This window comes from Xenorhabdus szentirmaii DSM 16338, from assembly GCF_002632585.1.
In the GTDB taxonomy this organism is placed as follows: domain Bacteria; phylum Pseudomonadota; class Gammaproteobacteria; order Enterobacterales; family Enterobacteriaceae; genus Xenorhabdus; species Xenorhabdus szentirmaii.
Window position 1 is genome coordinate 503,423 of record NZ_NIBV01000002.1, and the last position, 57,671, is coordinate 561,093.

50 protein-coding genes, 1 pseudogene and 1 other annotated feature (1 of these 52 cut by a window edge) are annotated in these 57,671 nt (G+C 42.6%); of the genes and pseudogenes, 18 read left to right on the forward strand and 33 right to left on the reverse strand.

Annotated elements, in window-relative coordinates:
- Positions 1–569, forward strand: a 569-nt coding sequence (locus tag Xsze_RS22765) for a transposase (protein WP_244590059.1), incomplete at its 5' end; no start/stop codon positions are given.
- 120 nt (positions 570–689) lie between these two features.
- Here Xsze_RS22765 and sanA read toward each other — a convergent pair.
- The gene (gene sanA, locus Xsze_RS12085) at positions 690–1,409 is read right to left on the reverse strand and encodes an outer membrane permeability protein SanA (RefSeq protein WP_038237958.1); all 720 of its coding nucleotides are present in this window, start codon (positions 1,407–1,409) and stop codon (positions 690–692) included.
- A gap of 288 nt (positions 1,410–1,697) precedes the next feature.
- On the opposite strand from sanA, the gene Xsze_RS12090 reads away from it, so the two are divergent.
- Positions 1,698–2,042, forward strand: coding sequence for a DUF6404 family protein (locus Xsze_RS12090; RefSeq protein WP_038238048.1), 345 nt, complete (start codon positions 1,698–1,700; stop codon positions 2,040–2,042).
- Positions 2,043–2,118: 76 nt separating this feature from the next.
- Here Xsze_RS12090 and Xsze_RS12095 read toward each other — a convergent pair whose 3' ends face one another.
- The 5 genes from Xsze_RS12095 to metG form a co-directional block, all read right to left on the reverse strand.
- Positions 2,119–3,816, reverse strand: a complete 1,698-nt coding sequence (locus Xsze_RS12095; RefSeq protein ID WP_038237960.1) for an NAD-dependent malic enzyme — start codon at positions 3,814–3,816, stop codon at positions 2,119–2,121.
- Positions 3,817–4,044: 228 nt separating this feature from the next.
- Positions 4,045–4,929 carry a cytidine deaminase gene (cdd, locus tag Xsze_RS12100; protein ID WP_038237963.1) on the reverse strand — a complete coding sequence of 295 codons (885 nt, stop codon included), beginning with the start codon at positions 4,927–4,929 and terminating at the stop codon, positions 4,045–4,047.
- Positions 4,930–5,143: 214 nt separating this feature from the next.
- Complete coding sequence (locus Xsze_RS12105; RefSeq protein ID WP_038237965.1) at positions 5,144–5,839, reverse strand: CidB/LrgB family autolysis modulator; 696 nt, start codon at positions 5,837–5,839, stop codon at positions 5,144–5,146.
- Complete coding sequence (locus Xsze_RS12110) at positions 5,833–6,294, reverse strand: CidA/LrgA family protein (protein WP_038237967.1); 462 nt, start codon at positions 6,292–6,294, stop codon at positions 5,833–5,835. Before Xsze_RS12110 ends, Xsze_RS12105 begins: the two co-directional genes overlap by 7 nt.
- Before the next feature lie 146 nt (positions 6,295–6,440).
- Positions 6,441–8,468 carry a methionine--tRNA ligase gene (gene metG / locus Xsze_RS12115; protein ID WP_038237969.1) on the reverse strand — a complete coding sequence of 676 codons (2,028 nt, stop codon included), beginning with the start codon at positions 8,466–8,468 and terminating at the stop codon, positions 6,441–6,443.
- 360 nt (positions 8,469–8,828) lie between these two features.
- Between metG and apbC the strand changes: the two genes are divergently transcribed.
- The 5 genes from apbC (at position 8,829) to dcuC (ending at position 15,156) form a co-directional block, all read left to right on the forward strand.
- The gene (apbC, locus tag Xsze_RS12120; RefSeq protein ID WP_038237971.1) at positions 8,829–9,941 is read left to right on the forward strand and encodes an iron-sulfur cluster carrier protein ApbC; all 1,113 of its coding nucleotides are present in this window, start codon (positions 8,829–8,831) and stop codon (positions 9,939–9,941) included.
- Positions 9,942–10,299: 358 nt separating this feature from the next.
- Positions 10,300–10,941 carry a uridine kinase gene (gene udk / locus Xsze_RS12125; protein WP_038238050.1) on the forward strand — a complete coding sequence of 214 codons (642 nt, stop codon included), beginning with the start codon at positions 10,300–10,302 and terminating at the stop codon, positions 10,939–10,941.
- Between the two features lie 46 nt (positions 10,942–10,987).
- A complete protein-coding gene (gene dcd / locus Xsze_RS12130) occupies positions 10,988–11,569 on the forward strand; it encodes a dCTP deaminase (RefSeq protein WP_038237973.1) in 582 nt (193 codons plus the stop codon).
- A gap of 63 nt (positions 11,570–11,632) precedes the next feature.
- Positions 11,633–13,450 carry an outer membrane assembly protein AsmA gene (gene asmA, locus Xsze_RS12135; RefSeq protein WP_038237976.1) on the forward strand — a complete coding sequence of 606 codons (1,818 nt, stop codon included), beginning with the start codon at positions 11,633–11,635 and terminating at the stop codon, positions 13,448–13,450.
- A 347-nt stretch (positions 13,451–13,797) separates the two neighbouring features.
- A complete protein-coding gene (dcuC, locus tag Xsze_RS12140; RefSeq protein ID WP_038237979.1) occupies positions 13,798–15,156 on the forward strand; it encodes an anaerobic C4-dicarboxylate transporter DcuC in 1,359 nt (452 codons plus the stop codon).
- 168 nt (positions 15,157–15,324) lie between these two features.
- Here dcuC and Xsze_RS12145 read toward each other — a convergent pair whose 3' ends face one another.
- The 3 genes from Xsze_RS12145 to Xsze_RS12155 all read right to left on the reverse strand — a co-directional run bounded on the left by Xsze_RS12145 (position 15,325) and on the right by Xsze_RS12155 (position 20,780).
- The gene (locus Xsze_RS12145; protein ID WP_038237981.1) at positions 15,325–16,452 is read right to left on the reverse strand and encodes a tail fiber protein; all 1,128 of its coding nucleotides are present in this window, start codon (positions 16,450–16,452) and stop codon (positions 15,325–15,327) included.
- Positions 16,453–16,818: 366 nt separating this feature from the next.
- A complete protein-coding gene (locus Xsze_RS12150) occupies positions 16,819–18,951 on the reverse strand; it encodes a phage tail protein (RefSeq protein ID WP_051462393.1) in 2,133 nt (710 codons plus the stop codon).
- Between the two features lie 248 nt (positions 18,952–19,199).
- Positions 19,200–20,780 (reverse strand): TerC family protein, encoded by a 1,581-nt coding sequence (locus Xsze_RS12155; RefSeq protein WP_038238058.1) that lies wholly within the window; start codon positions 20,778–20,780, stop codon positions 19,200–19,202.
- Positions 20,781–21,070: 290 nt separating this feature from the next.
- Between Xsze_RS12155 and gndA the strand changes: the two genes are divergently transcribed.
- The gene (gndA, locus tag Xsze_RS12160) at positions 21,071–22,477 is read left to right on the forward strand and encodes an NADP-dependent phosphogluconate dehydrogenase (protein ID WP_038237983.1); all 1,407 of its coding nucleotides are present in this window, start codon (positions 21,071–21,073) and stop codon (positions 22,475–22,477) included.
- 311 nt (positions 22,478–22,788) lie between these two features.
- Here the strand turns inward: gndA and Xsze_RS12165 are convergent, their stop codons facing one another.
- The gene (locus Xsze_RS12165) at positions 22,789–23,289 is read right to left on the reverse strand and encodes a YbaK/prolyl-tRNA synthetase associated domain-containing protein (RefSeq protein WP_084616232.1); all 501 of its coding nucleotides are present in this window, start codon (positions 23,287–23,289) and stop codon (positions 22,789–22,791) included.
- Positions 23,290–23,813: 524 nt separating this feature from the next.
- Between Xsze_RS12165 and Xsze_RS12170 the strand changes: the two are divergent.
- Positions 23,814–24,615, forward strand: a pseudogene (locus Xsze_RS12170) (Rpn family recombination-promoting nuclease/putative transposase).
- Positions 24,616–24,829: 214 nt separating this feature from the next.
- Here Xsze_RS12170 and hisIE read toward each other — a convergent pair.
- The 9 genes from hisIE to hisL form a co-directional block, all read right to left on the reverse strand.
- Entirely contained in the window at positions 24,830–25,453 is a 624-nt protein-coding gene (gene hisIE / locus Xsze_RS12175; protein ID WP_038237987.1) for a bifunctional phosphoribosyl-AMP cyclohydrolase/phosphoribosyl-ATP diphosphatase HisIE, read from the reverse strand.
- On the reverse strand, positions 25,447–26,223 hold the full coding sequence (gene hisF, locus Xsze_RS12180; protein WP_038237990.1) for an imidazole glycerol phosphate synthase subunit HisF: 777 nt from the start codon (positions 26,221–26,223) through the stop codon (positions 25,447–25,449). Before hisF ends, hisIE begins: the two co-directional genes overlap by 7 nt.
- Positions 26,205–26,942 (reverse strand): 1-(5-phosphoribosyl)-5-[(5-phosphoribosylamino)methylideneamino]imidazole-4-carboxamide isomerase, encoded by a 738-nt coding sequence (gene hisA, locus Xsze_RS12185; protein ID WP_038237993.1) that lies wholly within the window; start codon positions 26,940–26,942, stop codon positions 26,205–26,207. The genes hisF and hisA overlap by 19 nt, the downstream gene beginning before the upstream one ends.
- Positions 26,943–26,946: 4 nt before the next feature.
- Positions 26,947–27,537 (reverse strand): imidazole glycerol phosphate synthase subunit HisH, encoded by a 591-nt coding sequence (hisH, locus tag Xsze_RS12190; protein ID WP_038237996.1) that lies wholly within the window; start codon positions 27,535–27,537, stop codon positions 26,947–26,949.
- Positions 27,538–27,561: 24 nt separating this feature from the next.
- A complete protein-coding gene (hisB, locus tag Xsze_RS12195) occupies positions 27,562–28,629 on the reverse strand; it encodes a bifunctional histidinol-phosphatase/imidazoleglycerol-phosphate dehydratase HisB (RefSeq protein ID WP_099138253.1) in 1,068 nt (355 codons plus the stop codon).
- Positions 28,630–28,634: 5 nt separating this feature from the next.
- Positions 28,635–29,732, reverse strand: coding sequence for a histidinol-phosphate transaminase (hisC, locus tag Xsze_RS12200; protein WP_038237998.1), 1,098 nt, complete (start codon positions 29,730–29,732; stop codon positions 28,635–28,637).
- A 9-nt stretch (positions 29,733–29,741) separates the two neighbouring features.
- Entirely contained in the window at positions 29,742–31,067 is a 1,326-nt protein-coding gene (gene hisD, locus Xsze_RS12205; RefSeq protein WP_038238000.1) for a histidinol dehydrogenase, read from the reverse strand.
- Positions 31,068–31,072: 5 nt separating this feature from the next.
- Positions 31,073–31,972 (reverse strand): ATP phosphoribosyltransferase, encoded by a 900-nt coding sequence (gene hisG, locus Xsze_RS12210; protein ID WP_038238002.1) that lies wholly within the window; start codon positions 31,970–31,972, stop codon positions 31,073–31,075.
- A 49-nt stretch (positions 31,973–32,021) separates the two neighbouring features.
- Positions 32,022–32,144: a sequence feature (His leader region), on the reverse strand.
- Entirely contained in the window at positions 32,120–32,167 is a 48-nt protein-coding gene (gene hisL, locus Xsze_RS21820; protein WP_113967449.1) for a his operon leader peptide, read from the reverse strand. Its footprint overlaps the feature before it by 25 nt.
- A gap of 336 nt (positions 32,168–32,503) precedes the next feature.
- Between hisL and Xsze_RS12215 the strand changes: the two genes are divergently transcribed.
- Positions 32,504–33,334: an SDR family oxidoreductase gene (locus tag Xsze_RS12215; protein WP_038238061.1), complete on the forward strand. Its 831-nt coding sequence runs from the start codon at positions 32,504–32,506 to the stop codon at positions 33,332–33,334.
- Between the two features lie 349 nt (positions 33,335–33,683).
- The gene (locus Xsze_RS12220; RefSeq protein ID WP_038238005.1) at positions 33,684–34,892 is read left to right on the forward strand and encodes a serine hydrolase; all 1,209 of its coding nucleotides are present in this window, start codon (positions 33,684–33,686) and stop codon (positions 34,890–34,892) included.
- Positions 34,893–35,009: 117 nt separating this feature from the next.
- Here the strand turns inward: Xsze_RS12220 and Xsze_RS12225 are convergent, their stop codons facing one another.
- The 3 genes from Xsze_RS12225 to Xsze_RS12235 all read right to left on the reverse strand — a co-directional run bounded on the left by Xsze_RS12225 (position 35,010) and on the right by Xsze_RS12235 (position 38,702).
- A complete protein-coding gene (locus tag Xsze_RS12225; RefSeq protein WP_038238008.1) occupies positions 35,010–36,314 on the reverse strand; it encodes an HAAAP family serine/threonine permease in 1,305 nt (434 codons plus the stop codon).
- A gap of 1,009 nt (positions 36,315–37,323) precedes the next feature.
- On the reverse strand, positions 37,324–37,932 hold the full coding sequence (gene ybjG, locus Xsze_RS12230) for an undecaprenyl-diphosphate phosphatase (RefSeq protein WP_038238011.1): 609 nt from the start codon (positions 37,930–37,932) through the stop codon (positions 37,324–37,326).
- Between the two features lie 506 nt (positions 37,933–38,438).
- The gene (locus Xsze_RS12235) at positions 38,439–38,702 is read right to left on the reverse strand and encodes a GrxA family glutaredoxin (protein WP_038238014.1); all 264 of its coding nucleotides are present in this window, start codon (positions 38,700–38,702) and stop codon (positions 38,439–38,441) included.
- Positions 38,703–38,942: 240 nt separating this feature from the next.
- Here Xsze_RS12235 and Xsze_RS12240 point away from each other — a divergent pair, with 240 nt between their 5' ends.
- The 3 genes from Xsze_RS12240 to rlmC all read left to right on the forward strand — a co-directional run bounded on the left by Xsze_RS12240 (position 38,943) and on the right by rlmC (position 41,011).
- Positions 38,943–39,254 (forward strand): YbjC family protein, encoded by a 312-nt coding sequence (locus Xsze_RS12240; RefSeq protein WP_038238017.1) that lies wholly within the window; start codon positions 38,943–38,945, stop codon positions 39,252–39,254.
- Between the two features lie 83 nt (positions 39,255–39,337).
- Positions 39,338–39,853, forward strand: coding sequence for a type III secretion system chaperone family protein (locus Xsze_RS12245; protein WP_038238020.1), 516 nt, complete (start codon positions 39,338–39,340; stop codon positions 39,851–39,853).
- 24 nt (positions 39,854–39,877) lie between these two features.
- Positions 39,878–41,011 (forward strand): 23S rRNA (uracil(747)-C(5))-methyltransferase RlmC, encoded by a 1,134-nt coding sequence (gene rlmC, locus Xsze_RS12250; protein WP_038238023.1) that lies wholly within the window; start codon positions 39,878–39,880, stop codon positions 41,009–41,011.
- A 129-nt stretch (positions 41,012–41,140) separates the two neighbouring features.
- Here rlmC and artM read toward each other — a convergent pair whose 3' ends face one another.
- From artM to cspD, 6 genes are all read right to left on the reverse strand, one after another.
- The gene (gene artM, locus Xsze_RS12255; RefSeq protein ID WP_038238064.1) at positions 41,141–41,809 is read right to left on the reverse strand and encodes an arginine ABC transporter permease ArtM; all 669 of its coding nucleotides are present in this window, start codon (positions 41,807–41,809) and stop codon (positions 41,141–41,143) included.
- Entirely contained in the window at positions 41,809–42,525 is a 717-nt protein-coding gene (gene artQ / locus Xsze_RS12260; protein WP_038238025.1) for an arginine ABC transporter permease ArtQ, read from the reverse strand. Before artQ ends, artM begins: the two co-directional genes overlap by 1 nt.
- 23 nt (positions 42,526–42,548) lie before the next feature.
- Positions 42,549–43,286, reverse strand: coding sequence for an arginine ABC transporter substrate-binding protein (gene artJ, locus Xsze_RS12265; RefSeq protein WP_038238027.1), 738 nt, complete (start codon positions 43,284–43,286; stop codon positions 42,549–42,551).
- Between the two features lie 142 nt (positions 43,287–43,428).
- Positions 43,429–44,157, reverse strand: a complete 729-nt coding sequence (gene artP / locus Xsze_RS12270; RefSeq protein ID WP_038238029.1) for an arginine ABC transporter ATP-binding protein ArtP — start codon at positions 44,155–44,157, stop codon at positions 43,429–43,431.
- Between the two features lie 263 nt (positions 44,158–44,420).
- Positions 44,421–45,323, reverse strand: a complete 903-nt coding sequence (locus tag Xsze_RS12275; protein WP_038238030.1) for a LysO family transporter — start codon at positions 45,321–45,323, stop codon at positions 44,421–44,423.
- Between the two features lie 420 nt (positions 45,324–45,743).
- Positions 45,744–45,974, reverse strand: coding sequence for a cold shock-like protein CspD (cspD, locus tag Xsze_RS12280; protein WP_038238032.1), 231 nt, complete (start codon positions 45,972–45,974; stop codon positions 45,744–45,746).
- Positions 45,975–46,299: 325 nt separating this feature from the next.
- On the opposite strand from cspD, the gene clpS reads away from it, so the two are divergent.
- Together clpS and clpA are read left to right on the forward strand one after the other, a co-directional pair.
- Complete coding sequence (clpS, locus tag Xsze_RS12285) at positions 46,300–46,620, forward strand: ATP-dependent Clp protease adapter ClpS (protein WP_038238034.1); 321 nt, start codon at positions 46,300–46,302, stop codon at positions 46,618–46,620.
- Positions 46,621–46,651: 31 nt separating this feature from the next.
- Complete coding sequence (gene clpA, locus Xsze_RS12290) at positions 46,652–48,937, forward strand: ATP-dependent Clp protease ATP-binding subunit ClpA (RefSeq protein WP_038238036.1); 2,286 nt, start codon at positions 46,652–46,654, stop codon at positions 48,935–48,937.
- A gap of 66 nt (positions 48,938–49,003) precedes the next feature.
- On the opposite strand, the gene infA is transcribed toward clpA, so the two are convergent.
- The 5 genes from infA to trxB all read right to left on the reverse strand — a co-directional run bounded on the left by infA (position 49,004) and on the right by trxB (position 54,655).
- Positions 49,004–49,222 (reverse strand): translation initiation factor IF-1, encoded by a 219-nt coding sequence (gene infA, locus Xsze_RS12295; protein WP_038238038.1) that lies wholly within the window; start codon positions 49,220–49,222, stop codon positions 49,004–49,006.
- A gap of 156 nt (positions 49,223–49,378) precedes the next feature.
- Positions 49,379–50,068, reverse strand: a complete 690-nt coding sequence (gene aat, locus Xsze_RS12300) for a leucyl/phenylalanyl-tRNA--protein transferase (RefSeq protein WP_038238040.1) — start codon at positions 50,066–50,068, stop codon at positions 49,379–49,381.
- Between the two features lie 8 nt (positions 50,069–50,076).
- Complete coding sequence (gene cydC / locus Xsze_RS12305; RefSeq protein WP_038238042.1) at positions 50,077–51,819, reverse strand: heme ABC transporter ATP-binding protein/permease CydC; 1,743 nt, start codon at positions 51,817–51,819, stop codon at positions 50,077–50,079.
- Between the two features lie 2 nt (positions 51,820–51,821).
- A complete protein-coding gene (gene cydD / locus Xsze_RS12310) occupies positions 51,822–53,591 on the reverse strand; it encodes a heme ABC transporter permease/ATP-binding protein CydD (RefSeq protein WP_038238044.1) in 1,770 nt (589 codons plus the stop codon).
- 107 nt (positions 53,592–53,698) lie between these two features.
- Entirely contained in the window at positions 53,699–54,655 is a 957-nt protein-coding gene (gene trxB, locus Xsze_RS12315; protein WP_038238046.1) for a thioredoxin-disulfide reductase, read from the reverse strand.
- Between the two features lie 634 nt (positions 54,656–55,289).
- Between trxB and lrp the strand changes: the two genes are divergently transcribed.
- Both lrp and Xsze_RS12325 read left to right on the forward strand, forming a co-directional pair.
- Positions 55,290–55,784 (forward strand): leucine-responsive transcriptional regulator Lrp, encoded by a 495-nt coding sequence (gene lrp, locus Xsze_RS12320; RefSeq protein ID WP_004256338.1) that lies wholly within the window; start codon positions 55,290–55,292, stop codon positions 55,782–55,784.
- Between the two features lie 133 nt (positions 55,785–55,917).
- Positions 55,918–57,671, forward strand: partial view of a DNA translocase FtsK 4TM domain-containing protein gene (locus Xsze_RS12325; protein WP_099139160.1) — the 5' portion only. The gene runs 1,675 nt beyond the window's last position; only the first 1,754 of its 3,429 coding nucleotides appear in the window; its start codon is at positions 55,918–55,920; its stop codon lies beyond the right edge, outside the window.

Consider the following 57,671-nt stretch of genomic DNA (forward strand, 5'->3'; position numbering starts at 1 on the left):
TTTGCCACCTGACCCTGCAACTGGGGCTCACCCCGGTCATCAGCTATCGTCGCCCAAACAAAGGCCCTAATACGTTCCAAAAGAAACAGTTTATTTATGACTCGCAACACGATTGCTATACCTGCCCGCAGGGCGAAAAGCTGATTTATACCACCACCGACCGCCAGGGATACCGCCATTACCAAACAGCCGCCGGCATTTGCCAGAACTGTCCACAGCGGTCGGCTTGTACACGGGCTAAAAAGGGAAAAACCATCACGCGGCACCTCTGGGAAACGAGCAAAGAAAAGGCTCAATACATTCGGTTAACGCCGTGGGGCAAAAAAATGCATAAGCGACGAAAAGAAACGATAGAGCGCAGTTTTGCGGATGCCAAACAGCATCACGGGCATCGTTACGCCCATTTTCGCGGGTTGCTGAAAGTGCAGATACAGTGCCTATTGGCGGCCACCGCGCAAAATATCAAGAAGATAGCGTTACTGGTGGCCACGCTTTGTTGGTTTTATCTGGGGTTCAGCCGTGAATGTAGTCGATCAACCATCCCATCACGTTCTGGAAAAGGGGAATAACGGGCATGAATCAGAAAAAAAACGAAGAGGAGGGTTGATAATGGAGACGGCAATGGTATGGTTTCAACGCGGTTTGTCAGCAGTCTGAAGCAGAGCCTGTTTAACAGGCTCTGCTTAAGGTTATTTGTTCCGTGGGTTTTCAAGTTGCCGGAGTTCTTCTGGTGATACGGCAGGATAACCTTCAGCGCTGGTCGGTATGGCATTGGGTGCAGGAATTGGCATCAACGGGCCTAAAAAACGAGGCTCACGTTTTAAAATATACAAATCTGTCAAGGCGCCGAGACGAGCCAATACTTCTCTCAGACGAATAGTCATCATATTCTTGGGTGAGGGTACGGCATAACATTGTGCGTCTATGCCTAAATGCATGGCAATGAACAGGGCGCGTTCACAATGGAAGCGCTGCGTAATGATAATGAAATTATTTGTGTCAAACACCTTCCGGGTTCTGACAATGGAATCTAATGTTCTGAAACCCGCAAAATCCATCACAATGCTACTGGCAGGGATCCCCGCTTTAATTAAGTCTTTTCGCATTGTAATTGGCTCATTGTAATTATGCTGGGCGTTATCTCCACTTAATAACAGGTATTTGATTTTTCCACTATTGTATGCATTTGCCGCACCTTGAATGCGGTAAAAGTAATATTGGTTATATTTACCTGTCCTATAGTATTTTGAGGTGCCAAGTACCATACCGACTTCTCGTTCTGGCAGTTGTCTGAGATCATCAAAAACATAAGGAGCTGTTTTCCAACTAATCCAACGGTCGAGCATTACAGCGACCAAAACGATAGCAGAAGTGGTTAGAATCAGGCCAATAATCAAGCGCTTCCACATAATTTTCGTTTGCCTTTTATGTACATATGGGTCAATGGCCTAAAGGCTACTTTACTTGAAATACCGAAGCAAGTTTTTGCTGAATTATAGCGGAATGAAAGTAATCGATTGTGGATATGTGCATTATAGTGAGTATTGGAGGCTTTAATAGGGAAGATTTAATATTAAAATTGGAGCGTATTATTTTTCTGGTGAGCTTATTGGTATTCTGCGTGATCAAATTATATTTGGTGTTCCTGAATATAATTAGTTCATATCATTTTGATAATTTATTTAATGGGAGTTATTTTGTCTTTTGAAATAAAAAAGAATAAAGCAATCGAACTAATGGAAAGCGCGGGGCTTTGGAAAAGTAATTCTGTACCTTATCTCGTTGTTTTATTATGGAAAATGGGCGTTAAAATCCCACCGCCAACCTTTGCAAATTTTTGGCTAAATACGATAATTTATGGTGCATTTGGCGGGATATTGGCTACTTTTATTCTATACTTGGAAATGAGCGAATATCGAGTGTCTTCCGGCGATTTTTTCATACAGGGATTTGTTATCGGTATCACATTTGGGGTGACGTTTGCGCTATTTCATTTATATCGAAGAAAAAGTAAGAAGTTACCGGACTGGAAAGATTTGTAATTAATTTTCTCTAAAATATTCAGTGCAGTAAGAATAAAAGCCCGCCAATGTTATGGCAGGCTTTTTAGAAAAATAATCAGAATGAAGTACGTTTATAGACGCGATATTCTGGTTTCCAGAAATTACGTTCAATCGCTTCATCCAGAGCATCTTCAGATGTGACGATTGCTACGCCCTGAATCTGGGCTTTCTTTGCAACTTCTTTGGCTATTTTGCGAGAAACTTCCTGGATATCATCAATAGGTGGCAGCAACGGACCTGAACCTGTTTGTGCCAGCGGTGAGCAATCCGCCAGTGCGCGGCTGGATGCCATCAACATATCATCTGTTACGCGTTTGGCTCCGGAAGCGATAACACCCAAACCGATACCAGGGAAGATATAGGAGTTATTGCACTGCGCGATGGGATATTCCTGATCCTTGTATTTCACTGGCGCAAACGGACTTCCTGTTGCAACCAACGCCTTGCCGTCTGTCCAGTGAATGATGTCTTCAGGACGTGCTTCAACGCGTGAAGTCGGGTTAGACAAAGGCATCACGATTGGACGTTCACAATGTTTGTGCATTTCACGGATGATTTCTTCAGTGAACAAACCAGACTGACCGGAAACACCAATCAAAACTGTTGGTTTTGCATTGCGGACCACATCCATCAATGAAATGGAATCACTGCTGATATCCCATGATTGCAAGGCAGAGCTTTTTTGTACCAGTACACTCTGGAAATCCAGTAAATTCGGCTGCTTATCAGTCAGCAAACCAAAACGGTCAACCATGAATACACGGGCGCGGGCCTGTTCATCACTCAAGCCTTCCGATTTCATTTGGGCAACTATCTGCTCTGCGATACCACAGCCTGCGGAGCCTGCACCCAGAAATGCTACCGTCTGGTCTTTTAGCTGACGACCAGCAGCACGGCTGGCGGCAATCAGGCTACCAAGAGCAACGGCAGCCGTGCCCTGAATATCATCGTTGAAGCAGCACAGCTCATCACGATAGCGGCTCAGCAATGGCATGGCGTTTTGCTGGGCAAAGTCTTCGAATTGCAACAGTACATTCGGCCAGCGGCGCTTCACTGCCTGAATGAATTCGTCTACAAATTCCTCATACTCTTTACCGGTAATGCGCGGGTGACGCCAGCCCATGTACAGCGGATCATTTAAACGCTGTGGGTTATTTGTCCCGACATCCAGTACAACCGGTAAGGTGTAAGCCGGGCTTATCCCGCCGCAAGAGGTATACAGTGACAGTTTACCAATAGGAATACCCATGCCCCCAATACCCTGATCGCCCAGACCAAGAATACGCTCACCATCGGTGACAACGATAACTTTAACATTCTGCTTGGTGGCATTTTGCAGCATGTCATCAATGTAGGCCCGGTTTGGATAGGAGATAAACAGGCCACGGGCACGACGGTAAATGTCAGAAAAGTGCTCACACGCTTCACCGACGGTCGGCGTGTAGATAATAGGCATCATTTCGCTGAGATGTGCGTCAAGGAGCCGGTAGAACAACGTTTCGTTGGTGTCCTGAATATTCCTTAAATAAATGTGTTTATCCGCGTCATTTTTAAAATCGCAATACTGACGATAGGCGCGTTCGGCCTGCTCTTCTATTGTTTCAACAGCTTGGGGCAGTAAGCCATGCAAGTTGAAATTGCTGCGTTCTTCTTCCGTGAAGGCACTACCTTTGTTCAGAAGAGGGAATTCCAACAAAATGGGGCCAGCGTAGGGAATATAGAGAGGACGTTTACTTTCGTGTTCCAGTTCCATGATGCATACTCTTTGGACTAATCAATCAATAACAAAATCAGTCGTAGATCCTAAGAAGATAAAAAAAATAAGTACAGCAAATGTTACTTAAATATATTTACCATGAGTAAAAATGAGAGATAACATACAGAATTGGCTAATTAAATGTTATTTAATTCTTTCATTTATCCCCTCAGTGACACTTGAAAGGGAATAAATTGCCATTTTGTTAACTTACTCTTATTTTATTTAAAACGTATATTGCTCTGTTTTTGTACAGCCAAGTGCAGTTAATGTGGATTGTGTTGCGTTCCATTGTGATAAACGGCTATTTTCACCCTCCACCAGCACTGCCCGTTTTATGGACAGGCAATCACTGCCAGACATGTTCATGAAGATCAAAGCTGCCTGCAACGGTGGCAAACTTGGGTTGAATGCGGCGTTTTCTGCATAACGTCCGGTATAAATCCGCCCTTTTTCGTCCTGCAATGCGATCCCTGAATGAGACTGGCTATAAGGTGCATGGCTGCGGTTCGCTGCTTCCAATGCTGCTTGCACTAACTCATCATGGGTGGTTAATTGGTGGCCATGGTGCACGGTGTCCAACAACAGCGGGGTATCTAATAAATCTCTTGGGCCAAAAGCTTCCGGCAGATAATCAGCCAGAGTCAAGTGTGGACGGTTGGGCAGGAAAATTTCCAGTTGTGTTCCGCTGTTCAATTCATTCATAAACTGGCGGCAATGACCACAAGGCGAATAATTAATCGTGATGGAAACCAGCTTCTTTTCACCATGCAGCCAGGCATGAGCGATTGCAGATTGTTCAGCGTGGACAGTTTGCTGTAAGGGTACATCAGCAAATTCCATATTGGCACCGAAATAGAGATTGCCACTTTCTCCCCGTGCAATTGCACCAACATTAAAATGGGAAATAGGTGTAAGGGAACAGGATGCAGCAAGTGGCAATAAGGCAAGTGCCAGTGCATGATCGTTAAGTCCGCTGATTTGTTTGACAGATTCAATTTGCTCTGCTGTCAGCATGGCAGGAAAATTGTCATCGCCAATAAAAGGTAACAGGGCTTCTTGCAATTTAGGCGCAATTTCTGACCAAATAGCGTGAAAACGAGCTTGCATAGAATGATCTCCAAATTAATTGAAGGCCATTCTATGGGTTCTGTTAGAAGTTGTAATGTGATGAAGGCCAAATAATTAATGAAATTTGTGTAATAAGGATATTATTTTAGTAATAAATATCAAATTTTCACTATTTTTATGACTTATTTCACTTGATTGTTACATCTGCGTAACCAATGCTATTGGCCATTAAAAGAAATTAATTAAATAGCCATTAACTGAACAGGTGCAGTAAGACCGGGAATAAAAAAGGGGCAATCAGTGAAGTAATAATGCCACAGGTCATTAAAGCCAGTGAGCTGTATGCCCCTTCAACGTGATCGATTTCAGCACAGCGGGCAGTGCCAACCGCATGAGCCGCTGTCCCCATCGCTAATCCACAGGAAGCCTTTGTTTTTACATTTAAAATTTTGAACAGATTATGGCCGAATATTGCCCCGAAAATCCCCACCATAATAACACAGGCTGCGCTGATGGCCGGAATACCACCAATGGAACTGGCTACTGCCATGGCAATGGGAGTGGTGACCGATTTAGGCAGAACAGAGGCTGCAATTTCAGGTGTTGCACCCGCCCATAATGCGATTGCAGTGCCTGTTACCATCGCGACAATACATCCCGTAAAACAGATGGTAATGATCGATTTCCATTGAGCACGGATCTGATGGAGCTGTTCATACAGAGGAAAGGCCAGGGCAACAACCGCAGGTTGCAGCAAGTGGTTCAATATTTGGCTACCGGCAAAATAGTGCTCATAAGGGGTATGCGTTAAAAGTAGCAAAGGAATAATGACAATGATGGATATCAGCAGAGGATTGAAAATAGGTAATTTGAGCCGTGCTGACAGTTTTTTGGCAAAATAAAATACGATCAGTGTCAGGGGGAGTGACCACCAAATATGGCTTAACATTTTTCTTTCTCTTTTGATTCTTTCAATGAGGCGAGGGGGATTTCTTGTTTTTCAGTACCGATTTTTTCGGAGCCAATAACAATGCGTTCGCGATGGATGTAGTGGGAGCTATAAGCAACGACAATCATGACAATGACGGTGCTGACGATGCAGGAAAGGACTATCGGAAGTATTTGTTGGCTGATTTGTGGGTAATAATCCATGATCCCAACCCCGATCGGCAAGAAAAGTAACGTCATGTTCTTTATCAGTAAGTGACAGCTGGGTTTCACCCAATGCGCTGGGATAATTTGAAATGCCAGTAAACAAAACAGGATAAGTAAACCAATAATACTGCCTGGAAGGGAGAAAGGAAGTAATGCTGAAGTGATATTTCCTGCAATCAGGCACAAATAGAGCAGCGCGAATGCACGCAGGTATTGCCATCCTATCATCAGCACGTTTTGGAAAGACATGATAGATTGTTCCTCAATACGACTAATTTTTTATCATACGATTAACTCTGTCAGTGCGCCATAAATTACACTAATAAAACGGACTCATTTTTGAGTCCGTTTTATTTGATTGATAAAAATCAAGATAGTTTCAATATGCGTGCTAATTATTTAACCTGCATACCGGGTTGAGCGCCACTGTCCGGACTCAGCAGGAAGATTTCTTTTCCGCCGGGGCCTGCCGCCATTACCATACCTTCTGAAACGCCAAACCGCATTTTGCGTGGGGCAAGGTTGGCAACCATCACTGTCAGACGATTTTCCAATGCTTTTGGATCAGGGTAGGCTGAACGGATACCGGAGAATACCTGACGAGTTTCACTACCGAGATCAAGGGTGAGTTTAAGCAATTTGTCTGAGCCTTCGACAAAATCTGCCTGTTTGATCAATGCGATCCGCAAGTCAACCTTGGCAAAATCATCAAATGTGATGGTGTCCTGAATCGGATCATCTGCCAACGGGCCTGTTACCGTTTCAGGCTGTTCAATGCTTTCTTTCGAGTCAGCGACCATGGCTTCCACTTTCGCCATTTCAATACGGCTGAACAGTGCCTTGAATGGTGCAACATCATGGCTCAGCAGAGGCTGTTGGATACTCTCCCAAGTCAATTCGGTATTCAGGAATGCTTCTGCTCGTGCACTCAAACCCGGAAGAACCGGTTTCAGATAAGTCATCAACACACGGAACAGGTTGATGCCCATTGAACAGATTGCTTGCAGGTCAGCGTCACGGCCTTCTTGTTTCGCAACAACCCACGGTGCTTGTTCATCAACATAACGGTTGGCAAGATCGGCAAGTGACATGATTTCACGGATGGCCTTGCCGAATTCGCGGTTAGTGAAATCTTCCCCGATGGTCTGCGCGGCATCAACGAACTTCTGGTACAGCTCAGGATCAGATAGCTGTTCAGACAGCTTACCGGCGAAACGTTTATTGATGAAACCTGCATTGCGTGAAGCAAGGTTAACGACTTTGTTGACGATATCGCTGTTTACACGTTGAGCAAAATCTTCCAGGTTCAGGTCAATATCATCAATGCGGGAAGAAAGTTTCGCGGCGTAGTAATAACGCAGGCAATCCGCATCAAGATGCTTCAGATAGGTTTCAGCCTTGATGAAAGTTCCGCGGGATTTGGACATCTTGGTGCCGTTTACGGTGATATAGCCGTGAACGAACAGATTCGTTGGTTTGCGGTAATTGCTGCCTTCCAGCATTGCAGGCCAGAACAGGCTGTGGAAATAAACAATGTCTTTACCGATGAAGTGGTAGAGATCAGCCTCAGAATCTTTTTCCCAGAATTCATCAAAATTCAGGTCACTGCGCTTATCACACAGATTTTTGAATGAACCCATATAACCAATTGGCGCATCCAGCCAAACGTAGAAATATTTGCCCGGTTGGTCAGGGATCTCAAAGCCAAAATAAGGTGCATCACGGGTGATATCCCATTGTTGCAGACCGGCATCGAACCATTCCTGCATTTTGTTTGCCACTTGTTCTTGCAGTGTGCCGGAACGAGTCCATTTTTGCAGCATATCGCTGAATGCAGGCAGGTCGAAGAAAAAATGCTCGGTTTCGCGCATTTCTGGTGTAGCCCCGGAGACAACGGAACGAGGGTTGATCAACTCTGTTGGCGAATAAGTTGTTCCGCACACTTCACAGTTATCGCCATATTGATCTTCCGCCTTACATTTAGGACAGCTACCCTTGACGAAACGATCCGGCAGGAACATTGATTTTTCTGGATCGAACAGCTGAGAAATTGTCCGGTTCTTGATGTAACCGTTGTTTTTCAGCGCCAGATAAATATGGGATGCCAATGCTTTGTTCTCTTCGCTGTGCGTAGAGTGATAATTATCATAACTGATAGCAAAGCCAGCAAAATCCTGTTGATGCTCCTGGCTCACCTTGGCAATCATCTCTTCTGGTGAGATCCCACTTTGCTGAGCTTTCAGCATGATTGGTGTACCGTGGGCATCATCTGCACAGACAAAGTGAACCTCTTTGCCGCGCATTCGATGATAACGAACCCAAATATCAGCCTGAATGTGTTCCAGAATATGACCGAGATGGATGGGACCGTTAGCATAAGGCAACGCACAGGTCACCAGTAATTTTTTCGCGACTTGAGACATAGTTAGGATCTTACTTCCGTAAAATGAAAAGGGTTTTTGATGTTACCTGATCAAGAGCGTTGCCGCTAGGGTAACGAGAGATCTTCGCTACTTTTACTTGTTACCTTATCCGAAGTCATTTGCTTCTGCTATGATGACCAAACAGTTTTATACCTGTTGTTTTTCAAGTTGCAGCTTTGCTGGCACACTCACTCACCCCGGTTACCGTTTTTATAAAAAATATGGTTATTGATGTTCCCGGGGGAGAAGTGAAAGGCAGAAGCCTTTCACCGGAGGCCGGCAAATTCGTTTTCTTGCCGTTGTGCTGCATTTCGAAACCCATTGAGTATAGGTTGAAAAGATAAATCAAAAGGAGCCGGGATGAACTCACAATCCCCCGAGCAGACCAATCCTGACCTGCTGAAAGAACATGTTGCGAAAATACTGGCAACATTCAAACATCCGACATTAGAGCGAGATTTGATTGCCCTGAAAGCGTTGCATCATTGCACTGTGCTGGATGGGGTACTGCATATTGAACTGGTTATGCCGTTTGTCTGGAAACGTGCCTTCGAACTTTTGAAGAAAGAAACAACCCAATCTCTGCAAGTCGCGACGGGAGCGAAATCCGTTGAATGGCGGCTGACCCATGATATCAGTACTTTACACCGGGCCAATGATTTACCGGGCATAAAGGGTGTGCGCAATATCGTGGCGGTCAGTTCAGGTAAAGGTGGGGTAGGAAAATCCAGTACAGCGGTGAACCTGGCGTTGGCGCTGGCTCATGAAGGCGCAAAGGTCGGCATCCTGGATGCGGATATTTATGGCCCATCTATCCCCAGTATGCTCGGCACTGCCAAAGAGCGCCCGACTTCCCCTGATGGTCAGCATATGGCGCCGATCATGATCCATGGTATGGCGACCAATTCTATTGGCTATCTTGTAACCGATGATAACGCAATGGTCTGGCGTGGCCCGATGGCGAGCAAGGCCCTGATGCAGATGCTTCAGGATACATTGTGGCCTGATCTGGATTATTTGGTGATTGATATGCCGCCGGGAACAGGTGATATCCAGTTAACGTTGTCCCAGAATATTCCGGTGACAGGCGCTTTGGTTGTCACAACACCGCAGGATATTGCATTGATTGATGCAATGAAAGGTATCGTCATGTTCCAGAAAGTGAATGTGCCGGTATTGGGCATTATTGAGAATATGAGTACGCATATTTGCAATCACTGTGGTCATCATGAGCCTATTTTTGGTACGGGGGGAGCCGAAAAGCTGGCAGAAAAGTATGATTGCCAATTATTGGGGCAGATCCCATTGCATATTTCACTGCGTGAAGATCTTGATCGCGGTGAGCCAACAGTAAGCAGCCAGCCTGACAGTGAATTTGCGGATATTTATTGTGAAATCGCATCCAATATTTCCGCGCAAATGTATTGGAAGGGCAAAAAGATCCCGACTGAAATCTCTTTTCGCGCAGTTTGAATGAAGCAGTTTGAATGAGAAAATATTGGTCATAAATGTTGCCCATATCGGGCAGAAGTAAAAGACACATACAGTGTCCATACTAAGATGAACAGCTCCTGGCCTGATACCGGGAGCTTTATTATAAAATGCATGCTTTTTGAATCCGTCAATCTGCAACAGTGTTATTCAGAAATGATTTTGCTATCTTTGAGCTTGGAGTTGCGGGATTTTTATGCGGAACGTCTCTAAAAAAACGAGACTTATCTTGTTTACTCTGGAATAGAAATCATTAACTCCCTATAATCCGCCATACATGGTGGATTTAAGTGCCATGTTCCCACTTTATTTTTTCTTTTTTGACCAGGTTATTTCTATTATGGCTGATGAAGCACATAAGTGTACAATTGTAGGTATTTCAGGTGCATCTGCCTCAGGCAAGAGCCTGATTGCTAACACGCTTTATCGAGAATTACGGGCTCAGGTTGGTGATCACAACATTGGCGTTATTACAGAAGACTGCTATTACAAAGATCAAACCAATACTCCAATGGAAGAGCGTTATAAAGTTAATTATGATCACCCGAGTTCAATGGATCACAATTTACTGTTCGAGCACCTCCAGGCGCTAAAAGCCGGAAAATCCATTGAATTGCCGCAATACGACTATACTGAACACACCCGCAAAACTGAGTCTCTCCATTTTAAACCGAAAAGGGTCATCATCCTTGAAGGTATCCTATTATTAACCGATAAGCGTTTGCGCCAGGAGCTGGATTTCTCCATTTTTGTCGATACGCCACTGGATATCTGCCTGATGCGTCGCATTAAGCGGGATGTGAATGAGCGTGGGCGTTCACTGGATTCCATTATGGAGCAATACCAAAAAACGGTGCGTCCAATGTTCCTGCAATTTATCGAGCCATCAAAACAATATGCCGATATTATTGTTCCGCGTGGTGGGAAGAACCGCGTGGCCATTGATATCTTAAAAGCCAAGATTGGCCAATTTTACGAATAATATGCTACCCAGCATTCATAAGTATCACCGTATTTGAGAGGAAATAATGCGACTCTGTGATCGTGACATTATTAAATGGCTAGATGAAGGTAAACTGGTAATTACCCCACGTCCCCCTGTCGAACGTATTAATGGGGCAACTGCTGATGTGCGCCTTGGGAATCAGTTTCGTGTTTTTCGTGGCCATACTGCTGCTTATATTGATTTAAGTGGTCCCAAAGCTGAAGTCAATGCAGCACTTGACCGTGTCATGAGCGATGAGATCGTTTTACCGGATGGGGAAGCATTTTTTCTTCACCCCGGTGAATTGGCTCTGGCGGTGACTCTGGAATCTGTTAAATTACCTGATAACTTAGTTGGCTGGTTGGACGGGCGCTCGTCTCTGGCTCGCCTCGGTCTGATGGTACACGTTACCGCACATCGCATTGATCCGGGTTGGCATGGGCAAATTGTTCTGGAATTTTACAATTCAGGTAAACTGCCTTTGGCGTTACGTCCGGGGATGGTGATTGGTGCACTGAGCTTTGAACCGCTGTCAGGTTCTGCTGAGCGTCCTTATAACCAGCGTCAGGATGCAAAGTATAAAAACCAGCAAGGAGCGGTAGGCAGTCGAATCAGTGAGGATTAATCTTTTCTGGTGAAGCTTTCTGGTAAAAAATAGTCATCTTGTGGACATGAGACTGGGGAAGTCATGAAAAGATTGTTGACGACACTCATTATTTTGTTATTAGTTATTGTTGCTGGCCTAACGGCCCTGGTTGTGTTGATTAATCCGAATGATTTTCGGGGTTACATTGTCCAACAGGTACAAAAGAAGAGTGGTTACCAGCTTGTATTGCAGGATGATTTACGCTGGCATGTTTGGCCAAAACTGAGCATTCTGACAGGACAGGTTTCACTGACTGCTCAGGATGCTAAAAAACCCGCGATTGTAGCAGAAAATATGCGGTTGGATGTAGAGCTGTTACCGTTATTGTCTCATCAACTGGCAGTTAAGGAAGTGATGTTAAAAGGTGCGGTTTTGCGATTGACGCCGGACAGTCAACCGCAAAAAGAAGCAGAAATGCCGATTGCCCCTGAAAATGATGGTCACTATCCCACAGCTGGCGGGAATCAGGCTTGGAAACTGGATATTGCCAAAATCAGGGTAGAAGACAGTTTACTCATTTGGCAGCTCAATGATCATTCCCAATTAAATGTTCGGGATATCGATTTGCTGCTGGAACGCAGTGGCCAAAATGATGTCAATATTCACCTGCACAGTAAAATTAATAAAAATCAGCAAGAACTGGCATTTGATCTTAAGGGTAACTTAGATATATCGGGTTATCCTCAGCGACTATTGGCTGATATTAATACCTTGGAATACCAATTACAGGGTGTTGGGTTACCGCCAGCGGGGATTAAAGGAACCGGCCATGCAACGATGAAATATCAGGCATCTCCGCAATCAATTTCACTGCAAAAAATAGCCTTGACCACTAATAATGAAAGCGAGTTGAAAGGGGATGTGGTTGTCAGTCTGAAAGATAAACCACAATATTTTATTAAGTTGGCTTCTTCTAAATTGGATTTGGATAATCTATTCGGATGGGATGTTTTACCTGACAATAACCCGCAAGGAAAAAATGATTATCGTGTCGAAAATAACTCACTGAAACCGGTGATTGCGACTTCAGTATCGCCTCTGTCCAATTATGATCTGACTTTTTTGCAAGGCTTTGATGCTGATATTTCGTTGACAGCCGATAAATTAATTTATCAGGGCATGAATATTGATCATTTTGATCTGGAAGCCGTGAATAAAGATGGCATAACGAAAACATCCAAATTAACAGGGAATGTGTTTGGCGGGTATTTTGAGCTTCCGACAGTGATTAATGCAACAGTCACTCCCGCAATATTCCATGCAAAACCACGCTTGCAACAAGTTGAAATAAAGCCGTTGCTAACCGCATTGGCATTGCCATCGATATTTAGTGGTCAGCTTAATATTGATGGTGATCTCTCAGGGGAAGGCTATGACGAATATGCCATTTCTCACTATTGGCGGGGTGACCTGAATATTGATCTGGAAAACACACGTATGGAAGGGCTGAATATTTCCCAATTGATCCGACAATCTTTTTCACGGATAACAGATCAAGTGAGCCTGCCTGAAAATGCGGATAATTTTACCGAAGCCAAAAAGATGTCTGTCAGCGGAAAATTAGAACGTGGTGAATTTAACATCAATAAGCTTGCCGCAACTTCTGGTGTGTTAAATATTCAGGGTCAGGGTAAGGTTAATTTACTGAAACAGAATATTGATGTTGCGTTATGGGTGCAGTTAACCCAAGGTTGGGGAAAACAAAACGAATTCGTATATCGATTGGCTCAACTCAAAATACCTCTGAGGTTTTATGGTGGTTGGGATAACTTACAATACACATTGAATGTTGAATCTGTGCTGCGTGATGAGCTGCAACAAAAAGCGAAAAAATCAATTAAAGATTGGTTGGGAAAATAACATCAACAGCGAAGAGCATAAAAAGCCAGAACATGCGATGAATACAAAATAGGGCGCACATAAGATCCGAATTATCGGCTTTAATGTTAATTTTTTTGTTCTTTTTTACAGCGAGGAGAGGAAGAAATTACTCTCCTTTTGGTTTAATGTTTTATTAAATTGAAAAATATCCCTATATTCCTCTCTTAATCCAGATAATTCCCACTTTTTATTGATAAATATCATAAACTACTCCGCTTTCTTTGGGCAGAGTGCATGTTAACCATGGATTCAATTTTAAATTAGAAAAATAGTTCAAAGATTGATGGTTCGTAGAATCAAAAATGAAATGAATAAAGAGAGGGTAAATGTTGGAGCTTTTGATTGGCGTTGTAGTCACCATCTGTGTGGGGTACTACATAATTAAAGGTTATTCTGCTACTGGGGTATTGATGGTTGGCGGCATCGTACTGCTGATCGTCAGCGGATTAATGGGAAAAAGTATTCTGCCTGCCAGCGTGGCATCAACGGGTTGGCGTTCGACAGATGTTATTGAATATATCAAATTCTTGCTGATGAGCCGTGGTGGCGATCTTGGCATGATGATTATGGTGTTGTGTGGTTTTGCGGCTTACATGACTCACATAGGTGCGAACGATGTCGTGGTCAAAATCGCTTCGCGGCCGTTGCAGATGATCAATTCACCTTACTTGCTTATGATTGCGGCTTATATCCTGGCTTGCCTGATGTCCTTGGCAGTCTCTTCTGCGACAGGGTTAGGTGTATTGTTGATGGCAACGTTATTTCCGGTCATGGTCAATGTCGGCATTAGCCGTGGAGCAGCAGCGGCAATTTGTGCATCCCCAGCGGCAATTATTCTCGCGCCAACATCCGGAGACGTGGTACTTGCTGCTCAGGCATCCAATATGCCGTTGATTGATTTTGCATTCAAAACGACGTTGCCAATTTCTATTGCCGCCATTGCCGCAATGGCAATTGCACATTTCTTCTGGCAGCGTTATTTAGATAAGCGTGAACAGATAAAACCTGAAATGCTGGATGTAAAAGAAATCACCACTAATGCACCCGGATTTTATGCCATCCTGCCATTTACGCCGGTGATTGGCGTATTGGTGTTTGATGGTAAATGGGGACCTGAATTGCATATCGTGACGATTATTGTGATGTGCATTATGCTGGCGGCATTGATTGAGTTTATCCGCAGCTTTAGCGCCAAGCAGATTTTTGAAGGTTTGGAAGTGGCTTACCGTGGCATGGCGGATGCGTTTGTGACAGTCGTTATCCTGTTGGTCGCCGCAGGTGTATTTGCACAGGGCTTGAGTGCGATTGGCTTTATCAGCGGCCTGATTGATATGGCGCAGTCTTTTGGCTCTGGCGCCATTGTCATGATGGTCGCCTTGGTGATGATCACCATGCTGGCCGCGATGACAACGGGTTCAGGCAATGCACCGTTTTATGCGTTTGTTGAGTTAATTCCACGTTTGGCAGGGCAAATGGGCGCTAATCCGGCCTATCTGGTGATCCCGATGTTACAGGCTTCTAATCTTGGGCGGACTTTATCTCCCGTTTCCGGTGTGGTGGTTGCTGTTGCAGGGATGGCAAAGATCTCCCCGATGGAAGTTGTGAAACGCACTTCAGTTCCGGTATTGGTAGGGTTGCTGGTGGTGATTATCGCCACTGAAATTCTGGTGCCGGTTTATTTGTAAAAAGAAATGTAGGGGTAGGTTACACCACATTAAAGAGTCATTTCAAATTACATTAAACAGTATAATTAGGGCATCAACGATGCCCTAGAATTTAATTCTGATTTGACATAAATAGAATAAAAATAAAATTGATATTATTAATTGTTCATTTTATTTTTGATAGCCATCCTATTTATATTTATGGTATTTTTCTATCCAGTAGTTTTCCATTTTCATTGCCATTGAAAAAACAATCCTTTGTGGAAATGAAGAACCAGGAGTACTAATAGAATAGCCACTTAAATCTGGCAAGTACCCAGATGGATACATACCTGCAATAATAGGGTATCTGGTTTTATCGAATGGTTGCCCATTACAAATCTGATAATTATCCCAACGATACTTTATTACATGAGTAGGCATTAACATTGGTATTCCAATAGGCATTAAATCATTTAATGTTGCGAAAATCGCATCTGGAGTAAATGAATATGGTGCACTAAGCTTAGGAAAAAAGAAAAGATAGTTTGCTCCATTTTTCCCTTTTCCCATTGGTTTTCTTGCTGATATGCTTAATTCACCCCATGGGTTTGCACCAAAATCTATTTCTGTATAATACGATTGATCTTCATTATCAGTGACATAATTAGTGTTAAAACGTATGTTGGGGCTATAGTCGCCATAATCAATAGTTAAACTTCCAACTTGAGCTTGTGCATTGCTCGACTGAGGCAATGCTTTCTGCGCTAGCTCTACAGTTTTCTTTAAGACGATATTTTCCACAAATTTATTTTTATCCAGAATATCAGCACCATTTTGTATTTTAGATAAATTATCATTTGCCTTCTTTATTGCCGTTGTTGTATTTTTATCCGCGATATCGACTAACTCTTTAATATTGGCAATGCGAGAGTCAATATCGGCCTTACGATAAGTATCGACATCTTCAGCATTGAGTGAAATATCTTCCGATAATGCTTTGTCATTTATCTTACGGGTCGAAGGCACCCATTTATCTGTCGATTTATTGACAATATTAGCCAAATCATGAACTGTTTTTACGGCTTTTGACGTTGCGGCATGAGATTCACTGTTACTGCCTACATCACTGTTCAAAACAACAAACCCTTTCTCTTTCAATGTCGCTTCAGTATGATCCCGGCTTTCTTCATGTGTTTTAATCTTTTCTCTGACATATCTGTGGGTTGCGATTAAAGAAGGTTTCCAGTCTATTAAGGATTGTACATCCGAAATATCAAGAGATACCATCATGTGAATGACTTCTCCGCCCAGAAGCAAGTTATCAAACTTGCTCATTAACACTGGAGTACACCGTGTATGATAATTTCCTGTCTTGGAGATAGGTCAGTGCTAAAACTGCTTATTGGAAAACACATTTCTGATTGAATTAAGCTGCACAAATAAAATTGAACAAAATATTCATTAATCGAATTGTGTTGATGAATATATTGGCAGAATGAATTGGGAGGAGAATTAAATTGACTTTGTGGAAGTTATCAGACAATTTGATTAAATATTTATAGTGGCTATTGATAGAGTGTGAGGAATGATTTATTCGTTTAATTATGTTTTAAAATAAAGGTGATCGCTGAAACGATCACCTGAATAATTAGCGTTTATAGTGAAAATAAAATAATAAATTCACTGTATTTGTGGTTTTCGTTAATACCCGGTAACCTGATAATAGAAATTCGGGGTCCAGCCCAAATGCGGTGTCATAACGGATACGGTCAGTGTATCCCTTGATAAATACATTGTTTTTGGATCAATGCGTTGTGTTTTGACATCGGCTAAATAACCGGGGTGTTGATCATCAAAGTTATCTCCGGCAATACTGGCATGACATGAGATAATACCGTTAGGCAAAGTTTCAGGTAGCTTGATTTTGTAGAAATGGGTGTAGTAAGTTACCCCGCCAATAACGGATGAATTGGCATCACTAATTGCCTCGGAAGCAACCGCAAATCCGTTTATCATGAAAATATGGCCCAATCTGACGATAGTGTGATCATCGTCGATGTGACGTGATTCAACTTTCAATCCAATTAATTCACCAAGGCCCAAGTTTCTTACAAACGCATGTTTATCTAAGATATCCGAACCATTCATGCTTTTTGCCAACCGGCTATCGGCATTGATATTGGCATCATGGGATAATGATTCAGCGTTGTTAATGCGGGCATCAACGTCTGCTTTAGAATAAGCATCCATATCAGAAGCCGTCAGGATAATATCCGTTAACAGTGATTTGCCATTCACGGTACGTGTTGACGGAATCCGGCTATTCGCATTGTTACTGATTTCACTTATTTGTTTCGTCATATCATTGATTTTAATATCTATTTCTGATTTGTTATACCCCCCTACATCAGAAGAAGTCAGATTAATATCAGCCAACAGAGATTTACCGTTTATGGTACGTTTGAGTGGTACTTTGTTGTTTGCATTATTATTGGCATCATCTGCCCGAGTGGTGACGTCCTGAATGAAACCCAGTACTTCATCTCTGGTATAGGTACCGATGTCAGCTGCGGTGAGAAAAATATCATCGGTGAGTGCCCTGTTGTTCACTTTACGTTCCATGGGAACTTTGCTGACAAGTTTGTGTATAGCATCTTTAGCATCTTTAAAGGCAGTTTCAGCTTCTACAGCAATTTCTTTGATCTGTTTGTCAAGTTCATCAATTCGGTTATTTGTTTCTTGCTTGTCATAAGCACCGACGTCAGAAGCAGAGAGTTGAATATCTGTACTGAGTTCTTTACCGTTCACAGTACGATATTGAGGGACTTTTTCTTGAACTATGTGAAGGGCTCCTTGTGCCTTGCGAAAGATTTCACCGATGGTTCTATTTATATCCTGAATTATTTTTTTGATTTCATCTATGTTGTAGGCTCCGACATCGGAGGCGGTCAGGTTAATATCGGTATACAATTTATGGTTATTGATTGTACGAGTCAGGGGGACTTTATTTTTGGCTTCCTGAATGGCGGCTTCAGCGTTTTTGTTGGCGGTATCAGCAAGCTTGCTGTTTTGTTCAGACTGAGTTTTGACTTTATTGATTTGTTCATCACTTTCTTTTTTGTCATAAGCCCCCACATCGGACGCAGTGAGTTTTATATCTTGGGTCAGTTCCTTGTCATTGATTAGACGTGTTGAGGGAACATATTTATCTGTAGAAACTATTGTGGTAGCTAATTGATAGGCTTTGTCCGCTAATTCATACGTCGTTTTTACGGCTTTTGGTGTTGCTGAAAGCGTTTCGCTATCGCTGTTTATCTCATTGCTGAGTGCAACCAAACCCTTATCTGTTAAAGTGGCATCAGGATGGTTGCGGCTTTCTGCGTGAGTTTTAATTTTTTCCTTTACATACTGGCGGGTTGCTATGCCGGAAATCAATCCTATCGATCCAATGAGATTATGGTTGTCAATTGTCAGGGACATGCAGACCATTTGTTCTTGTGATTCTGGTTTGTACAATTCCTCACAATTGCCGACGGCAATCAATACCCCTTCTTTGTCGAACAGGCCTATCTCCCGAACCCACCAGTTGCCTTTTCCTTCAGGAATACAAAGCCCTGTGATAATTAGGTTGTGATTTTGAGGATCGATAGTCAGGGAATCAATTTCAGCACGGTATTTTTCATTTATCAGTTTAGATTGGCTGACGTCAGGTGTGGGTAATTTACCGTCACCAACCGCCATATGGGTAATTTCAAGTTTAGTGCCTGATGAGGCCGATTTTTTTAGTTTATCTGTACCAGCATTTGTTAGTAGTGAAAAATATTTTGTATTCATGTAAGACCCTCATGTGATTAACAAAAAATAAAAGTATTGCTAACTTCGCCATAGAAAACTGACTATAAAGTTTCAGGGCAATATGAAGGCGGGTAATATCTCCGCTAACGACAACTGAATGAAACCATTGTACTTAGGGGAGCGGCGAATCAATATGCTAAAAATTAAGCTCGGCGTATAAAACTTATGGGAATAAAAAAAACCGGCGTTATACCGGTTTTTTATTCAATATTTCATTTCAGGAAGGGCTAACTTTCTGCTTTTTCTTCGGTTACCAGCGAAGTGATCTTCACTTTATGGATCCTGTGACTGGTAATTTCTAATGGTTCAAACAGATAATCGCCAATTTGTAACTGTTCGCCTTGTTGTGGAATATGTTGGAGATGCTCCATCAGCAGGCCGGCCAGTGTCTGGTATTCACGTTTTTCATCCAGCGGCAAGGGGACGTAAAGTACTAAGTCTTCCAGTGGCATAAATCCATTTGCAATCCAATAGCCTTCTTCCATGATTTGGATATCATGCCGTGCATCGATCTCACCACTGCCCACGGGCAGGTTACCGGTAATGGTTTCCACTATATCGGTTACCGTCACGATACCTTCGACAGAGCCAAATTCATCAACGACAAAGGCAAAATGGGTTTGGGCCTGACGAAACTGTTCCAAAGCTTGCAGTAAGGAGAGCGATTCCGGGAAGATCAACGGTTGCTGTACTAACTTCCGCAAATCGAAAGTATTATGAGTCAATTGCTGATTAAGAATATCAATGACATGGACAACACCGAGAGGTTCGTCACTGGTTTGCTCATCAATAACAACGATGCGTGTATGGGGTTTTTGTTCCAGCAATGTCGTCAACTTTCCAGCCGGAGCATGAACATCAAGATAAACCACGTCATGGCGTGAGGTCATGATGCTGCTCACGGTACGCTGTGCCATGCTGAGAACACGGGCGATCATTTGACGTTCTTGGGGTTCAAAAACTTCTTTGTTATCCGTATGATCGGCGATCAGATTGGAAGTATGATTATCCAACGCAGCGTTTTCACGTTTGCCATTCAGAATGTGAAGTACGGCTTCAGCCGTTCTTTCACGTAATGATCGGGAAGCGCTCAAAAATTTGCGGCGATTGAACTGGGCGAACTGGTTCAATGCTTCAATGACAATGGAGAAGCCTATCGCTGCATAGAGGTAGCCTTTCGGAATATGGGCACCGAAACCTTCTGCAACCAGACTGAAACCAATCATCAACAGGAAGCTGAGACACAGGATAACAATCGTGGGGTGTGCGTTAACGAATCTTGTCAGGGTCTTGCTGGCCCATATCATCAGGATCATTGCGATAATCACGGCGGCAATCATAATACCTATTTGATTAACCATTCCCACCGCAGTGATGACTGAGTCCAGTGAAAATACCGCATCCAGAACGATGATTTGTATGACTACGGCCCAGAAGCCAGCGCTTTTGCGTTGTTGATTGGTGTGCAGCATTTTCCCTTCTAGCCGTTCATTGAGTTCCATTGTTGCCTTGAACAGCAGGAAAATACCCCCTATCAGCATAATTAAATCACGGATGCTGAAAGGGTGCTCCCATAAGGTTATAAAGGGTTCTTTCAGAGTCACGAACCAGGATAGGCCGAATAACAGCAATATTCTCATGACAAGGGCGCATGCAAGCCCTGTCAGGCGAGCTTTATCCCTATCTTTTTCAGGAAGTTTGTCTGCCAAAATGGCAATGAAAATTAAGTTGTCAATTCCGAGTACAATTTCTAAAACGATAAGCGTGGCTAAGCCCGCCCATATCGTAGGATCAGCGATCCATTCCATACAATTTATTTTACCTTTTAGCATGACGGCTTCTGCCGACCACTGAATAATGCGTATTGAAATACGAAATATCAATAGATGTTTTATCTCAGTTGGAAATTTTTTCAGCAAACAAACCTCATGACGGTATCGATTGCATCAATAACTACCCCCTATGCCCTTTCCTGAGTTAACATGTGACCTCATTAACAAATTGCCCACACTGTTTTGTTGCATATGTGATGTATGGCATATCACGTTACGTACTGCATCTTGGGTGGGCCGCAGTCATTATTAGACGGGAGTTATTCATGTCCAAACAACAGATCGGTGTTGTCGGTATGGCGGTAATGGGGCGTAACCTGGCGTTGAATATTGAGAGCCGTGGTTATTCTGTATCTATTTTTAACCGCTCCAGTGATAAAACTGATGAAGTTATCGCTGAAAATCCAGGGAAAAAATTAGTTCCAAGTTATTCCATTGAAGAGTTTGTTGATTCACTGGAAAAGCCGCGTCGTATTCTGTTGATGGTTAAGGCGGGTGAAGCGACGGATAAAACCATTGCATCACTGACGCCACATTTGGATAAGGGTGACATTCTGATTGATGGCGGCAATACCTATTTCCAAGATACTATCCGTCGTAATCGTGAATTGTCTGCTCAGGGTTTTAACTTTATCGGCACTGGTGTTTCTGGTGGCGAAGAAGGCGCGTTGAAAGGCCCTTCAATCATGCCGGGGGGGCAGAAAGAAGCTTATGAGCTGGTCGCTCCTATTCTGAGAGAGATCGCAGCCCAAGTGGATGGTGAGCCTTGTGTCACTTATATCGGTGCCGATGGTGCAGGCCATTATGTGAAGATGGTCCACAATGGCATTGAATATGGCGATATGCAGTTGATTGCAGAAGCCTACTCGTTATTGAAAAACTCCCTGAACCTGAGCAATCAGGAACTGGCAGAAGTATTCAGTGACTGGAATCAGGGTGAGCTGAGCAGCTATCTGATTGAAATTACGTCTGATATCTTCCGCAAGCAAGATGAAGAAGGTAAATATCTGGTCGATGTGATTCTGGATGAAGCCGCCAACAAAGGTACAGGTAAATGGACCAGCCAAAGTTCTCTGGATCTGGGCGTTCCGGTAACACTGATTACGGAATCGGTATTCGCGCGTTATATTTCTTCCCTGAAAGATCAACGTGTTGCTGCATCTAAAGTCCTGTCAGGCCCTGAAGTTCAGCCATTCAATGGCGACAAAGCAGACTTTATTGAGAAAGTTCGCCGTGCGCTGTACTTAGGTAAGATTGTTTCTTATGCACAAGGCTTCCAGCAATTGAAATCTGCATCAGATGAATACAGCTGGAATTTGAACTACGGTGAAATCGCTAAGATCTTCCGTGCAGGTTGCATCATCCGCGCACAGTTCTTGCAGAAAATCACTGATGCATATAATGAAAATGCCGCTATTGCTAACTTATTGCTGGCACCGTATTTCAAACAAATTGCAGACGAATACCAACAAGCGTTGCGTGATGTTGTTTCTTATGGTGTGCAGAATGGTATTCCAACGCCAACATTTTCAGCTGCTATTTCTTACTACGACAGCTACCGTGCTGCGGTATTGCCAGCGAATTTGATCCAGGCACAGCGTGACTATTTCGGTGCACATACTTACAAACGTACCGATAAAGAAGGTGTATTTCACACCGAGTGGCTGGATTAATTATTAAATATTTTTATCAGAGATAATTGATCAAGAATGGGGTGCTAAATTTTTAGCACCCCATTTTGTTAGACGAAAGTGTGAAAGTAAAGATTACTTGTTGAGCAATCCTTGAGCTACCTTTCCCAACCAATGCGCTATTTCTGTATCAGAATAGTAAGAAAAGATAGTAATACAAAGGATGATAAGACAGAGTATTACTAGTACTAAAACATTACCCATATAATAATCGCCCTAATGTTACCTAATCAAAGTATAGCAAAAGTTAAACTTTGTTTAAGTTTTATTTAATTTTGGGCAATTTTTTATCGTTAGACCTGATCGGCTATTTTCCGAAAAGCAAGTAATTCAGGCATAGCTATACGGTGGTAATCTTCTGCATTCAAAATTATTGATCGCTCCAAGCTACCGGCGTTAAATGCCAGCTCACTGTAACGGTCAAATAAGAACGGATCAGCAATCAGTTTCAAATCCGGATGAAAGCTAAAAGGGGGAATTGCACCAAAAACACAGTTTGTTAATTCGGAAACTTCTTTCGGGCTTGCCAATGATGCTCTGCTTCCTCCTATTTGTTGGGCAATGGCAGCTAAATCAGCCTGTTGATCCGCTGGCAAAACAGCAAGAACATATTGCCGACAGCCATTTCCTTTGACATGACAAACCAAGGCCTTGGCTCCCTGTCCTAAATGTGTGCCCCGTATTTTAGCGACTTCTTCTGAACGGCCACCGGTTACGTGTTCCATTACTCGATAGCGAGCATGATGAGTATCTAATAAAGTGGTGAGACATTCGAAAATGTTATTTTTTAGCAAAATACTCTCCTGAACAGATTTAACCTCTCCCGGCCTTAAAGGAATAGGTGTTTACAAATTTTTCGTCATAAATGGTATTGATGTTTAGGGACATTGATAACGTATATTTGTACATCAATTGACCCATGAGGGTAGCCCGACCATGATAAACCCTGAAACTAACATGTTGGCATAATTTTGTTCTGATTTATCGTATCTCGTTGCTATAACAAGAAAATGTTTGATTCTGGCAAAGGTACTCTCCACACCATATCGGTAATGAGATGATCATTGATACATTCGCTCTTCCCTGTAAATATTTTGATAAGTTTCCAGAGAGTATGTTCGCCCAGAAGACAGGCGATAACCCATCAAGATGATATTGATTGCTGGATAGACCTATGAAATAAGTGAATCAATATAATTGGCTGTCTTTTTGTAGGTAAGAAGGTTAAATGCCTTGTGCTACTGCCTTTGATGCTACGCTTTCTTGTCCTGTATGCTTATTGTACACTCAGTGCAGGGATCATTTCGGATAAGAACAAATGAAGAATAGAAAGGTTATCTCCACAGCTCATGATGCAACATTCAAAAAGTTCATGGCGCGGATCGAGAATGCCCGTGATTTTTTTGACATTCATCTGCCGGAAAAAATTAAAAAAATTTGCGATTTCAATACATTAACCCTGACTAACTCATCATTCATTGACCACCAGCTGCGTTCAAGGATATCCGATGTACTCTATTCGGTGAAAACGCAACAAGGGGACGGGTATATTTATGTTTTGGTTGAACACCAGTCGACGCCGGATAAAATGATGGCATGGCGAATGATCCATTATGCTTTTATGGCGATGAACCAGCATTTGCAACAAGCATTTGCAACAGGGCCATAAAGAATTACCGCTGGTTGTGCCCGTGTTGTTTTACCACGGTGGCAGCAGCCCTTACCCTTTCCAGCAGCGTTGGACACACTGTTTTTCATTACCGGGCCTGGCGGAAGATATTTATTTCCATCCTAATAGCGACAACGATGTTGTTACTATTCTCAACTACCTGTTTGTGACAATGGACTCCCCCATTTTGAACAGGTGCTCCAGAAACTGATTGAACAGGTAGACAATCATCGGGAGGTGATTATGAGTATTGCAGAACGATTGCAGGAAAAAGGTCGGGAAGAAGGTATACAGCAAGGCATCTTGCAAGGCATGGAGAAAGGCATGCAACAGGGTGAAAAACAAGCATCAATCAATATTGCCCGCACTCTCTTAAAAAAATGGAGTCAATATTGAGCTGATTATGGAAAGCACCGGCCTTAGCCGGGAAGAACTTCTCTCCCTGCAATAATCCTTTCTTTCCTATATTTTTGGTCTTTTTCCCACTTTTGTTCTCTTACCTGCTTTTTAGGTGGGTAAGAGTATTTGTAATGTTATGACCCATTTTTCATTCACCACTTCGCTCTTTTTAAAACCGCAATATTACTCTCGCAAGAGGCTGTTTCGGAGACTTCATTTCGCGAAGTGGCTGATGTTTCTTAATCGTCTGTTTTTTATCCGGTCATTTATGATTGTTGAATTGAGTGGCGTTGCCGTAATTGTTGGATGATTTTGCTGAGATCAAGGTTTTGATCTTGCAGCAAGACCAATAGGTGATAAATCAAGTCTGCGGCTTCATTAGTCAACTCTTCCCTGTCATTCACAGTAGCAGCCAGTGCTGTTTCCACACCTTCTTCACCGACTTTCTGGGCAATGCGCTTGGTTCCGCTGGCATATAAACGGGCGGTATAAGAACTATCCGGCAATGCATTTTTTCGGCTTGCGAGAATTTGCTCTAATTGATAGAGAAATCCCCAATCTGTTTGTGCAGAGGCAAAACAGCTCTCAGTGCCTTTATGGCAGGTGGGGCCGACAGGATTGACGAATGCAAGCAGGGTATCGTTATCGCAATCAGGGTAGATATCGACCAAATGCAGAAAATGACCGGAACTTTCGCCTTTTGTCCATAACCGCTGTTTGGTACGGGAGAAAAAGGTGACCTTACCAGAATCAAGGGTGACATCCAGCGCTTCCTGATTCATGTATCCCATCATCAATACCGTACCGGAGACGGCATGTTGAACGATGATAGGCATAAGATGATCCACTTTTTCCCAATCTAATTTCTTGTATTGCTCTGGTGTCAACATGTTCTGACCTCGATGCCTTTTTTCGCAAGATATTGCTTTAATTCATTGATATTTATGATTTGTTTATGAAAAACAGAAGCAGCCAACGCGCCGTCAACATTGGCAAGTTTGAAAGCATCCAAAAAGTGTTCAGGTGCACCAGCACCACCAGAGGCGATCAGTGGCACAGAACAGACCTCACGCACTAATTTTAGTTGAGCAAGGTCATAACCATTACGAACGCCATCCTGATTCATCATGTTCAGGACAATTTCACCTGCTCCCCGTTGCTGAACTTCTTTAACCCAATCCAACGTTTGCCAAGATGTTGCTGTGGTACGCTTTTCATCACCAGTAAACTGGTAAACCTGATAACTGTTATTTTTTTCATCAAACCATGTATCAATCCCGATAACGACGCATTGAACACCATAATGATCAGCTAAACGGTTAATCAAATCCGGATTGGCTAAGGCGGGGGAGTTAATGGAAATTTTATCTGCGCCAAATGATAAAATTTGCCCTGCATCTTTAACCGTTTTAATTCCTCCTGCGACACAAAAAGGAATATCGATGACTTCAGCGACTTTTGCCACCCAACTCTTATCAACCACACGACCATCGGAGGAGGCGGTAATATCATAAAACACTAACTCATCTGCGCCTTCTTTGGCATAGCGTTGTGCGAGAGGAACGATATCACCAATAATTTCGTGATTGCGGAATTGCACACCTTTAACGACTTGCCCATCACGGACATCAAGGCATGGGATTATGCGTTTTGCCAACATTGGATAGCCTCCGGCAGTGTAAATTTTCCTTCAAGTAATGCCCGCCCGACAATCACGCCAGCTGCGCCAGAAGCGGGAAGGGGGGAAATATCGGCGAGACAGCCAATACCACCAGAAGCTTGTAGCTGGATTTGTGTATATTGCTGGCTTATCTCTTGATATAGCCCGATATTGGAGCCATTTAATGTTCCGTCACGGGAAATATCGGTGCATAACACATGTTTTAGCCCGACAGGGAGGTATTGCTCGATAACATGTTCAAGTGTGGCATTGCTGTTTTCCTGCCAGCCACTGATGGCGACTTGTTTAATCCCATCAGAAGTAATGCGGACATCTAATGCCAGCACAATGGATTCTGCCCCATATTGTTGAAACCATTGTTTGACTAATTCGGGCTGTGTAATGGCGGTAGAGCCAATGACAACACGGCTGGCTCCGGCTTCAAACAGTGCGATGACATCGCTTTCTGAACGAATTCCACCCCCAACCTGAGCAGGTACGGAAATACCCGCCAATAGTTTTTTCAAGAGAGAAATCTGGCGATTGGCGGGATCTTTTGCACCGGTAAGATCGACCAAATGCAATAAATTTGCGCCTTCTTGTTCATACTGCTGCAAGCGGGAAAGTGGAGTATTACCGTAATCCCTGCGTTGGCCGTAATCTCCCTGATGCAAACGTACCACGTTGCCATCAATTAAATCTAATGCAGGTATAATCATGCAATTACATCTCCAGGAAATTTTTCAATAATTGTGCGCCAGCGGCACCCGAGCGTTCAGGATGAAATTGCACACCTAAAAAATTGCCTTTTGCAATGGCGCTGCTGAATATATTGCCGTATTCCGTTTGGGCGATCGTGTAATCACCAACAGGCAGCGCATAGCTATGGACAAAATAGAAACGGGCATTATCTGCAATATGGCGAAACAAGGGGTGATTATTCTGTACTTTCACTTGATTCCATCCCATATGTGGTAACGGCAGGCCCGCGGTTACCATTTTTTCAACAGGGGTATCAATTAAATTCAGTAAAGGGACGTTATTGCCTTCAGCACTGACTGCCGCCAGTAGTTGCATACCGAGACAAATGCCCAGTACAGGCTGAGTGAGTGAGTTAATCAATGGGATCAATTGGCGCTGTTTGAGCTGTTCCATCGCTGCGGTGGCGGTTCCCACTCCCGGCAAAAACAGTTTATCAGCCGAGCGCACAATATCTGCATCTAAACTGACAACGGGCTTATAACCCAACCGGCGGATAGCATAAGCAACAGAAGCAAGGTTAGCACAACCGGTATCCAGAATAACAACGTTCATCATGGCTTCCTTTATCGTATATCCTTATAAAAGACCTTTGGAGCTGGGCAAAATATCACCTTCTATACGAATAGCTTGCCGCAATGTCCGGCCAAAGACTTTGAACAGACTTTCCGCGCGGTGGTGATCGTTTTTTCCTTTCGTTTTTAGATGCAAAGTACATCCCATTGTGTAAGAAAGAGAGCGGAAAAAATGTTCTATCATCTCTGTACTTAAATCACCGACACGTTGATGTTTAAATTCAGCTTTATATTCAAGATGTGGTCGTCCCGAGATATCCAAGGCACAGCGGGCAAGGCATTCATCCATTGGCAATGTAAAGCCGAAACGGGCAATCCCGCGTTTATCTCCCAGGGCCTTTTGCAGAGCTTCACCCAATGCTAAACCGGTATCTTCGACGGTATGGTGATCGTCAATATAGAGATCGCCACTGACTTGGATGTTCATGCGGAAGCCAGCGTGGGTTGAGATCTGCTCCAACATGTGATCAAAGAAACCCACTCCTGTATTGATACGGCTTTCATCTTCGCGATCTAACCAGACTTCAATGTCGATAGCCGTTTCTTTGGTTTTTCGTTCAACACGTGAATAGCGATCTTTGCGTGTCAATTTTTCACAAATAGCGGACCATCCCAGTGCTCCCGGCTGATAGTGAATACCTTTGATGCCCATATTCTGCGCTAATTGAAGATCGGTTTCCCGATCGCCAATAACATAGCTGTTGTCTGTATCAATCCTGTTCTCTGCCAGATATTTTTCGACCAAACCGAGTTTGGGTTTACGGCAGTTACAGTTATCTTCGGATTTGTGCGGACAGATAAGAACGTCTTCAAAATAGATACCTTGTGAAGTAAAAACCTGCATCATCAAAGCATGTGGAGGTTCAAAATCAGCCTGTGGGAAACTTGCTGTACCCAATCCATCTTGGTTGGTTACCATAATTAATTTATAACCGGCTTTTTGCAGCGACAGCAGAGCAGGGATCACGTCAGCTTCGAGAGCCAGCTTATCAAGACGATCAACCTGATAGTCGCTAGGTGGTTCAGTGATCAATGTTCCGTCGCGATCAATAAAAAGTAATCTCTGGCCCATGGATTTTAAATTTCCTTGATTTGTTGAGGTCGGTTGGAAAGTGCATTGATGGCATTGATTAACTGTTCACACTCAGTTCGGCTGCCAACGGTAATGCGCAGACAGTTCTCCAATCCCGGTTGCTTGCTCTGATCACGCAATATGATCCCTTTATCCCACAAACTCTTGAATACCTTTTCTTTATCAATAAATTTCACCAGAAGATAGTTAGTCTCACTGGGAAAAACAGTTTCAACCAATGCTAATTTATTGAGTTCTTGCTGAAGATATAACCGGTTTTTAGTGTTTTCTTCTACGCGCGCCCTCATCGTACGAATGCCTGTTTCCGTCAGAGCTTGTGCCGCTATATCAGCAACAGGGGTGGGCAGTGGATAAGGTGCAATCACTTTTAGCATCAATGAGATGATATCGGGAGAGGCCAGTGTGAATCCACAACGCAATCCGGCTAAAGCAAAAGCTTTCGAGAGGGTTCGCAAAATCACCAAATGCGGATAGTCTTGCAGCCAACGGGTGGTATTCTGTTGCGGGCAAAATTCGATGTAGGCTTCATCAATGGCAACGATGGCACGATTACGGGAAAGTTCGAGGAGTTGCTGCAATGCCGTAGGATCAACCAAGTTACCCGTCGGGTTATTGGGGCTGCAAATGTAGATTAACTTGACGCGATCCAGATTATTTTCAATGGCTGCAATATCGGGTTGCCAATTGGCATTGACGGGAATTTTGCGTTGTTCTACACCAAATATTTCTGCGCTGACGCTGTACATACCGTAGGTAGGGGGGCAAAACAAAATAGCATCGCGCCCGGGTTCACAGAAAATGCGGAGTAATAGTTCAATGGATTCATCTGCCCCGCGGCTGACAAGGACTTGCTCTGGTTGCAGGCCGGCATATTTTGCGTAACGTTGAATAACCTGTTTTGGTTGACATTCAGGGTAGCGATTAAGTGTGTTTTCTGTTAACTGAAAATCAGGTGCGAAAGGGTATTCGTTCGCATTGAGCCAAATATCGCCATTGCCACCTAAACGGCGAGCTGACATGTAAGGAACCAGTTTACGAACATTTTCTCTTACTAATGAATTGATATCAAAAACCATATCCATGATTGCTCCTTAGTTTTGTGAACCTGTGTCCGCATTATTCAGGGCTGATATGCGTAATGTAACGGCATTTTTGTGCGCAATCAGCTGTTCTGCCTGCGCCAGTGTTTCTATGGTTGGAGCTAAATCCTTTAACCCTTGTGGGGTAATTTGCTGAACTGTCATTCTTTTCAGAAAATCCGCGAGCCCAAGACTGGAATAGGTTGAAGTATAGCCATAAGTCGGCAGGACGTGATTGGTGCCGGAAGCATAATCCCCTGCTGATTCTGGTGACCAATCGCCGAGGAAAATGGAGCCGGCACTGGTAATCTGGTCCACCAATTGTTCAGGCTGGCGGGTTTGAATGATTAAATGCTCTGGGCCGTATTGGTTGCTGATAGCGACACATTGGGGGAGATCTTCAGCAATAATGATCCGGCTGGTTTGCAATGCCTGAGCTGCGATTTGCTGACGTGGTAATAGTGCAAGTTGGGTTTCAATTTCTCGAATGACTTGTTGGGCAAAGGGCTCATCAGGTGTGACCAATACAACTTGAGAATCAGGGCCGTGTTCTGCTTGTGAAAGTAAATCCGCTGCCGTAAATACGGGGTTGGCACCGTTATCAGCAATCACAAGTACTTCTGAGGGGCCAGCAGGCATGTCAATTGTCGCCCCGTCAAGGCGTTGGCTGACTTGACGTTTGGCTTCTGTGACCCATGCATTGCCGGGGCCAAAGATTTTATCCACTTTAGGCACTGATTCCGTACCGAATGCCATTGCAGCAATAGCTTGTGCCCCGCCAATTTGAAAGATTTCGGTGATCCCGCATTGTTGTGCAGCATAAAGAATTTCATCTGCAATAGGAGGAGGGGAACACAGAATGATTTTACGGCATCCCGCTATCGTTGCCGGAATTCCGAGCATCAGCACTGTGGAAGGCAGTGGTGCTGATCCACCGGGAATATAAAGTCCCACGGAGTTTATTGGTCGTGTAATTTGCTGGCAACGAACACCGGGCAGTGTTTCAATGACAATTTCTGCCGGTTTCTGTGCCTCGTGAAAGCGGCGGATATTGTTCATTGCCTGCTGAATGGCTTGTTTAATCTTTGGTGCCAGACGGCGGGCCGCAGCGTCTATTTCATCAGGCGAAATGGAGGTAGTTTCTACAAGCGTTTTATCAAAGCGTTGACTCAATTCCTGCACTGACAGATCACCACGTGTTTTTACTGTATCCAGTATTTGCTTGACTGTACCGGAAATATCGGCTGATGCAGTAACAGCAGGGCGTGTCAGCAATGCTTTTTGTTGTTCTGGCGTGCATTTTTGCCAATGAATGACCGTCTTAAAATTAGCGTTCATCAAAATTACTCCATCATTTTTTCAATCGGCAGAACCAGAATGGAGCTGGCACCCAATGACTTGAGTTTTTCCATCGTTTCCCAGAACAGAGTTTCGCTGCTGACCATATGCATAGCCACGCGATTTTGTGCACCGGCCAATGGCAGAATGGTCGGACGTTCAGCCCCCGGAAGCAGTGAAATAATTTCTTCCAGTTTGTCATTGGGGGCATGCAACATGATGTACTTGGATTCTCGTGCCTGAATGACTCCTTGAATGCGGAGCATCAATTTGCTGATAAGTTGCTGCTTGGCTTCGGGCATTTCACCGTCACGTTGGATCAGACAGGCTTTTGAACGGTAAATCACTTCAACTTCCTGTAACCCATTGGCTTCCAGTGTTGCGCCCGTTGAGACTAAATCACAAATGGCATCAGCCAATCCTGCCCGTGGAGCGACTTCAACAGAACCATTGAGGAGGCAGGGTTTAAAACGGATGTTTTTCTGGTCTAAATAACGTTTCAGCAAGTATGGGTAAGACGTGGCGATACGAGAATCTTGCAGGCATTCAACGCCTGTATAATCAAAATCAAAGGGAGCTGCCATAGAAAGCCGGCATTCACCAAAATCAAGACGGCGCAACATTGTATAGCATGGTTTTTCCCCTTGTGCCTGGCGGTTAAGCAACTCCTCTTCAAGCACGTTTTCACCGATAATGCCTAAATCAACGACACCATCCATGATAAGGCCGGGGATATCATCATCGCGGACACGAAGGATATCGATAGGCATGTTTTCCGCAAATGCAATAAGGCGCTGTTGTTGTAAATTAATTTTGATCCCACAGCGTGCCAGCAAAGTTCTGGATTCATCACTGAGGCGACCCGATTTTTGAATAGCTATCCGCAAGCGTGTTTTATCTAACATGTCATATTACCCTATCTCAAATTCAGTGTTTAACTTGTATAAATCAGAAATAAAAAAACCCCCGGAATATCTTCCGAGGGTTTTTCGTCGTATTCATACCACCGGAAGACGGGTTAAAAGTCTTCCAGCACACAGCAGCCTGAAAGACTAGTCAGGATGATGGTGGTGGTGATGGTTAAATTGAATACGATTCATAATATTGCGATTCTCTGTTTTAGATTGGGTGCTACGCCTGAATACGATGTTGCGCTAATACTGAATACCATTGGTATTGATGATGACCGTATTCAACGTTGTGTTTGCAATTAAGGACTGGTTGCTTGTTGTTTAACCTATACTATCTGGCGTACAGAAAGCAAACTTTTTTTTAAAAAAGTATTTATTTTTATTTATCCAATTGTTTTTTAATGAAAATATGTAAAGTTGTCATTAGGGGGATATATGGGTAAGGTTAGTGAGTGTTATATGCCGGGTAGGTGCTTACATTGATGTCTGTTGATGTCTGTTGATGTCTGTTTGAGGAAAGTCATGGTGAGAAAAGTTTCCATTATTGGGCTTGGGTGGTTAGGAATGCCATTGGCACAAGCACTGCAAAGCGAAGGTATGCAAGTAGTTGGCAGTAAAACAACACCGGATGGTGTGGAAGCGGCAAATATGTGCGGAATGGATTGTTACCTGCTGAATTTAACGCCTGAGATTGATTGTGAAGTGGATGATCTTGAACAATTGATGTCCGTTGATATCCTTGTTTTGACACTGCCTGTAGGAGGAATTGCAGAAGGCGGGCAAGGATATGTTAATGCGGTACAATTGGTTGTTGATACTGCACTTTCGTATTCTGTACCACGAATTATTTTTATCAGTTCAACCTCTGTTTATGGTCCGTCTGTGGGGTATTTAGATGAAGATGGTCCATTATGTCCTGAAACTGCATCAGCGAAAGCGTTAGTCGAGTTAGAAAATTGGTTGCATCAGTTGCCGAATACATCGGTTGATATATTACGCTTAGTAGGGTTGGTCGGAAGCGGGCGTCATGCGGGGCGTTTTCTTGCAGGGAAAAAAGCCATTGCAGGGGGAGAATGTGCGGTTAATCTGGTTCATCAGGATGATGTTATTTCCGCGATTAAGCTCCTTATCCGGCAGCCGGAAGGTGGGCACATTTATAATTTGTGTGCAGCAATACATCCTAAAAGATCAGAATATTATCCGTTAATCAGTCAACGGCTTGATTTGCCGCCACCAGAGTTTTTACAGTCAGAAAATAAAGACACTGAGAGCAAAATAGTCGATGGGAGCCGCATTTGTCGGGAGTTAGGGTTTGAATACCAGTTTTCTGATCCTTACAGAATGCCAATGAGCTAAAAATGCATTTTTCTCGCATATCTTCTCAATCTGGCTTTTTACAAGATCCCAAAGACAAAGACTGATTTGCCTAAATTAACAGCAAGTTGGTGTATAATCACGTTTAATTTTCCCAGATCTGAAATAATTTCTTATCTTTGGTGAATTTTTCTGATTTCAGGTCAATAACATTACTTTTTCTAATGTCAACTCATCGTTATTTATCGATAATATGATCATTAAATCAGATGAATGTCAGGAAAATCTTTACGTTATTGAATTGGAGTCTTCTTGCATAACATCCTATATTAATAGAGTTTTTATGTTTGATTTGTAGATGAAAAGTAAGGTAGTAAAAAAAGGGCGAGTGATGATGAAACAAAAACGACAGATACCAGTAATAAAATTTTTTGCTATTGGCTTAAGTGTTTTTTGTTTGACCAGTGTCAATGTATATGCAATGAATGAACCCGCAGCACCGGAGATTGATGCAAAAGCCTATGTATTGATGGATTACGCCAGCGGAAAAATTCTGGCCTCGAATAATCCTGATGAACGGTTAGATCCGGCTAGCCTGACAAAGATAATGACCAGCTATGTGGTAGGGCAAGCAGTCAAATCAGGTAAAGTTTCTACAGAAGATATCGTGACAGTGGGTAAGGATGCTTGGGCAACCGGTAATCCTGTGCTTAAAGGCTCATCTCTGATGTTTTTGAAACCCGGTGATAGGGTTAAATTAATTGATCTGAACCGCGGTATTGTTATCCAGTCAGGCAATGATGCGAGTATTGCTCTTGCTGATTATGTGGCCGGTAGTCAGGATAGCTTCGTTGATTTAATGAATCAGTATGCGAAGACATTGGGATTGCAGAATACGCACTTCAAAACTGTGCATGGCCTTGATGCTGCTGGGCAGTACAGCACGGCGCTTGATATGGCATTGTTAACTCAAGCTATGATCCGTGATGTGCCGGAAGAATATGCTTTGCACAAAGAAAAAGAGTTCACTTTTAATAATATTCGCCAACCTAATCGCAATCGCCTCTTGTGGAATAAAAACATGAATGTGGATGGTGTAAAAACCGGACACACCAGTGGCGCTGGCTACAACCTTGTTTCATCAGCGACAGAAGGCCCGATGCGTTTGATTTCGGTGGTATTGGGCGCTCCTAGTGATCGGGTTCGCTTTTCCGACAGTGAGAAACTTTTTTCATGGGGATTCCGTTTTTATGAATCTGTAACATCGTTGAAAGCTTCTGATACGTTGGTAACGGAAAAAGTGTGGTACGGAACTCACTCAGAAGTGGCGTTAGGAGTTGAAAAAGATGCTTCAGTCGTTATTCCCCGTGGGCAGCAGAATAATCTAAAAGCGAGTTTTACATTGAACCAAACACTTCTTGAGGCTCCATTAGTGAAGAATCAGGTGGTGGGAACAGTGAATTTTATGTTGAATGACAAAATAATTGATCATCGCCCATTGGTTGTTAAAGAAGACGTCGAAGAGACTGGCTTTTTCGGGCGTATATGGGATTTCATCGTAAAAACAGTGTCTGGTTGGTTTAATTCGATTTTTAATTAGTGTGCTCTGAAAAAGTTGATAAGCCTTTAAGTAGACAGAAAAATGCCCGCCATTGATATCAATGGCGGGCATTTTTTATCGGGCTAATCTGTATTCAACAGCTGCCTCGGAAAGACATTAGAGCAGTAAATAAACCGCCGCAGAAATTGCAATGCTACCCATAATAACAACAAAGATATTGCTGAATTTTCCAGAATATTTGCGCATGGCTGGTACTTTGCTAATCGCATACATAGGCATGATAAACAGGATCATGGCAATGACAGGTCCACCCAATGTTTCGATAATGCCCAGAATGCCCGGGTTCAGCGTTGCAACGATCCAAGCACTGATCAACATAAATAAGGTAGTGATACGATTCAGCGTTTTGTGCTGAATAGATTTGCCTTGCGCGCTCAATGCCTTGTTCACAATCCCGTTGAAACCTTCACGTGCGCCCAGATAGTGGCCCAAAAATGATTTGGTAATGGCAATGAAAGCGATAAGCGGAGCAATGTATTCAATAGCAGGTACACGGAAGTGGTTAGCCAGATAAGACAGAATGGTAATGTTCTGGGCTTTTGCTTCTGCCAGATTCTCTGGTGACAGGCTCAGTACACAACTGAAAACAAAGAACATCACGGTCAGAACCATCATGACGTGAGCGCAAAGCAGAATGCGCGAACATTTTTTCTCTGCATGCTCACCGTATTCTTCACGTTTTGCAACCGCGAACGCAGAGATGATTGGCGAATGGTTAAAAGAGAAGACCATAACAGGAATTGCCAGCCACAAGGTGAATAGCAAACCGTGACTGCTTGCTGAAGAAACTGAGCTGCTCAGTGACAGAGTGTCAAATATTGCAGTATTCCAGTGAGGAACCAGATACAGCGCTAATAGCATCAGAACAGTGACAAACGGGAATACCAATATACTCATGGCCTTGACGATCATTTTCTCACCAAAGCGGATGATGCTCATCACGCCGAGGATCAGGATAAGTGCCAGTAAAGCGCGTGATGGTGGCTCAATATTTAATTGGTTAACAATGAAACTTTCTACTGTGTTGGTCAGTGCGACACTGTACACCAACAGGATAGGATAAATTGCAAAGAAGTAGAGAATGGTGATCAGAAAACCTGCAACCTTGCCAAAATGTTCTTCAACCACGCCGGTGATATCTTCACCACTGCTTTTGCCTGATAAGACAAAACGACACATTCCACGATGAGCAAAGAATGTCATGGGGAGGGCGAGTACTGCCATGATAAGAAGTGGAATCAGTCCACCGATCCCGGCGTTGATGGGGAGAAATAAAACGCCAGCACCAATGGCGGTACCGTATAATCCCAGCATCCATACAGTGTCTGATTTACGCCAGGTAGTGTAATCGCTTTTGCTGGAAGCAGCGGGTGCGATTGAACTTGTTTGAGATGTGTCCATAAATATCTCCCGAAATACGCGGTAAACTAAAATTTAAAAACTATTAAACCCGCACATTGATTCAATGCACGAGTTGGATTTTTATATGAATAATAAGTTGTCAGATACTGTGCTGGTGTTTATCTAAACATTTTTATTACTATTTTTATTACTATTTCTATTACAACATTAATGAGATAGTCAAATACACTCATTTAAAATAAAGGGATTGAAGCTATTTTATACGGTATTTTGATGACTAAACTTAAAATGTAACCCCTGACTTTTGATGTGGTGAATATAATTATTTTTAGTGAAATGTACCGTGATCGCTCTCGCAATTGCAAGATTTATATAGAAAACGAACATTGTTATGAAATTTTATCGAAATGTTGATTTAATTTTAAATAAAATGAATTGAAGAAATGTCTCAGATTCTATCATTATTTTTATTTAAAATTTCTATATCCATCTATAAGAACTTAAATTAATATTAATATGTTAATAATTATTTTGGTTCAAAAGTGATAAATTTATATCTTTAATGATAAATAGCAGGTTTTTTATTTTCATATATTTGAATGTATGTTATTTCACTTATATCCAATTGATAATAAACAAAAAATAAAACCAATCATTATCGTTGTTTGATTTGTGTTTGTTTGAATAGATATTTGCGTTCTATTGATTACGCATTAATAAAAAAGTCAAATGCTGATGGATTTCCTGAGCGGAAATTATCTGTAATCAGTGACTTTATAAAGAAATAATAATCATTTTATATTTGGTGCTTATTGATTGTAATAAATGATTTTGTTTTGTTTTTTGGTTGTATTTATTTTGTTAATAAGGTGTTAATTGTATTTGCTTCTAATGAACTTTAGGTTGAAATAACATCATAAGATTGCAAAGGTGACTTTATTTAAGAAAAAACTAATTAAATCTGAGGATGAAAAGAGAGTCATCATGGTTTGCTGGGCATTCATTTTCAGTGTGAACGCCCGGCAGGGTATCTATTCTTGAAATTGAATTAACTTTTTACCCACCCTTTTCGGATCAAGGGGGAACAACAGTATTGGTATAATCGGGTTAGCTTGTTTTGCACACTCTTACCGTAAAAGTTCCAAACGATTTGGGAAAAAGCGCATCCCAATAGACTAACCAGAAATGAACCAACCATATCAAGTGGCCAATGCACCCCCACATATACACGGGACCAGGCAATAGCAAAGGCGATGATCATCAGGCATAAGCCTGACCAGATGCAATGCCAGAAAAGAAATGCCAGTGATAAGGTGAATACGGCTACACCGTGGTTACTGGGAAAGGATTCTGTGGGGGAATGAGCGAGAAAATTATAACCAAAACCTTCAACAAACGGTCGAGCATGCGGAAAAAAAACGCCAATCATATAAGAGGCAAACATTCCCAAGGCGAAAGCAATACAGGATTTACTGACAACAATGCGCCGGTGTGTGATGGTTTTTTCGTTTCCCCAAAGCCAACAAGCAGCAAGTGTAATAGGGTAAATAAATACGCAATATTTTGCTATCAAAATGGCAAGTAAGATCATTACTGGTGATGAATCAGGGGTTGCATTGATAAATGTAAACACATTGTGGTTGAGTTGTTCTAGCAAAGTGAGCCTCACAAGCAAAATATTTACGTAAGAACCTACTGGAGTAGATTTTAAGTATGATAAAAGATATTTTATCAACTTATTGTAAAAAAGAACAATTTTATATCGGTAAAGTGAATAAAAACTTTATTTAAAATTAACAATGCTGTTGGGTAATTGTTTATGTTATGTAAGTAAATAATATCGTCAAGGTCATCCGGCTTTAGTCTCTCTGTTTCAGAGCCATTAAGGCCACGTTGAAACAACAAAAAACCCGATAGTCTTTAACCAAGGTGGATGACTATCGGGCTCCTCAATATGGGGACATCAAAGAAAAGCAGTGGCAATAATTAAGACTGCACAATGGTATTAAAGTTCTCATTGATGAAAAAAAAATTGCAAATTTTTTCAGAAAGCTCAGAGAGAAAAGCTGGAGTGGGGACGATAAGGTTACCGCTATCCAACCCGGTGAAGAGGCGATTTCTGGCTGGATAGCGTTTTTTCGGCTGTATTACTCAGTAATATACTTAGTTGTATAGCCCGAGATTCTCTTTAGCGTAAGCTTCAAAATCAGTGCAGCCGCCGATATGTTTCTCATCAATGAAGATCTGAGGGACTGTTTCAATAGGTTTTCCTACCGTTTTTGATAAGTCTTCTTTGCTAATGCCTTCCGCCCAAATATCAATATAGCGATAATCAAAGTCTTCACGCTCTGTTTTCAGTTTATCAGCCAATTCTTTGGCACGGACACAATATGGGCAACCAGGGCGGCCAAAAATGACGGTATACATATAAACTCCTTATTGGTAATGCTCATAAGTTTGATGGGTTGTTATTTAGCGTTACTATGCCTGTAACTTACTATGCCTGTAACAATGAACAAAAAAAAGTAGGAATTATCTTTTATTGTAATTACTTCTACCAATGGATTGACTTTAGATATGATAATCTCATCCGAGCGGCACAGAAGCAGCAGGTTGATTTTTCAATCGATAGTTTTCAGCAAGTCATTGCAAGTAGCAAGGTAGAAAATGAAAATAAATTCATCAAAAGGGATGCGGTCGTTAGCTGACATGCCTAAGGTTATAATTTTATTGGAAATTATAGGGTTTGGCTTACTGACTTTAGCGTACTTGTCGATAACTGATAGCATAATCCTATCACCTTTATTAATGACGACAGAAGCACACATTGCTATGATTTTATCGGGTATCGGATGTTTGATACCTGCGGCTATCCATATTATCTGGCGTGCGGTTTATAATCTTTCCTTTCTGGGAATTGATCATAAGAAAGCGGATAACAATCACCAGAAACATTCTGATGATGAAAAAACAAAATAGGTTGATTGTCAGTCACCATTTTTGTCCTATAAAAATTTTCCAAGATAGTATGTTTAACTTTTTGGTTATATGAGGTTAATTCGATGGATTCCATGGTTATTCCCGATTTGTTAACACTACGGACGTGGCTTGAACGTCTGAAAATCTCTTATTTTGAGCATGAATCAAGCCCTGTTTTGCATTTGCCTCATATGCAAAATATTGATGGCCTGTTTGACGCGAAACTTGATTTGTTAGGGGATGTGGTTGTGTTTTCTGCCTTAGCAGAAGTCAGGCCAACCGCAATCATTCCGTTAGTTGCTAATTTAAGCCAAATCAATGCTTGCTCTCTTACGGTAAAAGCATTTCTCGATATTCAGGATGAAAACTTGCCTAAGCTGATTGTTTGTCAGTCGTTTCCTATCGCTGCCGGTATGACTTTTGAACAGTTTTCTCATTTTATACAGCAAGGTGAAGAACAAATCGCCAATGTGATTTTTGAAATTCACAGCAATAACCTTCTCTATGTCAACCAGGATATGGAAAGCGAGGTTGAAGTAGAATTAGAAGATGAAGAATCATTGGTCGAGACAAAGACATCAACTTTTACCTTGCACTAATATTTTTGATACGGTTTTTTTATAATGCAATGTACGCAGTATTCCGCGGGAAATTGTCAATCCTGTCAGTGGCTCGATAAATCCTATTCAAATCAATTATCTGATAAGCAACAACATCTGAAACAACTGTTACGGGAAACATCGGTCACACACTGGCTTTCACCGGTAACTAGCAAAACAAGAGGGTTTCGTAATAAAGCTAAAATGGTTGTCAGTGGCAGTGTTGAACGCCCGCTGCTTGGCATGTTGCACCGTGATGGCAGAGCGGTAGATCTTTGCGATTGTCTGCTATACCCACAAAATTTTCAGTTGGTATTTGACGTTATCAAGGTATTTATAGCCAAGGCTGGATTAGTTCCTTATAACGTTGAACGAAAGAAAGGAGAATTGAAATATATTCTTTTGACGGAAAGTCGTGCTAACGGTGAAATGATGCTGCGCTTCGTTCTGCGTTCAGAAACAAAACTGGCGCAGTTAGAGAAAACATTGTCTTGGTTGCAGGAAAAATTACCTCACGTCACCGTCATTTCAGCTAATATCCAACCCATTCATATGGCGATTTTGGAAGGTGAAAAAGAAATTATTTTCACCGAACATAAAATGTTAAAGGAAACCTTTAACGGTATTCCGCTGTATATTCGGCCACGTAGTTTTTTTCAGACTAATCCAGATATTGCCGCAGAATTGTATGCAACAGCAGGGCGTTGGGTCAGGGAATTGAACATTACGAGTATGTGGGATCTTTTTTGTGGTGCGGGTGGTTTTGGTTTGCACTGTGCAGATAAACAAACTCGATTAACCGGTATTGAAATTAGTGCCGAAGCCATTGATTGTGCAAAAAGTTCAGCTAAAAGTCTTGGGATGGAGCAGGTGGAATTCCAGGCTTTGGACTCTACCCATTTTGCCCTTGATAAATCACAGATACCTGAATTGGTATTGGTTAACCCTCCTCGCAGAGGAATTGGAAAAGTACTGTGTGAATACCTCAGCCAAATGGCGCCTGAATTTATTCTCTATTCAAGTTGTAATGCTCAGACGATGGCAAAAGATATTACTTTGCTCAAACAATATCGAATAGAAAAAGTACAGTTATTCGATATGTTTCCTCATACTGAGCATTATGAAGCGTTGGCATTATTGGTGCGTGATCTGAATTGACAGGTTGCTTTAACTCTTGCGATAACAGTGTGTTATTGCAAGAGTTAAGCAATGTAAAGGTCAATGGATTGAATACATTCCTGCTGTCTCCCAAATCGCTTCTTGCAGCCTGTTGGATATCAGTAATGGTTAATTACGATGTTCAAATGCTAAAGCACGTTTTTCTATCATACGCATCAGTAATGTCAAAAGGCCATTTATGCAGAGATAAATGATACCAGCGGCAACAAATACGGTGACATCATAACTACGGCCGAATTGCAGTTGGCTGTATCCCATGATGTCCAATAAAGTGATCGTACTGGCAAGTGATGTACTCTTGAATATCAGGATGACTTCATTGGAATAGGAAGAAAGTGCCCGTTTAAACGCGTAAGGCAGCAAGATACGCATTGTGTGTGTTTGAGACATGCCAAGAGCCTGACAGGATTGCCATTGCCCAGCTGGAATAGCTTTAACCGCACCATGAAAAAGTAAGGTTGAGTAAGCTGCGCTATTTAATGTAAGAGCTACCATTGCACAAAGCCATGGTTCTGACATGAGCTGCCATAGCCACGGATATTCTTTAATCGACGGAAATTGTCCTGGCCCGTAATAAATCAAAAAAAACTGAACAAGGAGGGGAGTTCCGGTAAATAACGTGATATAGCCTTTGACCAGTTGGTTAAGCACCGGTACTTTCATTGTCAGAATAATGGTGAAAACAACAGAAAGTATAAATGCGGCCAGAAGAGCACTGAAAGTCAGGCTGAGGCTGATTTGTAACCCGGGTAAAATTTCTTTAATTAACTCAAGCATCATGAAGCACTCCGCTCAAAGTGAGTGACGCGCATCTCAAGCCGCTTGAGAATAAATTGGCTTATGAGTGTGATAACCAAGTAAATTGCGGCGGTAATGACATACCATGTGAATGGTTCTTGTGTACGGATGGCAATATTTTTGGTTTGTAGCATCAGGTCATTAACACTGATTAATGAAACCAACGCGGTATCTTTCAGCAGAACTAACCATTGATTGCCAAGCCCCGGCAGGGCATGACGCCACATTTGTGGCATAACCAAACGGAAAAAAATGCGGCTTTGGCTTAATCCCAATGCCTGGCCTGCTTCTCGTTGCCCGACAGTGATTGCTTTCAAAGCACCCCGCAATGTTTGTGATGCATAAGCGGAATAAAGCAATGAAAGGGCAATAACACCACACAGAAAGGGGCTGACATCGAAGTTATCAATATTTATTTGGATCTTAAATTGCCAGACAATAAGGTTGATGTTTAAGCCTTCTGACAATGTTAGGAGAAGCTGTGAGCTGCCAAAATAAATAAAAAGAACAACGAGAATTTCAGGTAACCCTCGGATCAAAGTAACCCAGCATGAACCCAAGAATGCAATCGGTTTCCAGCGAGCGGATTCCCAGGCGGCAAAAAGTATGGCCAGAGCCAAACCAACCACAAGCGATGAAAGAGCGAGGCCGACAGTAATGCTGGCGGCACTGATGAGAGATTGAAATTCATTCATTGTAAATCAGCTTATCATTCAACTTATTGTTCAAACCATTTTTTATAGATAGTGTCATAAGTACCATCTTGTTTGATTTCACTCAGGGCCTTGTTCAATTCATTCTTCAACTCAGTATTTCCTTTGCGTACAGCAATGCCCAATCCTGTTCCAAAGTAATTTTTATCAGTGACTTTTTCGCCGACGGTGCCTAATTCTTTATTCTTTTTAAGCCATTCATTAACCGCTGCGGTATCACCAAATACAGCATCTATACGGCCATTTTTTAAATCAAGGATTGCATTCTGATGGCTATCATAAGGGACGGTTTTAATGTCTTTATGTTGCTCCATTAAATATTTTTGCAGTGTGGTCCCATTTTGAATTCCAATTTGTTTGCCTTTTAGATCAGAAAGATGAGCGAATTTTCCTTTGATGGCAACGAAAGTGGCTGAGTTATTGTAATAGATGTGAGTGAAATCAACTTGTTTTTGGCGCTCGGGCGTAATATCAATCCCAGCGACTAGCGCATCGAAACGACGGAATTTCAGGCTTGGAATAAGGCTGTCGAAAGCTTGGTTGGTGAACGTACATTGAGCATTTAGTTTTTCACATAGCGCATTGGCTAAATCGATATCAAACCCCTGAATTTTATTATTTGCATCAATAAATTCAAATGGTGGATAAGTTGCTTCTGTCGCAAAACGCAGCGTTATTTTTTCTGCTGCGGTTGCTGATAAGGTCATTGTGCCCAATAAAGCTGCAAATAATAATTTTTTCATGGCCGTATTTATCCTGTCGTTCATGAGTTTGCTGATTGAGAATTTTTAGTTTTTCAAATTGTTATCGAACCAGAGTTGCTATTATTCAATCTAGGGTTTGTCAGTTGGAGTTCAACTTGAAATCCATTGGGTATAATACATATCAGTGTGACAAAAAATGAGCAAAAGCAGTTGATTGAGGGTGAGTAAAGTGCGATGCATCACCTTTTTCAATAATGTGCCCTTGTTCCATATAGATAACCTGACTTGCTGTTTTGCGAGCCAGTTCCACTTCATGGGTTACGATAATTTGGGTTATGCCCGTTTCCGACAGCTCTTTAATAATATCAATGAGTTGAGAGGTAATTTCGGGATCGAGTGCAGCTGAGGGCTCATCAAATAGCAGAACTTGTGGCTCCATCATTAATGCCCGTGCAATGGCTACACGTTGTTGTTGCCCACCGGAAAGGTGCAATGGAAAACGGTGGGTGAACTCGGCTAAACGAAGACGTGAGAGTAGCTTTTCTGCCTTTTCCCGTGCTTGTTGTTTAGGTAATTTTAATACTCGGCAAGGAGCTTCAATCAGGTTATCCATTACATTTAAATGTGGCCACAGATTGTATTGCTGGAAAACCATACCGATTTTTTGCCGTAATGCCCTGATTTCTTTATGGCTGGGTTGCTGTTTGAAATCAAATTGATGCGTTGCTACATTGAGTTGCCCGGATTGAGGCATTTCCAACAGATTCAAAACACGTAGCAAAGAACTTTTGCCCGCTCCACTAGGCCCCAGCAGCACCAGAATCTCTCCCGATGTACATTCAAAATTGATATCGAACAGAGCCTGATGCGTGCCATAGAAACAATTGACGTTTTTTAATTGAATGTTCATGCGAAATATATGAATAGTTAAATGTTTGATTGGATATTAATCCTATAAGAATAACTATGCAATAATGTCTGCATAAAATTGTTATTTTTATCAATTTTGCGAGTTAATTAATCATTTAAAAGGCATTTTTTAATCGTATTTACCGTTTTACTCTTGTCTGTTCAGGTTGTTTTTTATCCTTCGGCGTGGGTTTTAGTCATTTTTAATCATGGCCCAGTCATGTTTTTACTCGGAGTATAGTAAAACCTCGCCTTTCAAGAAGGTTAATGAGTAAAGAATGCAATAAATAAGGGTGTCATTAAGCTTAATATAAAACCATGAACGATGGCGGCCGGTACGATCCCTGTACCACCACAGCGTTGTAAAATGGGCAAGGTAAAATCGATTGATGTTGCTCCGGTTAAACCTAGCGCCGTTGAACGATAGCGATTTATGAGTATTGGAATTAGCATAATGGATGCCAGTTCACGGGCCAAATCATTAAAGAATGCGGTGCTGCCGAGTACGGGGCCATAAGCCTCGCCGATCAAAATGCCAGACAGGGTATACCAACCGTATCCGGATGCGATGGCAAGCCCTGTTTTGGCAGGCAATCCAAGTAAAAATGCTGCCACTATTCCACCGATCAAGGAGCTGACCGCAACCACTAGTGCAATAATTGCACCGCGGCGATTCAGTAAGGTTTGTTTTAGGTTCATGCCATTATTGCGTAATTGGATACCAACCAGAAACAGTAAAATAATTAAAGCAAGTTCACTGGCTTGCTTGGAATGATTAAACCACGACCAGCCAGTTAGCCCGATAATAAATCCTACTATTAATGCACCGCATAATTTGACGGAATCCAATGCCATATGTAACCGGGAAGGGGGCTTTTCTTGTTTATATGTGGCGATCTGCCATGGGTCGCGTTTATCCAAGAAAAACAGAGCTAATAGATTAGCAATAAAGATGCACAGAAAAAATGTTGTGGCATATAACAAAATAGAGAACAAATTGCTGTTTAAATTTTCCAGCATAGCAAGATTGAGACCCATCAGAATAAGAATGGCATAAATCATGACATTGAGTAACCGGTTCACAAGAGTGAGTGTTGGTTTATGGCTGAGATGTATGAGGTAGCCTAGAATTAACGGCAGGAGAATAATGAGTAGTCCTGAATACATAATCCACATCCTGATATTATTAAGATAATTTTTTTATCTAATTCTAATAAGCAAAGCCAGCCATAAAGACCAACAAACTGACTGAAACAAAAAATTTACACTGTAGCAACAAAAAGGGTAAAGGTAAAGATACTGAAATTCAACGCATTTTTTGTTTATTGAGAAGGTGAATGTTATAAATAAGGATTAATGAAATTAAATACATAAAGAGGAGTATATGTTTCTGGGGAGTGTAAAGCTTTTTGATTTCAGAGACATAAATAAATTGTCACTAATGGTCATAAATAATTGCGAAATTTGGCTGAGCAATCTAAATATAGTAAGAGAGGGGAAGATAAAGTGCCGGCGCACGTGGTTGCCAATAGCACGCCACAAACAACTGCCTGTGGCGTGAGAATTACGAGTTTATAGACTGATAATTTATTCTGATTCTAAGTTATTTTCCAGAGGCAGGGGGACAATAAGGCTTGCATGATTACCTTTAGGGCCTTGATGAACATTGAAGTTCACTTTCTGTCCTGCTTTCAACGTCCTATAACCATCCATCTGAATGGTTGAATAGTGAGCGAATATGTCTTCACCTCCGCTGGTAGGACAAATAAATCCAAAGCCCTTTGCATTATTGAACCATTTAACAGTGCCTGTTTCCATACTTCTCTATCCCTCGTATCACGATTTCGGGTTTAGGAGTCACTAAAAATTTCAAAATATGAACAGACGCCCAGACAGGGCGGTGCTCATAAAATATACTCTAGTGAAATTCATTACGTCGTCAAGCATATAAACAACGTTACGCTACCCCAGATGGCTAAAGTTTGATATAGGTAACGATATCTGATTTTTAGATGAAATCCTTATTTGGGAAGACAAAGGCGGTAAAGCAGAGTGCCTTATGAAGTGATAAAATATGTGGTAGTAGAATGAAATGGTTCATACCGGACTCTTGCGTAAAAAATGAATATCCAGCGGAAGAATAATGACTGAGTTTTATAACGATTTGAAAAGTGAAGAGTTTATTAAGGAAGATGCAAAACAGAAACTTCAACCTCCGTCACTGTATAAGGTTATTTTGAACAATGACGATTATACCCCTATGGAGTTTGTGGTTGACGTATTGCGAAAGTTCTTTTCTTATGATGTTGAACGAGCAACGCAACTAATGCTGGATGTCCATAACCAAGGGAAAGCAGTTTGCGGAATTTATACGGCAGAGGTCGCAGAAACTAAAGCTGCGCAAGTGAACATGTATGCTAAAGAGCACGAGCATCCATTACTTTGCACGCTAGAAAGGGTTTGATCTGGCTTACTGATTTTAGGAGGAGGTGCTTATGCTCAATCAAGAACTGGAGCTTAGTCTCAACATTGCTTTTGCCAAAGCAAGGGATAACAGACATGAATTTATGACTGTAGAGCACCTGTTGCTGGCGTTGTTAAGTAACACATCAGCGCGAGAAGCACTGGAGGCTTGTAAAGTCGACTTGGCGATGTTACGCCAGGAGTTGGAGAGTTTTATTTCACAAACTACCCCGTTGTTATCTGAAGACGATGATAGGGATACCCAACCTACATTAAGTTTTCAGCGAGTCTTGCAACGTGCGGTCTTTCATGTGCAATCTTCGGGGCGCTCAGAAGTTTCCGGGGCGAACGTTTTGGTTGCCATTTTCAGTGAACAGGAGTCTCAGGCTGCTTATTTACTGCGTAAGCATGACGTGAGCCGGCTGGATATCGTGAATTTCATTTCTCACGGTACGCGTAAAGATGAAATGGATAATAATTCTCATTCCAGCCTTAATCCTGTTCAGGAAGAACAAGTCATCAGTGAAGACAGGCTGGAAAATTTCACCATCAACCTGAATCAATTGGCACAGAAAGGTCAGATTGATCCTCTGGTCGGGCGTCATCATGAATTGGACAGAACAATTCAGGTTCTGTGTCGCCGTCGCAAGAATAACCCTCTGTTTGTCGGGGAGTCAGGTGTTGGCAAGACGGCCATTGCAGAAGGGCTTGCATGGTGTATTGTTCAGAAAAATGTTCCTGAAGTGATGCAGGGTTGCACTATCTATTCTTTGGATATTGGTTCGTTACTGGCCGGTACGAAGTATCGTGGTGATTTTGAGAAGCGCTTCAAAGCATTGCTAAAAACCCTGGAACAAGACAGCAAAAGTATTCTCTTTATTGATGAAATTCATACAATTATCGGTGCTGGCGCAGCTTCAGGCGGTCAGGTTGATGCCGCTAATCTCATCAAGCCGCTGTTATCTGGCGGGCGTATCCGGGTTATTGGTTCGACGACTTACCATGAATTCAGCAATATCTTTGAGAAAGATCGTGCATTGGCCCGGCGGTTCCAGAAGATTGATATTCTTGAGCCTTCACCTGAAGAAACAGTACAAATTATTAACGGGCTACGTGCAAAATATGAGGCGCATCACGGCGTCCGTTATACGGCGAAAGCCATTCGTGCTGCGGTTGAGCTTTCGGTAAAATATATTACGGATCGCCACTTACCGGATAAAGCTATTGATGTCATTGATGAAGCTGGTGCAAAGACAAAATTGGTGCCGGTCAGCCGCCGTAAAAAAACGATTAATGTTGCTGATATTGAATCCGTTGTGGCACGTATAGCCCGAATTCCGGAAAAAACAGTGTCAGCCAGTGATAAAGATATATTGAGAACACTGGATGACCGTTTGAAGATGCTGGTTTTTGGTCAGGATAATGCAATCGCTGCCTTAACAGAAGCAATCAAAATGAGCCGTGCCGGATTGGGGCAGGATTATAAACCTGTCGGATCTTTCCTGTTTGCGGGACCTACAGGGGTCGGTAAAACGGAAGTGACGGTTCAACTAGCCAAGGTATTGAATATCAAATTACTGCGATTTGATATGTCAGAATACATGGAACGCCATACTGTGAGCCGTTTAATTGGCGCTCCACCAGGGTATGTGGGATATGATCAGGGAGGCTTGCTGACTGATGCGATTATTAAACACCCACATTCTGTTTTGCTGCTGGACGAAATTGAGAAAGCCCATCCGGAAGTTTTCAACTTGTTGTTACAAGTGATGGATAACGGCACGTTAACGGATAATAACGGCCGCAAAGCAGATTTTCGCAATGTTATTCTGGTAATGACGACTAATGCGGGAGTACGTGAAGTACAGCGTAAATCCATCGGTTTCTCTGTGCAGGATAACAGCACAGATGGAATGGAAGAGATTAAACGCATTTTTACGCCTGAATTTCGTAATCGCCTTGATGGCATTATATGGTTCGATGCACTCTCTGCTGAGGTTATTCAACAAGTTGTTGATAAATTTATTGTTGAATTACAAGCTCAATTGGATGAAAAAGGTGTTTCTCTGGAAGTTAGTGCAGATGCTCGTCAATGGCTTTGTGATAAAGGCTATGATAAAGCAATGGGAGCACGCCCCATGACCAGGGTGATACAGGATAATCTGAAGAAACCATTGGCGAATGAGTTGCTATTTGGTTCATTGGTGCACGGAGGTTCGGTCAGGATCAATCTGGATAAGGGGAAACAGACACTGACATATGATTTCAAAAGCGCCCAGAGTTCGAACAAGAAGAAATCAGAAGATGCCGTTTTATAACGCCATATAACAGCGATAAGCGACGCCACAGGTGATATATCACCTGTGGTAAACGAGCACGAACTATTAGCGGCTACGGAAGACGATACGCCCTTTGCTCAGATCGTATGGAGTTAATTCAACCGTAACGCTATCCCCAGTCAAAATGCGAATGTAGTTTTTACGCATTTTACCTGAAATATGAGCAGTAACAACGTGTCCGTTTTCTAATTCGACACGAAACATGGTGTTTGGCAGTGTATCTAATACACAGCCTTGCATTTCAATATTATCTTCTTTGGCCATCTAATCCTCTAATTGTAACAACCATGATTTTTAACCGGCAAGATAATGCCGAAAAACCCTCATTATGTAAAGGAATGTCGTATTTTAAACCATCATTTTACGTATAATAAATAGCGACATTTCCACCGTGAACAGTCTTTACTCCCTAAAAAATAACTATAAATCCAGTGATTGTGTAGACCAACATCCTGATTGTAATGACTGTTCTCTGAATTGATAAAGATACTTAAGGAACTTTTTCCTTTGAATATTCTTGGCACCCAGCGATTCTGTGTGGTTATTTAGCACCTGACAGTCAAATAACTGGCCTCCGTGATGGAGAAAATGGTGATAGAATGCCACAAAAGCGCACTTAGAAGCATTCTCCATTTTGCTAAACATAGATTCACCACAAAATAGTGTGCCTATACACACGCCATATAAGCCCCCCACAAGTTGGTTGTCATACCAGACTTCAACTGAATGGGCCATTCCTTCCTGATGTAGGGTTTGGTAACCTAATTGAACATCTGAGCCGATCCAAGTTCCTTCTTGTCGTTGGGCACAATTATATATTACTTCATCAAACGAATAGTTTACCGTAATTTGGTAAGGATGTTTGCGAATAAAACGGCGTAATGTCCGTCCCATATGTAATTCACCCGGAACCAGCACTGCACGAGGGTCTGGAGACCACCACAAAGGAGGTTCGTGGGGTGAATACCATGGAAATATTCCTTCATGATACGCCACTTTGAGGCGTTCTGCACTTAAGTCTCCACCAAAAGCCAATAAACCATTCGGTTCAGCTAGGGCATTGGCTGGATGGGGAAATTCATATGAGTTATCCAGTTGAGCTATCAACATAAAATAAATCACTCCTGCTCAAGGTAGCTCTGCCGTTGATAAAATTGATAATAGCGTCCTTGTTGAGCCAATAGTGCATCGTGTTTTCCGCGTTCTATAATATGTCCATTATCCATAACGCAGATCTGATCCATATGTTGTAAGCCGGTTAAACGGTGTGTAACGACAATTAATGTCTTGTGCTGACAACTATGGCGCAATAAAGACAGAATTTGTTGTTCGGTATTTATATCGAGCCCTTCTGTTGGCTCATCTAAAAGCATTAAAGGAGCATCATGCAGCAGGGCTCTGGCAATGCCTAAACGACGTTGTTCGCCACCAGAAAGCTGTCGGCCACCGTCGCCCATCCAACAGTTCAGTTTCTCATCAGTATATAGTAAGTTCCCCAATCCCACTTTTTTCAGCACGATTTCTAATTCATCATCAGTGGCATTAGGTTTTGCCAATAAAAGATTCTCACGCAGTGTGTGACTGAAGACATGTATCCGCTGGGGCACGACAGATATCATTGAACGAAGAGTGGCTTCTTCGTAACTGGAAATAGGCTGTTTATTGAGGGTGATTTCTCCTCCATCAGCATTCCAGGCGCGGGTTATTAACTGTAAGAGGGTTGATTTTCCGCATCCTGTTTTTCCCAGTAAAGCAATATGCTCGCCTGATTTGAGGGACAGAGAAATATTTTTCAATACCGGCAGGGGCTGATTAGGGTAAGTGAAATCAACATCTTTTATCTCAAGACTGAGATGATGACTCATTTGTGGACCATGATCAGGAAAAATAATTTCAGGCTTCTGGTGCATTAATTGGGATACTCGAGTTGCAGATGAGAGCACTTGCCCCATATGTTGAAATGCGACAGTAACCGGGGCAAGAGCCTCAAAGGCTGCAAGAGTGCAAAATGCCACTAACGCGATGAGTGCACCAGGCTGACCATATTCTCCAAAACCTGCGGCACTTAACCAAAGCATCAAGGTGACTGTCATGCCGGTAGAGAAAATCATGACTGCCTGTGAAAGCCCTGTTAAGTGAGCCTGATTTTGTTGGTTTTTCAACCATGAGGATTCAACTTCAGTCATTGTCTGGCGAAAGCGTCTGAGTGCGCCGAATACCGTCAATTCAGCTTGCCCTTGCAATGCACTGGTCAGTAACGTGCGATATTGACCACGTTGGGCTGTGATGTTCCTGCCATAAGACTTTCCTGCATGATAAAACGCAAAAGGCAATATCAGCAGCAATCCCAACATGATACCGCCAAGAGTATAGGCCAGTGTGATATCAAGAAAAGCTAATCCGAATGTCAGCACTACAATAACAACAAATGAGGCCAGAACGGGGGAAATTACCCGCAGATAGAGGTGATCCAATGTTTCGACATCGGCAACAAGCCTATTTAGCACTTCTCCCTGACGGAAACGGGCAATACCGCCCGGAGAAAGGGGCAGGATCTTCTGAAAAGCAAAAACACGTAAGTGGGCTAATACACGGAATGTGGCATCATGGCTGACAAGCCGTTCACCGTAGCGCCCGGCTGTCCGGAAAATGGCCGCGCCACGGACTCCCGCGGCAGGTAGCATATAATTAAACGTGTATAGCCCTTCGAATCCGACAAAAGCAGTGCCGGCAAGAAACCAGCCGGAAAGAGTCAGCAGGCCGATGCTGGCCAATAAAGTAACAATGGCCAACACCATACCCAAACTAATCAGAAACCAATGGCGGCGGTAGAGTGCGAGAAATGGAAATAAAACACGCATGATTAAAGCTCCACACTGCGATGAGACAACAGATGAGAAAATGCCCCTTGGGACTGATATAAAGTGTTATAGTCACCTTTCTCAATTATCAGTCCATTCTCCATAACCCAAATCTGGTCATATGTCAGTGTTTCTTCCAATAAATGAGTGACCAGCAGTGTTGCTTGCTGGTAAGAAGCTTGGTTTAACGCTGACATCACGCGTTGTTCACTGTGCGCATCAAGGCTCGCGGCGGGTTCATCTAACAGCAATAATTGGCAAGGGCGTAATAACGCGCGTGCTACGGCGACACGCTGAGCTTGCCCGACGGATAAACGGGCAGCATTATCACCTAAAACTGTATTAATCCCGTCAGGTAAATCATCAATAAACTCACTGACATAAGCCTTTTCCATGACATCATTCAGTTGCTCTTGGGTTGCATCATATTGACCAAGGCGAATATTTTCTAACAATGTTTGTTCCGGAAGATGTGGATTTTGCCCAACCCAATTGAGGTGTTCCCGCCAGTTAGCGAGATTAAGTTCCTGTAGTTCGATGCCATTAATTTTCAGGGAGCCTCGATAAGGCAAAAACCCTAGCAGCACATTGATCAGGGAACTTTTCCCAGCCCCGCTTTTTCCGACCAGAGCAATCCGTTGATGTTTATCTATGATGAAATTTAAAGGGCCAGCAAGGCGGTGACCATTATGGGACAGAATTTCCAGCTCACAGGCTTCAATGATAATGGGGTCTTCATTGGATAATGTTTTTTCACCCTCGGTGACCTGTTGTTCACCATCACTGCTAAGCAGGGTGAAAAGTGACTCTGCTGCTCCGACGGCTTGGGCTTTTGCATGATAAAACGTCCCTAAGTCGCGGAGAGGCTGAAAAAACTCAGGGGCAAGAATTAAAGCGAGAAAACCGGCAAACAAAGTCACTTCCATCCCATAGCTGCCAAAGTGTAATTCGCCCAGATAGGAAAAACCAAAATAGACAGCAACAACGGCGATAGATACTGCGGCAAAAAACTCCAGTACAGCTGAAGATAAAAATGCCATGCGCAGCACTTCCATTGTTCTCTGGCGAAAATCTTCTGTTGACTCTGTAATCTGCTTGACTTCGGCATCGCCACGATGGAAGAGACGTAAAGTTTCCAATCCCCGTAAACGATCAAGAAAATTACCGCTTAACCGGCTAAGGGCAACAAAATTGCGTCGGTTAGCATCAGCCGCACCTAATCCCACTAACGCCATGAAAAGAGGGATTAAAGGGGCCGTAATAAGCAAAATTAATCCGGCTGCCCAATTGACAGGAAATACGGTAATCAGGATTAAAGTGGGGATCAAGGCAGCCAGAGTCATTTGGGGGAGATAGCGGGAATAAAAATCCTGCATATCTTCTATTTGTTCCAGAATAATGGTTGCCCAGCTTCCGGCGGGTTTTCCCTTAACCCAGACAGGCCCCAGCTGCTCCAATTTATCTAACACCATATTGCGTATTTTCTGGCGTACAACCTGACCACAGATAAATCCGACACGTTCCCTGATGGCATTGATGACCGCACGCATTGTGAAGGCTGCTGCCAGCATGAGAAACTGATTGATAAGATTTTCGCGGGGAACATTATCCATGATCAGAGATTGGAGAATCGACGCTAAGAGCCAGGCTTGAGAGATGATAAGTAATCCGCTGATTAGGCCGAGTAGCATAGATAAACGAAGCCACCGACGAGCAGGAGCACTTTGTTGTCTCAGCCATCGAACAAGTTCAGATTGTCTTGTTTTGTCCATAAGAAAGTTTCTGATTAGATGGTGAAGATATTCAATATCAAAACAAGCATTATATTACTTGTTAAAAAGCGCTATCTAAATAGCGCCTTTAAGGGGGGACAGATTATTTATTTTGCCAATCCATCGAGAAAACGCTCAGCATCCAATGCGGCCATACAGCCTGTTCCTGCTGAAGTGATGGCCTGACGATAAACATGATCCATCACATCTCCGGCGGCAAAAACTCCCGGAACGGAAGTTTGGGTCGCATTACCATGTAATCCTGACTGAACTTTGATGTACCCATTTTCCAAGTCAAGCTGACCATCAAAGATGCCGGTATTCGGGCTGTGTCCGATAGCGATGAAAACACCACTGACATCCAGCTCTTCGGTATTATCACTTTTCGTGTCGCGGAGACGGACACCTGTTACACCCATATCATCACCCAATACTTCATCCAAAGTCCGGTCAGTATGCAGGATGATATTGCCGTTATTGACTTTGTCCATCAGGCGGTCGATCAGAATTTTCTCTGAACGGAAAGTGTCGCGGCGGTGGACCAAATGAACTTCAGAGGCGATATTAGCCAGATAGAGCGCTTCTTCTACGGCGGTATTCCCCCCCCCTACGACAGCGACTTTTTGCTTGCGATAGAAGAAACCATCGCATGTTGCACAGGCAGATACACCACGGCCTTTAAAGGCTTCTTCCGAAGGCAGTCCAAGATAACGGGCTGAGGCTCCTGTCGCGATGATCAATGCATCACAGGTATATTCCTGATCATCCCCATATAAACGGAAAGGTCTTTTTGAGAAATCAACTTTCTTAATATGGTCGGAAACAATTTCAGTTTGAAATTTTTCAGCGTGTTGGAACATACGCTCCATCAAATCCGGGCCGGTCAGCCCTTCAGGATCACCAGGCCAGTTTTCAACCTCAGTCGTGGTGGTCAATTGGCCGCCTTTTTCAACCCCTGTGATGAGGACAGGGTTTAAATTAGCGCGGGCCGCATAAACAGCAGCAGTATAACCAGCAGGACCTGAACCAAGAATGATGAGTTTACTGTGTTTAGCTGTGCTCATGAATACCTCATTTCCTTTATCACATATTGTGGATTTGGGGATTGTAGGAGAAATAATAAGTTAAAAAAAGCGATTATCAGATAAAATATTCATGTTATTAACGATTTTACCGATAGATAGTAACTACGATGTAAGCGAAATGTAAGAAGAGATTACTTAACCTTCTGAATAGGACAGAAATTATTCTATTTAGGTATGAAATGAGTTGTCGAAACGATTAACTTAAAATTTATCTGGTAGGTTGTTCTGATTTTTGTTCATTTACTTTGACAATCGGCTGTGCATTTGCGAAAACATCTGTGTAAGAGATAATTATCTACCTCGCTAATCAATTGTTTCTATAGAATAGAAAAATAAGAGTGGTGATTTTCTCATAGAATATTAAAAATTGCCGTTAAGCTACTTTCTGAAAGACGCCATGTTTTGGGAATAACATGCTAAAAGATGGGATACGAACAAATCGGGCTGTCAGTAAGTCGAATGCCGGAAAACCGTATTTTGGAAGATTGCTGTAGATCCTAAACATTGGTTACAGATTGAGCTTTAGCTTTTGAAGACATCTTTTCCAGCTCAACTGCTTGAAAGAGATAGGGAAAATGTTATGGGTGTAGGAATATAAAGAGAGAGCAATAAGATGATTGATAATAAAAAGCGTCCAGGAAAAGATCTTGACCGCATAGACCGCAATATCCTTAACGAACTGCAAAAAGACGGCCGCATTTCTAACGTGGAGTTATCCAAGCGGGTTGGTTTATCACCAACACCTTGTTTGGAGCGTGTGCGCCGTTTGGAGCGTCAAGGTTTTATTTCTGGCTACACAGCGTTGCTGAACCCTCATTACTTGGATGCATCATTATTAGTATTCGTTGAAATTACACTGAATCGTGGCGCAGCGGATGTATTTGAACAATTCAATACAGCTGTTCAGAAATTAGAAGAAATTCAAGAATGTCATTTAGTTTCTGGTGATTTTGACTATTTGTTGAAAACACGCGTGCCAGATATGTCTGCATACCGTAAGTTATTGGGCGAAACTTTGTTGCGTCTTCCTGGTGTTAACGATACCCGTACTTATGTTGTTATGGAAGAAGTGAAGCAAAGCAACCGTCTGGTCATCAAGACCCGCTAAACTTTATCTAAAATGCACAGATGCAAAACAGGAAAAATTTAGGTACACTCCTGTGTATGCATACAGCTTCAACGCTGAGCAATCCTCAGCGTTGTTCCGTTTAATCAACAGGAAAACACCTGGAGATCCTTTCTTGAACCAGGAATACACAGAAGACAAACACGTTAAGTTAAATAAAGTTAGCAGTGGCCGCCGGTTTCTGGAAGCCATTCTGTTGGTTATTGCTATTTGTGCGCTGTACTTGATGATAGTGCTTATCAGTTTCAACTCATCCGATCCGAGCTGGTCACAAACCTCTTGGCATGAACCCGTTCATAATTGGGGGGGAAGTGTTGGGGCCTGGCTATCGGATATTTTGTTCTCAGCGTTTGGTATTCTTGCCTATGCAGTCCCGCCATTAATGTTTTTAGGTTGCTGGAATGCTTTCCGTCAGAAAGATAGGCAAGAGTATGTTGATTTATTTACACTTGCATTACGTGTCATTGGTGCTTTAGCCCTGATACTGACCTCATGTGGTCTGGTTGCACTCAATATTGATGACTTTGATGATTTTGCTGCTGGCGGAGTCATCGGCAGCTTATTCAGTAATGCTATTTTGCCGTGGTTCAACATCCTTGGGGCAACATTGGTTTTGCTTGGCGGATGGGCAGCCGGATTTACCTTATTTACAGGCTGGTCATGGCTGACTATTGCAGAGAAAATCGGGGCGGTTATTCTTAACTCACTCAGTTTTGTCGTCAATCGTGGCCGCAACGAAGTTGAATATGACGACGATGAGCCAGAACATGAAACAGTTTCGGCACGCAAAGTCAGTGAACAGCAACAGGATAGCCACGTTGATGACGATAAACGTGAAGTGCAAAAAAAATCTGTTGTGACTGAACTGGCTGATGTTGATGAAAATGATGTATTGCTGATGGTTCCGACAATAGTGGAATTAGCGAATACAGCAGAGGAGGCACCTGATACTTTGGGAGCCAGTTCTGAAAACAGCCAGAAACCAGAAGAAAATGGCCCATCTCTCCCCATTTTTCCAGAAACAGCTCATCCTGAAATAACAGCCCATTCTGAAATAAAAGAATCAGAACCCGTTGAACCTATATTTAATAGTGAGGCTGCACAACAGCCTGTTACGGCCTCACCAGAACCTTTGTATGATAGCGCTGGGCAGGAAGCTGAAAATCAGGAGCAAGATCCTGTTCGTTATACATTCGAATTACCGACTGATTATCAACCGGATATCGAATCAGCCAGCCTGCCAAATGCAGGGAAAGAGATCGCCAGCCCAGTAGCAGTAATAAAAAATCCTCAGGTTAAACAAGGTATTGGCCCTGAAATGCCGCGCCCGAATCCTGTCAGGATACCGACCCGACGCGAATTATATGGCATAAAAGTACCTTCTCATCGTCTATCTGAAGACCTGCAACGGGAAGAAAAAGAAAAACAGAATGAACTGATGGCAGAACCCATTGAACAGCAAATGGATGAGCAACAACAAGACCTTTTGCGCCAACAATTCCTTGAGCAACAACGTGAGCGTTATGGTGCTGATTTTGAATCGGAGAAAGAAGATAAAGAAGATAAAGAGGATAAAGAATTTAATCAAGAAAATGCATTAACAGATAGACAATCAACGGTTGCTGCATTAACAGAAAATCACATAGAAAATAGCGTCGATAAACAAGAAGGGCAGAAAGATCCGTTGCAAATAGCATTTGAGCAGCAGCAACGTGAACGATATCACGCTAACCAACCTGATATTTCAGTACCGATTTCATCACAAAATAAGGATTCAGAGTTTCCTTCTTTTCCGTCGAATGACATCCGGGAAGAGCCTGAATTGGAAAAAATTGTTCCAATTTTAGCTTCCCATGAGCCCAAAATTCA

Excerpts from the sequence above, each read along its gene's own strand:
- sanA (WP_038237958.1), bottom strand. The coding sequence starts at position 1,409 with ATGTGGAAGCGCTTGATTATTGGCCTGATTCTAACCACTTCTGCTATC.
- Xsze_RS12095 (WP_038237960.1), bottom strand. The coding sequence starts at position 3,816 with ATGGAACTGGAACACGAAAGTAAACGTCCTCTCTATATTCCCTACGCT.
- cdd (WP_038237963.1), bottom strand. The coding sequence starts at position 4,929 with ATGCAAGCTCGTTTTCACGCTATTTGGTCAGAAATTGCGCCTAAATTG.
- Xsze_RS12105 (WP_038237965.1), bottom strand. The coding sequence starts at position 5,839 with ATGTTAAGCCATATTTGGTGGTCACTCCCCCTGACACTGATCGTATTT.
- Xsze_RS12110 (WP_038237967.1), bottom strand. The coding sequence starts at position 6,294 with ATGTCTTTCCAAAACGTGCTGATGATAGGATGGCAATACCTGCGTGCA.
- metG (WP_038237969.1), bottom strand. The coding sequence starts at position 8,468 with ATGTCTCAAGTCGCGAAAAAATTACTGGTGACCTGTGCGTTGCCTTAT.
- apbC (WP_038237971.1), top strand. The coding sequence starts at position 8,829 with ATGAACTCACAATCCCCCGAGCAGACCAATCCTGACCTGCTGAAAGAA.
- udk (WP_038238050.1), top strand. The coding sequence starts at position 10,300 with ATGGCTGATGAAGCACATAAGTGTACAATTGTAGGTATTTCAGGTGCA.
- dcd (WP_038237973.1), top strand. The coding sequence starts at position 10,988 with ATGCGACTCTGTGATCGTGACATTATTAAATGGCTAGATGAAGGTAAA.
- asmA (WP_038237976.1), top strand. The coding sequence starts at position 11,633 with ATGAAAAGATTGTTGACGACACTCATTATTTTGTTATTAGTTATTGTT.
- dcuC (WP_038237979.1), top strand. The coding sequence starts at position 13,798 with ATGTTGGAGCTTTTGATTGGCGTTGTAGTCACCATCTGTGTGGGGTAC.
- Xsze_RS12145 (WP_038237981.1), bottom strand. The coding sequence starts at position 16,452 with ATGAGCAAGTTTGATAACTTGCTTCTGGGCGGAGAAGTCATTCACATG.
- Xsze_RS12150 (WP_051462393.1), bottom strand. The coding sequence starts at position 18,951 with ATGAATACAAAATATTTTTCACTACTAACAAATGCTGGTACAGATAAA.
- Xsze_RS12155 (WP_038238058.1), bottom strand. The coding sequence starts at position 20,780 with ATGGAATGGATCGCTGATCCTACGATATGGGCGGGCTTAGCCACGCTT.
- gndA (WP_038237983.1), top strand. The coding sequence starts at position 21,071 with ATGTCCAAACAACAGATCGGTGTTGTCGGTATGGCGGTAATGGGGCGT.
- hisIE (WP_038237987.1), bottom strand. The coding sequence starts at position 25,453 with ATGTTGACACCAGAGCAATACAAGAAATTAGATTGGGAAAAAGTGGAT.
- hisF (WP_038237990.1), bottom strand. The coding sequence starts at position 26,223 with ATGTTGGCAAAACGCATAATCCCATGCCTTGATGTCCGTGATGGGCAA.
- hisA (WP_038237993.1), bottom strand. The coding sequence starts at position 26,942 with ATGATTATACCTGCATTAGATTTAATTGATGGCAACGTGGTACGTTTG.
- hisH (WP_038237996.1), bottom strand. The coding sequence starts at position 27,537 with ATGAACGTTGTTATTCTGGATACCGGTTGTGCTAACCTTGCTTCTGTT.
- hisB (WP_099138253.1), bottom strand. The coding sequence starts at position 28,629 with ATGGGCCAGAGATTACTTTTTATTGATCGCGACGGAACATTGATCACT.
- hisC (WP_038237998.1), bottom strand. The coding sequence starts at position 29,732 with ATGGATATGGTTTTTGATATCAATTCATTAGTAAGAGAAAATGTTCGT.
- hisD (WP_038238000.1), bottom strand. The coding sequence starts at position 31,067 with ATGAACGCTAATTTTAAGACGGTCATTCATTGGCAAAAATGCACGCCA.
- hisG (WP_038238002.1), bottom strand. The coding sequence starts at position 31,972 with ATGTTAGATAAAACACGCTTGCGGATAGCTATTCAAAAATCGGGTCGC.
- Xsze_RS12220 (WP_038238005.1), top strand. The coding sequence starts at position 33,684 with ATGATGAAACAAAAACGACAGATACCAGTAATAAAATTTTTTGCTATT.
- Xsze_RS12225 (WP_038238008.1), bottom strand. The coding sequence starts at position 36,314 with ATGGACACATCTCAAACAAGTTCAATCGCACCCGCTGCTTCCAGCAAA.
- Xsze_RS12235 (WP_038238014.1), bottom strand. The coding sequence starts at position 38,702 with ATGTATACCGTCATTTTTGGCCGCCCTGGTTGCCCATATTGTGTCCGT.
- Xsze_RS12240 (WP_038238017.1), top strand. The coding sequence starts at position 38,943 with ATGAAAATAAATTCATCAAAAGGGATGCGGTCGTTAGCTGACATGCCT.
- Xsze_RS12245 (WP_038238020.1), top strand. The coding sequence starts at position 39,338 with ATGGATTCCATGGTTATTCCCGATTTGTTAACACTACGGACGTGGCTT.
- rlmC (WP_038238023.1), top strand. The coding sequence starts at position 39,878 with ATGCAATGTACGCAGTATTCCGCGGGAAATTGTCAATCCTGTCAGTGG.
- artM (WP_038238064.1), bottom strand. The coding sequence starts at position 41,809 with ATGCTTGAGTTAATTAAAGAAATTTTACCCGGGTTACAAATCAGCCTC.
- artQ (WP_038238025.1), bottom strand. The coding sequence starts at position 42,525 with ATGAATGAATTTCAATCTCTCATCAGTGCCGCCAGCATTACTGTCGGC.
- artJ (WP_038238027.1), bottom strand. The coding sequence starts at position 43,286 with ATGAAAAAATTATTATTTGCAGCTTTATTGGGCACAATGACCTTATCA.
- artP (WP_038238029.1), bottom strand. The coding sequence starts at position 44,157 with ATGAACATTCAATTAAAAAACGTCAATTGTTTCTATGGCACGCATCAG.
- Xsze_RS12275 (WP_038238030.1), bottom strand. The coding sequence starts at position 45,323 with ATGTATTCAGGACTACTCATTATTCTCCTGCCGTTAATTCTAGGCTAC.
- cspD (WP_038238032.1), bottom strand. The coding sequence starts at position 45,974 with ATGGAAACAGGCACTGTTAAATGGTTCAATAATGCAAAGGGCTTTGGA.
- clpS (WP_038238034.1), top strand. The coding sequence starts at position 46,300 with ATGACTGAGTTTTATAACGATTTGAAAAGTGAAGAGTTTATTAAGGAA.
- clpA (WP_038238036.1), top strand. The coding sequence starts at position 46,652 with ATGCTCAATCAAGAACTGGAGCTTAGTCTCAACATTGCTTTTGCCAAA.
- infA (WP_038238038.1), bottom strand. The coding sequence starts at position 49,222 with ATGGCCAAAGAAGATAATATTGAAATGCAAGGCTGTGTATTAGATACA.
- aat (WP_038238040.1), bottom strand. The coding sequence starts at position 50,068 with ATGTTGATAGCTCAACTGGATAACTCATATGAATTTCCCCATCCAGCC.
- cydC (WP_038238042.1), bottom strand. The coding sequence starts at position 51,819 with ATGCGTGTTTTATTTCCATTTCTCGCACTCTACCGCCGCCATTGGTTT.
- cydD (WP_038238044.1), bottom strand. The coding sequence starts at position 53,591 with ATGGACAAAACAAGACAATCTGAACTTGTTCGATGGCTGAGACAACAA.
- trxB (WP_038238046.1), bottom strand. The coding sequence starts at position 54,655 with ATGAGCACAGCTAAACACAGTAAACTCATCATTCTTGGTTCAGGTCCT.
- lrp (WP_004256338.1), top strand. The coding sequence starts at position 55,290 with ATGATTGATAATAAAAAGCGTCCAGGAAAAGATCTTGACCGCATAGAC.